Origin of the sequence: uncultured Schumannella sp. (genome assembly GCF_905479755.1) — a bacterium.
GTDB lineage: Bacteria > Actinomycetota > Actinomycetes > Actinomycetales > Microbacteriaceae > DCRR01.
In genome coordinates, this window is the sequence record NZ_CAJQNT010000021.1 from 1 (window position 1) to 54,191 (window position 54,191).

Here is a 54,191-nt window from a genome sequence, read left to right on the forward strand (position 1 = left end):
TGTGATGTCTCACGACATCGTGGACGGGCGAACCCCCATTTTCGGGGTTCGCCCGTTTTTCATTCTTTGGCTTGGTAGCCCTTGTTCGGGTTGATGATGTGCTCAGCGATGACTTCTCCGTCGGGGGTGATCGTGGTGGCGTGGAGGCCGTGGATGAGGACGATGACCGCGGTGCGGGCGTGGGTGCGGCCGTAGCCGAGGTGCATCATGCGGTTCGCGAAGCGCAATGACACTTTCCCGCCGGCGTCGATGGTGTCGTAGCGGACTCGCCAAATGTTCGGGTCGTCTGGCTGGGTCGGTGCCGCCTTGGGGATCAGGGCGTAGGCGAAGGCCGGGGTGCGCCGGTTCAGGGACCGGTGCGGGCGGTGCTCGTTGTAGTGGGTGCGGAACTCGTCGAGTTCGTGCTGCAGCTCGGCAAGGGTCGTTGCGGGGCGGACGGTGAGGCGCTTTTTGAGCGTCTGCCAGAACCGCTCGATCTTGCCTTGCGTGGTGGGTTTGTAGGGGCGGCCGTTCTTCTGGGTGATGCCGTGCAGGGCCAGCAGGGTCTCGAAGGCGTTGCCGCCGGTGCGAGCACGGCTGCCGCCGGCGAAGCGGGTGGTGAAGATGTTCCCGTTGTCTGTCAACGTCGCCGCCGGATAGCCATACTCTGAGGCGGCTTGTTGGAAGGTGTCGGTGACGGTGCGGCCGTTGGCGCGGGTGTGGGCGCTGAGGTGGGTCAGGTATCGGGAGTGGTCATCGAGCCAGGCGATGATCTCGACCTCGCTGTCGTCGGCGAGCTGCCAGTGGGTGGTGTCGGATTGCCAGAGCTCGTTGGGCCGCTCGGCGGTGAACCGCTGCCAGGAGGAGCGGGGTCTCTTCTGGGGTTGCGGGGTGATCACCGCCGCGCCGCGCAGGATCCGCCAGATCGTCGACCGCGACACCGTCGTGCCCTCGACTGCCAGGACGGCGACGATCGTGTCGGCGCCAGCATCGAGCCCGTCGGCGGCCAGCTGGGCGCGCAACTGCAGTATGCGAGCCCGCACCGCGTCCGGGGTTCGACGAGGGCTGGATCCGGGCGCCCTCGAGCGAGGCAGGAAGGCTGCCTCGCCCTCGGTGAGCCACCGCTGGTGAAGCTTATGGACCAGTGACTTCGAGACCCCATGTATGCGGGCCGCTTCCCGCATGGAGAGTCCCTGGACGGTGACGGCGAGGATCAACACTTCGGCTTTGCTCACCTGCTGACACTGCCGCGGCCAGGGTGTCCACGATGACGTGAGACATCACGGCCTCACCAACCCTGCTGTCCACGATGACGTGAGACAGGTGTCCACGATGTACCGAAACCACACACTGCCGAGGGCACATCCGGCGATAACCGCTATCGGGCAGCGCTCTGCGGCTCCGGCTCGATCTCGCCCTCGAACACGACATCGCCGGCGGCGTCACGCGAGGTGGCCGCCGTCTGCTCTGCGGCCCAGCGCTGCTGGTCGGCGATGACCGGGTCGACGGCGTCGGTCTCGTAGCTCCAACGCTCGAGGTCGAGGCCGAACAGCTTCTTGGCGCGACGCGGATGCGCGACCCACTCCACGAGGCGCTCGCGGTATTCGCGCAGGCTCTGCTCGGCCTGGAAGCTGAAGCTCACCGAGTTGACGCGCATGTCGGCGAGTTCGTGCGCCGCCCAATCGGCGGCCATGGCGGCGCCGGAGATCGGCAGCAGCCGAACCTGGATGTCGGCGGCGGCCGCCAGCTGTTGCGAGTGATCTTTGGCCGCGGCCGACTGGCTGTGCCAGGTCGCGGCGTGCGAGGCCGAGGTCACCAGCGCGGCGACGGCGGCGGCGCGCGTCTCGCGGTCGCGCTGGACTACCAGTCTCTTGGTGGCGGAACGGCCGATGGCCGCCGCCACGAGACCCGCGATCAGAACCGCGAGAAACGGGAGAATCGTGCTCGTCACGAGCCGCTGGCCGTCGGTCGACCAGAACCATTCCACGAAGCTGTTCCACCACTGCATGGCCGCACACTATCCCTCGCGAGCCGTGCATCCCGGTTGATTTGGGCCAGCGCGCCGGACTCTCGGCGTGCGTTCAGCGGCGCGTCGGGCGCGCGCGAAGCGCGCTACCCGTAGCGCAGGGCGTCGATCGCCTCATCGGCCGAGGCGAAGTCGCCGAGCTCGGTGAAGTGCGACGCGCCGCGGGCGAGACGCTTGCTGACCCAGCGCACCCCGGCGCCGGAACGCTCGACCGGCTCGAGATACCCGAGAACCTCACCCGAGGCGAGCACGACGCGATGAAGCCCGCTGGCCAGCGCCACGACACGGATTCCGTGCCGTTCGTGGCGCGGCGCGAGTTCACTCGGCGCCGGGATCCGTTCCCGCAGGAGGTTCATGTCCGCAGACTAGAGCGGACCTCCGACGGTGGGGATGCTGGCGGTCGAGGGCGGCAGCGCGAGATCGGCGGCGACGACCGTCTTGGCGGCGCGCGCCGTTTGGGCGAGCACGATGCCGACCAGCACGACGCCGGCGCCGAGCAACTGGATCGTGTCGAGTGTTTCGCCGAGCCACAGCCACGCGAACAGGAACGCGAACAGCACCTCGCTCGAGGCGACGACTCCCGCGGCGGTGGCAGTGAGGTACTTGAGCGCTGTGAATGACAGGAGGAAGGTCACGAACGAGCCGGCGATCGCGGTGACGATCAACGGCATCCACAGCGGAAGCTCGAGGCTGCCGTGCACGCCCGCGAGTTCGGTCGGCTGCACGAAGATCCCCGCATCGAGTTCCCACCACCCGCTGAACAGTGCCCAGAAGGCGGTGGCGAAGGTGCCCGTCCAGAACGCGACGGCGAGCGGCGAGGTCCGCGAGACCTGGCGTTCGCCGACCACGAAGTAGATCGTGAGCGAGGCGGCCGCCCCCAGACCGAACAGCACCCCGAGCGCGTTCAGGGCGCTCGCCCAGATCTGTGCCACCAGGGCGAGCCCGGCGAGCACGAAGGCGATGGCGAACCAGAGCCGCCGCCGCACCTTTTCGTGGAACACGAAGAAGGCAACGAGTGCGACGAAGAGCACCGCGAGGTATTCGAGCAGGAGCGCGATGCCGACCGGGAGCAGCGCGATCGCCGCGGCGTAGCTGGCTTGAAGCAGCGCGAGCCCGAACACGCCGAGGATCGCCATGATGCCGACTCGTCGCCATCCGATGCGGAACCCGTTGCGGTCCACGACGAGCAGCGCGACGCCGGCGCTGATCGCGATGCCGAGGGTGCGTAGGAGGGTGAGTTGCGTGGCGCTGAGATCCGTCTCCAGGATCAGCTTCGTGAGGCTGCCGTTGGCGCCGAACAGGACCGCCGCGAGCAGCGCGTAGACATATCCCATCTAGACCCGGCCGGTGCCCTGGACCGCGAGCGGTTCGATCGCGGCCAGCTCGTCGGAGGTCAACTCGAGGTTGTCGAGGGCGCCGAGACTCGACTCCAGTTGTGCGACGCTCGACGCGCCGATCAGGGCGCTCGTGACCTGCGGGTGGCGCAGCACCCAGGCCAGAGCCAGTTGTGCGAGCGACTGGCCGCGCGCCTCGGCGATGCGCTGCAGGCCGCGAACGCGCTCGAGATACTCCGGCGTGAGGTTCTTCTCGGTCAGCCAACGGCCCTCGGCGGCGCGCGAGTCCGCCGGCACGCCGTTCAGGTAGCGGTCGGTCAGGAGTCCCTGGGCGAGGGGCGAGAACACGATGCTGCCCGCGCCCACCCCGTCGAGCACCGGCAACAGTCCGCCCTCGACCGGCGCGCGGTCGAACATGTTGTAGCGCGGCTGGTGAATGAGCAGCGGGATGCCTTCCGCCGCGAGCGCGGCCGCGGCGGCGCGCGTCTGATCGGGCGCGTAGTTCGAGATGCCGGCGTAGAGCGCTTTGCCGCTGCGCACCGCATGGGCGAGCGCGCCCATCGTCTCCTCGATCGGCGTCTCGGGGTCGGGCCGGTGGTGGTAGAAGATGTCGACGTAGTCGAGACCCATGCGTAGCAGCGACGCGTCGAGCGAACTCAGCAGGTACTTGCGCGATCCCCACTCGCCGTAGGGGCCCGGGTGCATGTAGTAGCCGGCCTTGCTCGAAATGACGATCTCGTCGCGGTAGGGCGCGAAATCTTCGGCGAAGATCCGCCCGAAGTTCGCTTCGGCGCTTCCCGCGGGCGGCCCGTAGTTGTTGGCGAGGTCGAAGTGCGTCACCCCGAGATCGAACGCGCGGCGCAGGATCGCCCGTTGGGTCTCGATCGGGCGATCATCGCCGAAGTTGTTCCAGAGTCCGAGCGAGATTCGGGGCAGGAGCAGGCCGCTGCGCCCCGAACGGGCGTAGCCCATCGAGTCGTAGCGGGCGTCATCGGCGATATAGGGGGGAGGCATCCGGAGCATGCTCTCAGCGTAGATCCAGACCGGGCCGGAACGAATCGTCCGCGACGTCGGTTGAAGTGGATGTTCCCCTCAGTTACCGAAAGTAGGGTCACAGCATGCGCACATTCGTTCTCGCTGGCGGTTGCTTCTGGTGCCTCGACGCGGTCTACCGCACGCTCAAGGGCGTGCACGACGTCGTGTCGGGCTACACCGGAGGGGATTTCGCGAATCCCGACTACGAGTCCGTCTGCACCGGGCAGACCGGGCACGCGGAGGCGGTCAAGGTGGTGTTCGACGAGGCGGTGATTCCGGCCGAGGTCATCCTCGACGTGTTCTTCACGCTCCACGACCCGCGCCAGCTGAATCGGCAGGGCAATGATGTCGGCACGCAGTACCGTTCGGCGATGTTCTACGCCGATGACGCCGAGAAGGCCGAGTTCGAGTCGGCGATCGCGCGCGCGTCCGAGTATTGGGACGGCGGCATCGTGACCGAGGTCTCGCCCCTCGGGGCGTGGTTCGACGCGGAGGAGTACCACCAGAACTTCTTCGCCAAGAACCCGACGCAGGGCTACTGCCTCGCCGTGGCGCTGCCCAAGGTCAACAAGGTTCGCCGTTCGTACGCGGAGTTCGTTCAGGCCTCGTAGCGGTCGAGAACAGAAGCTTGCGCTGATTGGCTAGTGGCATTAGCCTATGGCTATGGACGTTAGCCAGTCAGTCGAGTCCCGCGTTCTGGTCCGCCCGGACGCACGCATCGCGTATCGCGTTGCCGGGGACGGCCCCCTGGTCGTCGCCGTCCCCGGAATGGGAGACCTCGCGTCGAGCTATCGCGACCTCGCCTCCGACCTCATCGCCGCCGGCTACCGGGTCGCCGTCACCGAGCTTCGCGGCCACGGCGCATCCTCCGCCGATGTCGCCGAACAGGGTGATGAGGCGACGGCGGGCGACATCATCGCCCTCATCGACGAACTCGGGTCGCCCGCCGTCGTGATCGCCAACTCGATGGGGGCGGCAGCGGCGGTGCTCGCCGCGGCCGACCGCCCCGAGCTCGTGCGCGGGCTCGTCCTCGTCGGGCCCGTGCTGCGCGACGCCGAAGGCTCGGCCTTCGCTGCCGCGATGACGAAGCTGTTGTTGCGGGTGGTGCTCGCACGCCCGTGGGGCGCACGGCTGTGGAGCTCGATGTACCGCAGCTACTTCCACCGCGGTCGCGCCGCGGCATGGCGAGACGCCCACGCGGACGCGATTCGCGCCTCGCTCGATGCCGACCACCTGCGGAGTTTCCGGGCGCTCACCCAAGTGCTCACCCACCGCGCGGTCACCCCGCGTCTGAGCGATGTCACCGTGCCCGCGCTCATCGTCGTGGGCTCCCTCGATCCCGACTACGCCGACCCGGTCGCCGAACTCGAGTGGATGTCGGCGCGACTGCCCGGGCGCGCCGAACTCGTCGAGGGCGTCGCGCACTACCCGCATGTGCAGGCTCCCGAGCTCGTGACGCCGTGGACGCTCGAGTACCTCGCCTCGCGTCGCTCCGACGAGAACTGGGTCGGCGCGAATGCCTAGAGCGGGGCTGTCAGCGGATGCCGTCGTCGAACTCGCGGTTTCACTCGTCGACGAGCGCAGCGACGGGCTCGACTCGCTCACGCTCGCCGCGATCGCCGCGCGCGCGGGGGTTGCTGTTCCCAGTCTGTACAAGCACGTCGCGTCCCTCGACGAGGTGCGGCGACGCGTGACCCTGATCGCCGTCCGAGAGCTGACACGGCGGGCCGGCGACGCGGCGACGAGCGCCGCCCCGAGCGATAGGTTCCGAGCGGTCGCCCATGCGATCCGACGGTTCTCGCATGAGCATCCGGGGCTCGCCGCCGCCGCGCAGGCCAGTGGCGACCGCCAGGGCGACGCCCTGGACGCGGAGATTGCCGCGGCGGGACGCGACGCGATCGCGGTCGTGGTGGAGTCGCTGTCGAGCTACGGCGTTCCGCCCGAGCATCTGGTTGATGTGGTGCGCGCGGCGCGTGCGACGGTGATGGGGTTCGTCGTGTTGGAGGCCTCCGGCGGGTTCGGGCTCCCCGACGACGTGGACGCCAGCTTTTCGGCGCTACTGGACGTGTTCGAGGCGGGCGTCGCGGCTCAGTACTCGCCGAAACCTGCCTGAACGCGAGCTTGGCATTGCTGGGCACAGTGCGGAGCCCTCTGGCGATGTGCCGGGGTTCGGCGTAGCGTGCGAAGAGCACCGGAAAGGAGTTCTTCGAAGATGAACGACAACATGATGACCGGTCAGCGCTGGGTTGCCTTCGGGCAGGCCGGGGCGGTCGGTTCGATCGAACACACCGACGACGGCTACACCGTCCGGTTCTTGGACGACGACGAGCCGCGGGGAACCTACCCGACGCTCCAAGTCGCCAAGAGCGCGTTGCACGCCGCCATGACCCCGGGCTCCGATTGGCCGGAGTTCCGCGAACACTGAGCACCCCTCCCGCGGGCGATTCGTCCCCGGGAGCGAAGGCCCCGTCCTCTCCACATCTGGAGGGTGACGGGGCCTTCGTCGTCGGCGCCGCGTCGAGCATGGGGGAACGGATGCCGGGGTCCCCTCCGGCACGAACGGCACCCCGGCATCCGGCCGCTCTCCGCACTCGCGGAGAGACCCGCATCCGAAGGAGCCGCACATGTCTGACACCATCACCCTCACCGGGCTCGTGGCCACCGAGCCGCGCCACCTCGTCACGGGGGAGGGCCTGCCGATCACTTCGTTCCGTCTCGCGAGCACGCAGCGCCGCTACGATCGCGGCCAGCAGCGCTGGATCGACGGCGACACGAACTGGTTCACGATCACGTCGTTCCGTCAGGTCGCGCTCAACGTGAACGCGTCTGTGCGCAAGGGTCAGCGCGTCGTGGTCACCGGGCGGCTGCGGGTGCGCGACTGGGAGAGCGGCGAGAAGGTCGGCACCACGGTCGAGGTCGACGCCGACGCGATCGGCCACGATCTGGCCTGGGGCACCGCGAGCTTCACCCGCTCGGTCGCGACCACGGTCGCCGCCGAGGCGGTCTCCGACCCGCGGCCCGAGCCCGAGGAGGGCGAGGGCAGCGGCGCTGCCGACTCCGCTCCCGATGGCGATCGCGCCGAGGTCGCGGACGCGGCCTCGACCGAGACCTCGCCCGAGTCCGCCGACCGCGAGCCCGTGGCGACGCCGTTCTAGGCGCCGCCACGGCGCATGCTCAGGAGTAGGACGAGTCGCTCCCGGCGCCCGTGATCGCGATCGCGACGATCCACCACACGGTCGTCAGCACGATCAGGGCGACCGTGGCGTAGCCGAAGCTGAAGCCGGTGACGGCGAGGGCCTTGCCGGTGCCTCCCATCGCCTTCGATTTGGCGACGCCGAGGTGTCCGAAGATCACGGCGAGCACGGCGGGCAGGAACGCGAGGAACGCCGCGACAAGCCCGATGATCGGAATCAGCGCCCAGATGCCGATCACGATGGCGGCGATACCGAGCGCGAGGCTGGCGATCGCGAGGCCGTTCGACGGCTTCGCGGGGATCGGAGCGTAGGCAGGCGGCAGTGGCGGCGTGGGAGTCGTCATGACCTCGAGCGTAGAGAATGTCGCGCGCCCCTGCCAGGCTCCGCGACGGTGCGAGGGACGCGAGCATCGCTCTAGGCTGGGGGCATGACTGTGGCTACTCCTTCCCGCTTCGTTGCTGCCGCGGCCGCCGTGACGCTCGCCTTCGCGGTCTCGGCGTGCACCTCGGAGGAGCCCGCGCCGCTTCCGACGGTGACGGCGAGCGCGCCGCCGAGCGCGATCCCGAACCCCGATCCGACCCTGCGACCGGAGGGCTCGGCGCTGCAGAACCTCGACTATTTCGAGTTCGTTCTCACGGCAGCGGTCGATGACGGCGCCCGCACCGGCGGCGCATTCGTGGATGCGCTCGCCTCGGCGGGCTTCGACCGATCGGCGATGGAGGTCACGGCCGACCGCACGACCGTCAACCTCGACGCCGACAGTGTGCAGTTCTCGGTCTTGATCAACGACACCTGCCTCGTCGGGCAGTACGGCGATGCGATGGGGTTGCACGTCGCGGCGCTGCCGGCGCTCGCGACCGGCACCTGTCTCATCGGGGAGACCGAGTCCGTCGGTTGACCGTTCCGCGCGCGTCAGGAACAGGCTCGCGGCTTCCGTAGACTCGACGCATGGCCGAGTACATCTATTCCATGGTCCGCGCCCGAAAGACGGTGGGCGAGAAGCTCATCCTCGACGATGTGACGATGGCGTTCCTTCCCGGCGCCAAGATCGGCATGGTCGGTCCGAACGGCGCCGGTAAGTCGACCATCCTCAAGATCATGGCGGGGCTCGACCAGCCCTCCAACGGTGAGGCGACGCTCAGCCCCGGCTACAGCGTCGGCATCCTCATGCAGGAGCCCGAGCTCGACGAGACCAAGACCGTGCTCGAAAACGTCCAGGAGGGCGTCGGCCCGATCAAGGACAAGCTCGACCGGTTCAACGAGATCTCCGCCGCGATGGCCGAGCCGGACGCCGATTTCGACGCGCTGCTGGCCGAGATGGGCACGCTGCAGGAGGCCATCGACGCCGCCGATGCGTGGGACCTCGACTCCCAGCTCGACCAGGCGATGGATGCGCTGCGCACCCCGCCGGGGGACTGGCCGGTCTCGAACCTCTCCGGTGGTGAGAAGCGCCGCGTCGCGCTGTGCAAGCTGCTGCTGCAAAAGCCCGACCTGCTGCTGCTCGACGAGCCCACGAACCACCTCGACGCCGAGAGCGTGCTCTGGCTCGAGCAGCACCTTCAGAAGTACTCCGGTGCCGTCATCGCGATCACCCACGATCGGTACTTCCTCGACAACGTCGCCGAGTGGATCGCCGAGGTCGACCGCGGTCGGCTCTACCCGTACGAGGGCAACTACTCGACCTACCTCGAGAAGAAGTCCCAGCGCCTGGAGGTGCAGGGCAAGAAGGATGCCAAGCTCGCCAAGCGCCTCGCCGAAGAACTCGACTGGGTGCGCTCCAACGCGAAGGGCCGCCAGGCCAAGTCGAAGGCTCGACTCGCGCGCTACGAAGAGATGGCGACCGAGGCCGAGCGCACGCGCAAGCTCGATTTCGAAGAGATCCAGATCCCCGCGGGCCCGCGTCTGGGTAGCGTCGTGATCGAGGCGAAGAACCTCAAGAAGGGGTTCGACGATCGTGTGCTGATCGACGGGCTGAGCTTCAGCCTTCCGCCGAACGGCATCATTGGCGTGATCGGTCCGAACGGTGTCGGCAAGACCACGCTGTTCAAGACGATCGTCGGTCTCGAGCCGATCGACGGCGGCGAACTCAAGATCGGTGAGACGGTCAAGATCAGTTACGTCGACCAGTCGCGCGCGAACATCGACCCGAACAAGAACCTGTGGGAGGTCGTCTCGGACGGCCTCGACATCATCACGGTCGGCAAGACGGAGATCCCCTCGCGGGCCTACGTCAGCAAGTTCGGCTTCAAGGGGCCGGACCAGCAGAAGAAGGCTGGCGTGCTCTCCGGTGGTGAGCGCAACCGCCTGAACCTGGCGCTCACGCTCAAGGAGGGCGGCAACCTGCTGCTGCTCGATGAGCCCACCAACGACCTCGATGTCGAGACCCTGCAGAGCCTCGAAAACGCGCTGCTCGAGTTCCCCGGGTGCGCCGTGGTCATCACCCACGATCGGTGGTTCCTCGACCGCGTCGCGACCCACATCCTCGCCTACGAGGGCACCGACGAGAGCCCCTCGACGTGGCACTGGTTCGAGGGCAACTTCGCCGCCTACGAAGAGGACAAGATCAAGCGACTGGGCCCGGATGCGGCGAACCCGCACCGCTCGACCTACCGCAAGCTCACGCGCGACTGATCGCACCCGCACGACAACGGCCGCCCCGGAAAACCCGGGGCGGCCGTTGTCTGTCCCTGGCGCGGCGTGGGCCGCGGTCAGGATCGAACTGCGTTAGTTGGCGAGAAGGCCCTCGAACGCGTCCGGGTACTCCGCGAGCCATGCGTCGACGGCCTCGGCGTACTGGCCCTCGCCGTACTCGTTGACCACGAGGTTCTCGAGCGCACCGTACTGGGCGTCATCGAGCTGGATGTTCGCGATCAGCGCGGCGGCCTCGGGGTGCTCCTCCGAAAAGCCGGCGGTGCCGAGGAAGTGAAGACCTTCGGAGCCGCCCATGGCGCCTTCCGGGTCCTCGAGCGTCTTGATGTCGAAGGCCGCGTTGGCCCAGAACGGACGCCACAGCGTCACGACGATGTCTTCCTGCGCGTCGATCGCGTTGCCGAGCTCGGTGAGCATGGCGGCGGTCGACGAGGTGACGAGCTCGTACTCGCCGTCCAGGCCGTAGGTCGGCATCATCGTGTCCTGCGTGAGGGCGGTGAGGCCCGCGCCCGGCTCGATACCGGTGATGACGCCACCGAACATGTCGCCGTTGCCGGCGAGCTCGGCGATCGAGTCGATCTCGGTGTAGGTCGGAACCGCGATCGTCAGGCTGGCGCCCGCGTAGTAGGTTCCGAGGTCTTCGATGTCGTCGCCGTACTCCTCCATGTAGGAGGCGTGGGTGACCTCGGACCACGCCGAGGGGTAAATGTCGACGTCGCCGCCGGCGAGACCGATGTAGAGCGGGGCCGCCTCGGTGAGGGTCTCCATCTCGACGGTGTAGCCGAGCTTGCCCAGCTGGTCCTCGAGGAGGTACGCGGTGCTCAGACCGTCGGTCCATCCGGGGATGAAGCCGAGCGTGATGGTTCCCATCGACTCGCCGCTGTCGGATCCGGCGTCACCGGTCTCGGCGGTCGCGCAGCCGGCGAGGCCGACGGTGAGGGCGAGGGCGCCTCCGATGAGGGAGCTACGGCGCAAAGTGCGTCCATTCAGCATGTGAATGTCCTTTCTCTGGTTGTTCCCGGCGATGCGGGCTTGTCAGCGCTCCACGGGATCTCCGTTGAGCGCAGGTTGTGGGGGTGCCTAGCTGGCGCTGCGGGCGACGAGGTCGGCGCGCGCGGTGCGGCGGCGCGCGACGACGGCTCGCAACGACTGCGGGTGATCCGCGGGCGTTCCGAGGGCCGAGGTCACGCGATCGAGGAAGATCGCGAGGATGACCACGCCGAGTCCCGCTTCGACGCCCAGCGGCACGTTGAGGGTCGAGATCGACGCGACGACGTCCTTTCCGAGGCCATCGGCGCCCGCGATTCCGGCGATGACCGCCATCGAGAGCGACAGCATGATCACCTGGTTGATGCCACCCATGATGGTGGGCGCGGCAAGCGGCAGCTGGATGCCCCGCAGAATCTGCCCGGGCGTCGCGCCGAAGGCCTGGCCGGCTTCGACGCGCTCGGCGTCGACTCCGCGAATGCCCAGCTCGGTGAAGCGCACCCCGGGCGGCAGCGAGAAGATGATCGTCGCGACGACGCCCGGAACGACGCCGATGCCGAAGAAGATGATCGCGGGGATCAGATACACGTAGGCGGGCATCGTCTGCATGAAGTCGAGCACCGGGCGCAGGACGGCCCGTGCGGTCGCGTTTCGCGCCATGAGGATCCCGAGCGGAATCGCGATGACGATGGCGATGAGGGCCGCGACGAGAACCAACGCAAAGGTCTGCATGGCCGAGGTCCAGACATCCATCGCGAGGATCAGCAGGAACGAGATCACGGTGCCGAGCGCGAGCTGCCAGGAGCGCAGCGCCCAGCCGATCAGCGCGAAGATCGCGATGAGAACGAGAGCAGGCACCCAGAGCAACACGTCGGTGAGCGAGGTCACCATCCAGTCGAATCCGGTGTCGAGACCGTCGAACACGATCGCGAGGTTGTCTTTCGCCCAGTCCAGGCCAGCGTCGGCCCAGTCGCCGACGGGAATACGGAACCAGTCCATCAGCGGGTCTCCTGCTCTTCGATGGTGGTGTCTCCGACGGGGGTGGCGAGCACCTCGTCGATCTCAGCGGCGGGCACGGGGATGACGATTTCGCCGGTCGCGGTGGTGCCGGGGCCGAGCGCCGCCAGCAGGGTGACACGCGGAATCACCCCGACGAGGCGCCCCGTGGCGTCGAGCACGGCGAGCGGGAGGGGAGACTCCACGGAAGGAACGAAGAGATCCATCAGCACCGAGTCGACTTCGACCGACTGCATCACCGGACGGATCACGTTCGCGAGCGAACGCTCGCCCTGCTGCACGAGCTTCATGGCGTCGCGGTCGCGCACCATGCCGAGCAGCTTGTGGTCGCGGCCGGTCACGTAGACGGCGGAGGAGTAGCCCTCGCGCATCGCCTTCAGCGCGGTGCGGGGACCGGCGGATTCCGAGACCGAGAGGCGCGGCTTTTCCATCACGTTTCCCGCCGTGAGCACGCGGGCACGGTCGACATCCTGCACGAACTGCTCGACGTAGTCGTTGGCCGGGTCGGTGAGGATGTCTTCGGGCGTGCCGATCTGAACGACGCGACCGTCGTGCATGACAGCGATGCGATCGCCGAGGAACATCGCCTCGTTGAGGTCGTGCGTGATGAAGATGATCGTCTTCTGCAGGGTCTCCTGCAGTTCGAGCAGCTGCTCCTGCATTTCACGGCGGATGAGCGGGTCGAGCGCGCTGAACGCCTCGTCCATCAGGAGCACATCGGTGTCGGCGGCGAGAGCGCGGCCGAGGCCCACGCGCTGCTGCATGCCGCCGGAGAGCTCGGAGGGGTACTTGTCTTCCCATCCGGCGAGACCGACGAGCGCGGTGGTCTTCCGCGCGCGCTCGAGTCGCTCGGCGCGCGGCATGCCCTGGATCTCCAGACCGTAGGCGACGTTGTCGATCACCGTGCGGTGCGGGAGCAGGGCGAAGTGCTGGAACACCATCGAGATCTTCGAACGGCGGATCGCGCGCAGGCGTTCGGCGGAGATGCCGGTGATCGGGTCGCCGCCGATGGTCACGGTGCCGGCGGTCGCATCGAGCAGGCCGTTCAGCATCCGGATCAGGGTCGACTTGCCCGAGCCGGAGAGGCCCATGACGACGAAGATCTCGCCGCGCTTGACCTCGAAGCTGGCGTCGATGACGGCGGCGGTGGTGCCGAGTTTCACCTCATCGCGGTGGATGCCGGTGCGGAGTCGTTCAACGGTTTCAGCGGTACGGCGGCCGAAGACTTTGAAAAGCCCGTCCGCCTTCAATGCAACAGTGTCGGTCACGGATTCCTGTGCCCGGGCGCGCGAAGCAGTCCGGGTCTCGGGTTGCGGTCCGGGCGGGCAACGTGGGCGCACAGTCATGCTTGCGCACGGGGATCTCACATCGAATGAGATCGCACGTTGACCTGCCATACGGTCACCGCCACGGGGGCGGCGCTCGCGGCCTGGATGTTGGGGCTCACTCCACGGTCGTGTCGGACGCGTCGCCGGGAGGCCGTCAACTAACGTAACAGAGCGCCGCGTCACTCTCCGATTCGGGGTACAAGATAGGCTCGATCGAGACCTGATGTTTACCTTTTTTGAGCCGGAGCACAGCACCATGACGCGACTACACGTGCCCATCGCCCTGCGCTGGGCCGACCTCGACGCCTACGGGCATGTCAACAACGCGGTGATGCTGCGGCTGCTGGAGGAGGCGCGCATCCAGGTGTTCTGGGCCGATCATGACGCGGCCGACGAGCCCGGCGGCGCGCCGACGACGGCGCTGATCGACAACGGCGCGGGCGCCCAGACTCTCTCGCTCATCGCACGGCAGGAGATCGAGTACCTGGCGCCCGTGCCGTACCTGCGCAAGCCCATCGACGTGCAGCTGTGGATCGGCCGGCTCGGCGGCTCGAGCCTCGAGGTCTGCTACGAGGTCTGCTCGCCGGTCAGCGTCGAACCGCAGGTGGTGTTCGCGCGGGCGAGCACGACGATCGTGCTCGTCGACGCGACCACGATGCGTCCGCGTCGCCTCACCGACGCCGAGCGCGAGACCTGGTCAGTGCACGCCGAGGAGCCGATTCAGTTCGCAAATCGCCGCTGAGCGGCGCCCGAGGTCGCCGCCGTGCGGGCCCGCTGGGCAGCGTCGCGATCACGATCCCGGCGAGAGCGATGATGCCGCCGATCGCCTTGACCGCGACGAACGGTTCACCGAGCACGACCGCGGACGCGTAGCCGAGGACGGGGATCCCCGCGATCGCGATGCCGCTGATCGAAGCGGGGATGCGTTCGGCGCCGTAGTTGAACAGCACGAGCGTCGGCGCGGTCACAACGAAGGCGAGGAGGAGAAGGCCGCTCCAGCCGATCGCGCCGGTCGGCATCCGCGCCGCGCCGGCGGCGACCTCGATCGCCAGCCACGGAAGCATGAAGGCAGTTCCCCAGATTCCGGTGGCGGTGGCGAGGGTGAGCGGATCGGGCGCCGTTCGGGCGGGCCGCGGCTCGACCGGGTTCTCGAGGCTCGGCAGAGTGATGGCGCCCGTATCGGGAGTCGGACCGATCCCGACCGGCGGCTGCGAGTACAGCCGAAGCAGCACGGTATAGACCGCGTAGGAGAGCACTCCGACGAGCGCGAGCACGATCCCGAGGTCGATCGTGAAGCCTTCGGCGACGACGACAACGACGCCGACGGTCGCGAAGACGAGCCCCACGATGGTGCGGGGTGGGAGGTGTTCGCGCAGCACGAATACCGCGAGCACCGAGGTCAACACGGGCAGCGCGGCAGCCAGCAGGGCGGCCGTTCCGGCGGTCGTGATCTCGAGCGCGATGTTCGTCGGCAGGTAGTACAGCGTCACCCCGGTGAGGCCGAGCAGCAGCGTCCGGGGTCGCCAGAGGGTGCTGAGGAGTCCCGCGCGGCGGGGGTCGGAACCGCGGACCGCCACGAGAAGTCCGAGCACCGGCACCGCGAGTGCGAAGCGTCCGACCGAGAACACGGCGGGGGAGGCGGTATCGAGCACGAGCTCACTGATGACGTAGGCGGTGGACCACAAGACGACCGAGAGCGCGACCGCAGCGAAAGCGAGGGCGTTGCCCCCGCCGCGTGTCACTCGCGGAACTCGGGCACGCGAACCATGCCCTCTTGCGCCACGCTCGCCGCGAGGACTCCATCGTGAGAGTAGATCCGGCCCTGGGCGAGTCCGCGCCCGCCGATCGCGTTCGGTGACTCCTGCACGTAGAGCAGCCACTCGTCCGCGCGCACGAAGCGATGCCACCACATGGCGTGGTCGAGGCTCGCCACCTTCAGGCCGCGGTGCGACCAGGAGACGCCGTGTTTGCGCAGCACGGGTTCGAGAATCGCGTAGTCGCTCGCGTAGGCGAGGGCGGCGCGATGGATGTTCGGGTCGTCCGGCAGCCGGTCCTGCGCCCGCATCCAGATGACCTGGTGGGCGCGGCGTTCGCCGTGGTGCGGGAGGTAGATCGGCTCGTCGACGTGGCGGATGTCGAACGCGCGCCGGTTCGCCCACGCGCGGGCGAGCGGGTGATCGATGTCTTTCAGCAGGTCGGCGACCGTCGGCAGGCTCTCCGGGTCAGGCAGATCACTTGGCATCTCGAGGTGGTGGTCGAATCCCGGGTCCTCGTCCTGGAACGAGGCGATCATCGAGAGGATCGGTTCGCCCGCCTGATAGGCCTGGGTGCGGCGGGTCGAGAACGAGCGGCCGTCGTGGATCCGGTCCACCGAGAACGTGATGGGCTGCTCCACATCGCCGGGGCGCAGGAAATACCCGTGCATCGAATGCACGAAACGATCGTCGGGTGTGGTGCGGATCGCGGCCATCAGCGACTGCGCCAGCACCTGCCCGCCGAACACGCGCCCATTGGGCATCCACTCGCTCGGTCCGGTGAAGATGTCCTCGCGTGTGCGGGCACCCGTGTCGGAAAGATCAAGTGCCGCAAGGAGTCCCGACACGGCATCGCTCATGGGTTGTAGTTTAGGAGCAGATGAGCCGTTCCTTCACGCTGACAGACCTTCCCGCCCTCGACGATCTGCAGACTTTCCTGGCGCGCGCCGCGCGCATCGAGGACGGTTCCGTGCGCCTGATCGCCGCCAACGGGGTGCTCGCCGTCTACGTCGCGATTTTCTACCCGGTCGGGCTCACCGACGACGCTCCCACGGTGCTGGGGCTGAGAGTGGCCCGGATCTCGGGCGACGAGAGCTTCGACGCCGTCGTTCCGCTCGCGGCGCTGCGACAGCGACTCGAGAACGTGCAGGCGGAGGCGGCGCGCGCCGCCAACCCGGAGCTGTTCACCGCGACGTTGACGCTTCCCATGGAAGCGCCCAGCGTCACCTGGGCGGCCATCTCGCCTCCGCGTGGCGGCTGGTCGCCGATCGGCACGATCGCCGCGGCCACCCTCGACGCGGCGGCGCGCGCCGGCATCGACCAGGTCGCCGAAGCGCTGCCCGACGGCGCCGGGGAGCAGATCGTGCGCACGGTGCGCACGGAGGTCTGGGGTCGCGAGATCGCGGGAGCCGAGCACATCCCCGCCGGGGCCGCCTTCGCGGCGCTCAGCCTCGGATTCCTCGGCGCGTCGGGCGCCGACCCCACCGCGGCGGTCGAGGTCTTCGAGACCGGCACCTGGACCAGGCTGAGCTCGCCGCGCGGACACGTGCTCGTCAAGCGCCGCGCCTGGACGCTCTCGCGCTGACGCGCTGACGCGCCGTCGCGCTACGCCTGCGCGGCGACCGTGCGACCCGCGGTGCGCCCGGTGAACAGGCACCCGCCGAGGAAGGTGCCTTCGAGCGAGCGGTAGCCGTGCATGCCGCCCCCACCGAACCCGGCGGCCTCGCCGGCCGCGAACAGGCCCGGGATCGGCGTGCCGTCGGCCGCGAGCGCCTGCCCGGTCAGGTCGGTCTGGATTCCGCCGAGGCTCTTGCGGGTGAGGACGTGCAGCTTGACCGCAATGAGCGGCCGATGCTTGGCGTCGAGGATCTTGTGCGGCTTCGCCACGCGGATGAGACGGTCGCCCCGGTAGTTGCGCGCACCGCGCGCCGCGGTGACCTGCGCATCCTTGCTGAAGGAATTGTCGAGCTCGCGATCGCGCGCTTCGATCTCGCGGCGGATCGCTTTGGTGTCGAGCTTGACCCCGGCCGACAGACGCTTCATGCCGGCGAAGAGCTCATCGAGCGTGTCCGCGACGACGAAGTCGTCGCCGCGTTCCTTGAACGCTTCGACGGGCCCCGTGGCGCCTTTCCCGAGCCGCTGACGCAGCAGCTCGAGAACGCTCTTGCCGGTGAGGTCCGGATTCTGCTCGCTGCCCGAGAGCGCGAACTCTTTCTCGATGATCGACTGCGTCAACACGAACCACGAATGATCGTGCCCGGTCTGGCGCAGGTACTCGAGGGTTCCGAGGGTGTCGAATCCCGGGAAGAGCGGCACCGGGAGCCGGTGACCGGTGGCATCGAACCACATGCTCGAGGGCCCGGGCAGGATCCGGATGCCGTGGTCGGCCCAGACGGGATCGAAGTTGGTGATGCCCTCGACGTAGTGCCACATGCGGTCGCCGTTGATCAGCCGCGCACCGGCGTTCTCCGAGATCGCGAGCATGCGCCCGTCGACGTGCGCGGGAACCCCGCTCAGCATGTGCGTCGGGGGAGCGCCGAGCCACTCGGGCCACTGCGCGCGAACCAGGTCGTGGTTGCCGCCGATGCCGCCGCTTGAGACGATCACCGCACCGGCCTCGAACTCGAACTCGTCGATCTCGTCGCGGTTGCTCGCGGCGCCGCGAGCGGCGTCGTCATCGGCGAGGATCTGCCCGCGCGCCCCGACGACGGCGCCGTCGCGCGTGATCAGTTCGTCGACGCGGTGCCGGAAGCGCAGCTCGACGAGCCCGGCTTCGACGCCCTCGCGCACGGCGCGGATGAACGGCTCGAGAATGGCGGGGCCGGTGCCCCAGGTGATGTGGAAGCGCGGCACGGAGTTGCCGTGCGCCGTGGCGGTGTAGCCGCCGCGCTCGGCCCATCCGACGACGGGGAAAAAGCCGACGCCTTTCTCCCGCAACCAGGCTCGTTTCTCGCCGGCGGCAAATGCGAGGTAGGCCTCGGCCCAGCGACGGCCGTGATCGTCTTCGTCGCGGTCGAACTCGGCGCTGGCGAACCAATCCTGCCGGGCGAGTTCGTGGCTGTCGCGGATCCCCATGCGTCGCTGCTCGGGGGAGTCGATGAGGAAGAGTCCTCCGAAGGACCACCAGGCCTGGCCTCCGAGACTCGCCTCGGGCTCCTGCTCGAGGACGATGATCTTCTTGCCGGCGGCGACGAGTTCGCCCGCCGCGACGAGCCCCGCGAGTCCGGCTCCGACAATGATCGCGTCTGCCTGATCCGTCACGCGCGAACCCCCCACTTCCTCAATGTCCGCTGGCGTGTCGAGACTACCCGGGCGCGCGGAGCGCCGGGCTCGGCGCGCCTAGTCAGCGGCGATCGACAGGTGCAGCGTGTCGCCGTCGACCCGGTCGAGCTCGGCCGGGGTGACGAAGAGGTCGTGGTGCAGCAACCGGTGGACTCGAACGAATCCGGCGCGGAGCAGGTGGTGTGCTTGTTCATCGGGAATCGCGTCTCCGCCGAGGATGGAGCGGAGCTCGTTGAGCATGTCGAAGGAGCTCTCGTCGAAGTGCTGGCCCTCATCGGTGACGGCCTGCGGGTCACCGATGCTGACCGCGCTGACCGTGCCGATCCGTTCGCCGGTCATGTCGACGACCGACATCCCCTCGCGGACTTGATCGATGGTGTTCAACGCGCTGACGTCCTTCCGGGCCGCTGTCGCGCGACTGTGCACGACGTTTTCACGATAGGCGGTGCGCATCCCATCCTCCGCTCTTGACGGCCGCTCAGCAGGGGTTACTCAGCGTGCCATCAGATTAGCGGAGGAATTCTCACGCGTCGAGAGTATTCACCATGGCTTGCGCGGCGCGTTCCAAATAGCTCCACAGCGTCGCTTCGTGTAGCGGTGAGAGCTCGAGGGTCTTCATGGCCGTGTGCATGTGCGCGAGCCAGCGATCGCGCGCATCCGGGGTGACCTTGAAAGCGGCGTGGCGCATCCGCAGTCGCGGGTGACCGCGTTCCTCGCTGTAGGTGGTCGGCCCGCCCCAGTACTGCTCGAGAAAGCCGGTGAGTCGTTGAATCGCGCCCTCGAGGTCCTCGTCCGGGTACATCGGTCGCAGTACGTCGTCGGCGGCGACGCCGACGTAGAACTCGCGCACGAGCTTCTCAAAGGTGGGGCGACCGCCCACCTGGTGCCAGAAGTTTCCCCCGACGGCCTCGCCGCCGAGACCGGATCGCAGGGTGAGGGGGCTCTCGGTCATGATTCCTTCGATCGGGAGGAGGTGCCGCGGGTCGAGGGCCGCGGAGGGATCGGCACTTGCGCCGTCTTCGGCGGGCGAGCGCCTCGCACGGATGCGGCGCCTTCATACCCGGTCAACACCGTGGTGGTCAGCGCGGGCAGACGAACCCCGAGCTCGTCGAGCGCGCGCTTGAGTCGGGCGCGGAGTTCACGGGCGACATCGTCTTTGCTGCCGGAGTGAGTCTTCACCACGAGGCGGATGACGATGCCGTCGCCCGAGATCGACTCGATGCCCCAGAGTTCGGGCCGCTCGAGGATGACACGCGTCCACTTGGGTTCGGAGGCCAGCTTGACCGCGGTCGCGAGCATGTGCTCTTCGACGGTGTCGACGTCGGCGTCGTAGGGCACCTGCAGGTCGAGCACGACGCGGGACCAGCCCTGGGAGAGGTTGCCGACGCGCGTGATCTCTCCGTTGCGGACGTACCAGAGCGTTCCATTGACGTCGCGGATGCGCGTGACCCTGATTTCGACCGACTCGACGATTCCGGTGGCCGGGCCGAGGTCGACGACGTCGCCGACGCCGAGCTGATCCTCGGCGACAAGGAAGATGCCGCTGAGGATGTCGCGCACGAGGTTCTGCGCACCGAAGCCGAGGCCCGCGCCGAGGGCGGCCGTGATGAGGGCGAAGGCACCCGTGGCATTGGGGTCGATCGCGGTGATGATGAGCACGAGCGCGACGATCACGATGATCGCCGTCACGATGCCGGTGAGGATCCCCCCGAGGGCTCGGGTTCGTTGCACGATGCGCGCCGCGGCGACGGGGGAGGCGTGCAGGAGCTGCGTGTCGTCAATGCCCTGGCTCTTCTTGACCCCGCTCACGACCCGGTGCACGACGCGTCGGATCACGAACGTCAGAACCACCCGGACGAGGATCGAGCCGACGACGATCGCGACGATCGTGAGGGGCGTGCCGAAGCGACCATCGAGGATGGCTTCGACGCTGGCCCAGAATGCGCCCCATGAGCTGAAATCCATATCGGTGTCAGCCTAGTTCGCTGTGCCGGGAGTTGCCTCGGGATACCCCCGGGGGTATGCTGGCGGCATGACTTCGAAACGTGTCGTAATTATCGGTGGTGTCGCGGGGGGAATGTCGGCAGCGACGCGACTGCGTCGGCTCGACGAGTCCGCCGAGATCATCGTGCTCGAGCGCGGGGGCGAGGTGTCCTTCGCCAACTGCGGCCTCCCGTATCACCTGGGCGGCGTCATCGCGGAACGCTCCTCGCTGGTGCTGCAGACCCCGCGGGCACTCGGCGCGCGCTTTCGGCTCGACGTCCGCGTGCGCTCGACCGTGACCGCGATCGATGCCGCGGGCCACCGCGTCTCGGTGCTGCCCTCCGACGGCGCGGCATACGAGTTGACGTACGACAAGCTCATTCTCGCGACCGGGGCTGCCCCGATCCGACCGGAGATCCCGGGCGTCGCCCGGGCCCACGTCTTGCGTGACCTCGACGACCTCGACCGCATCATGAGTGCGCTCGACGAATCACCGCGCACCGCCGTTGTCCTCGGTGCCGGATACGTCGGGCTCGAGGTCGCCGAGAACCTCGCGCACCGCGGCATCGCCACGGCGGTCGTCCAGCGCGACCCCCAGATCCTCACCGGACTCGACCCCGAGATGGCGCAGCCCGTGGCTCGGCAACTCGAGAACAACGGAGTTCGTCTGTTCACCGGTGCCACCGCCACCCGGATCGACGAGGCCGCGGTCACCCTCGACAACGGCACCGAGGCGCCGGCAGAACTCGTGATCGCCGCAATCGGGGTCCGCCCCGAAACCGACCTCGCGGTGCGCGCCGGACTCGAGATCGGGCCGCGCGGCGGCGTGGCCGTCGACCACGAACTCCGCACGAGCGATCGCGACATCTACGCGCTCGGCGACGCGGCCGAGAAGGCCGACGCGGTGTTCGGCGGAACGCGGCTTCTGGCGCTCGCCGGTCCCGCCAACCGGCACGGCCGGCTCGTCGCCGACTCGATCGCGGGACGGCCGGTCTCGGCCCGCCCCTCCTGGGGCGTTGCGATCGTCTCGGTGTTCGGTCTCGCCGCCGCGTCGGTCGGCGCCAACGAGAAGCAGCTGCGCGCGGCCGGGCGCGACTACCGCGCCATCCACACGCATCCGCAACAGCACACCGGGTACTACCCGGGGGCCCGGCCCATCTCGCTCAAGCTGCTCGTCGACCCGGTCGACGATGCCATCCTCGGCGCGCAGGCGGTCGGGATGGAGGGCGCCGACAAGCGCATCGACGTCATCGCGACCGCGATGTCCAGCGGCCGCACGGCGACCGAGCTCGCCGAACTCGAACTGGCCTACGCCCCCCAATTCGGTTCGGCGAAAGACCCGGTCAACATGCTCGGCTACGTCAACGAGAACCTCCGCGACGGGCTCGACCGCACGCTGCAGTGGCACGAACTCGCGGATGTGCTCGCCTCCGGCGCCCGGCTGATCGACGTGCGGGGGCGGGGTCAACTCGCCGAGGGCTCGATTCCCGGCAGCACCTGGATCCCGGTCGAAGAACTCCGTGCGCGCGCCGACGACCTGCGCGGCGGCCCGATCGTGATTCACTGCCGTGTGGGGCAGAGCGCCCACACCGCGGTTCGGCTGCTCACCGAGCTCGGCGTCGATGCCGTCAACCTCGACGGCGGCTACCTGACCTGGCGCGACGGAACCTCCGCGCGTGACTCCGCGACGACGCTCGCCGCCGCCTGATCCCCTCGAAAGGAACTCCCATGCAGAGCATCACCCCGACCGACCTCGCGGCGCTCGGCGACAGCGCCACGATCGTGGATGTGCGCGAACGCGACGAGTACGACGCGGCCCACGTGCCCGGCGTCATCCACGTGGCGCTGAGCGAACTCACCGTTCGTGTCGCCGAACTCCCCGACGACCGCACGCTGTACATCATGTGCCTCTCGGGCGGACGCAGCGTGCAGGCCACCAACTACCTGACCGCCCAGGGACGCGACGCCGTCAACGTCCTCGGTGGCATCACCGAGTGGTACCACGCGGGACTGCCGATCGAAACGGCCGCGGCATGAGCGACCAGGATGACGCCACGCGCGCGATCGTCAACCGCCTGAAGCGAGCGGAGGGCCAGCTTCGCGCCCTCGTCACCGCCGTCGAGAACGGCGGCGACTGCAAGAGCGTCGTGACCCAGCTCTCGGCGGTCTCGTCGGCGATCGACCGTGCCGGATTCGCCATCATCGCCTCCGCGATGAAGAACTGCGCCACGCTCGACGACGAAGAGGCCGGCCCCGACGGGCTGACGCGGGCCGAGCTCGAAAAGCTCTTCCTCACGCTCGCCTGACCGGGGCCGGCACCGACGACTACGCCTGCGCGTCGCGCTCCTGCGCGCGCAAGGCGCGTTCGACGCCGGCGAGCTGCTCGATCACCAGTCGACGCAACGCCGGAACCTCCGGGTGCGCCTCCAGCCAGCGGTTCGTCGTGTCGACGAGTTCTTGGCTGACGATCGGCGGGAAGAAGCCCTGGATGACGTACGACGCGATCTGGTAGCTACGGTTCGTCCAGACGCCCACGAGCGCGTCGAAGTACGGCTCCATGAGCCCCGCGAGGTCGCTCGTGTCGTTGACGTGCTGGTAGCCGACTCCGGAACTGCGCAGCAGCACGTTCGACATCGAGGCGTCGGAGATCGCCGCCGCCAGGGCCGCGCGCTTCCCCGCGAACGTCGCGATCGTCGCGCGAGCGCGAGCCGCCGCCTGCTGGCCGTTGGCCGTGTTGTCTTTTTCCAGTGCCGCGGCGATCTCGGCCTCGCCCGCGTCGCCCACCAGGACGAGCCCCTCAAGGAGTTCCCAGGAGAGATCGGTGTCGATCTCCAGATCATCGAGCGCCACCGAACCGTCGAGCAGACCCCGGAGCGCCGCCGCGTGGTCGGACGTGGAGGCGAGGTTCGCAAAGAACTTCACGAACTGGAACTGCGCGTCGGAACCGGCATCCGCCTCGCTCGCAAGAGTCCACAGCGCGTCGCCGACCTGGCGGATGGTTTCGTCGCGGATCTCGGGGGCGACGTAGGCGCGGGCCACCGTCGCGAGCTGCGTGAGGGAGAGCCGGATCGTGGTCGACTCGGTCTCGGTCGCGATGTTGTTGAGCACGAGCTGCACGTAGTCGCGCGGGGCCACCTCGGCGTCGCGGGTCGCGTCCCAGGCCGAGCCCCAGACGAGCGCGCGCGCCAGCGGGTCTTCGATGTCGGCCAGGTGCGCGATCGCGGTGTCAAGCGACCCCTCATCGAGTCGGATCTTCGCATAGGCGAGGTCGTCGTCGTTGAGCACCACGAGGGCGGGCTTCGTGAGCCCCACCAGTTCGGCGACCTCGGTCTCGGCGACCGCCTCCAGATCGAGCTCGACGCGGTGCGTGCGCACGAGCTTCGTGCCGGCCCCCGTCTTCTCGTAGAAACCGACCGCGAGTCGGTGCGGGCGCAGCGTCGGGTAGTCGGGATGCGCCGACTGCAGGATGCGGAAGCTCGTGATCCGGCCGTCGGCATCGGTCTCGATCGCCGGCTTGAGCGTGTTGACGCCCGCGGTCTCGAGCCACAGCTTCGACCACGTCGTCAGCTCGCGTCCGCTCGTCGTCTCGAGCTCGCGCAGCAGGTCGACCAGTTCGGTGTTCCCGTAGGCGTTCTTGCGGAAGTAGGCGCCGACCCCGGCGAAGAACTCGTCGATGCCGACCCAGGCGGCCAGCTGCTTGAGCACCGATCCGCCCTTCGCGTAGGTGATGCCGTCGAAGTTGACCTGCACGTCTTCGAGGTCGTTGATCGTCGCGACGATCGGGTGGGTGGACGGCAACTGATCCTGGCGGTAGGCCCAGCTCTTCTCCATCGCCTGGAACGTCGTCCACGCCTCGGTCCACTCGGTGGCTTCGGCGGTCGCGATGGTCGAGGCCCACTCGGCGAAGGACTCGTTGAGCCAGAGGTCGTTCCACCAACGCATCGTCACTAGGTCGCCGAACCACATGTGCGCGAGCTCGTGCAGGATCGTGACGACGCGGCGCTCGCGGATCGCATCCGTCACCTTCGAGCGGAAGATGTAGGTCTCGGTGAAGGTGACCGCACCCGCGTTCTCCATCGCGCCCGCGTTGAACTCCGGCACGAAGAGCTGGTCGTACTTGGCGAACGGGTACGGGTAGCCGAACTTCTCCTCGAAGTAGGCGAAGCCCTTCTTCGTGATGTCGAAGACGTAGTGCGCGTCAAGGTGCTGCATGAGCGACTTGCGCGCATAGACGCCGAGCGGAATCGTGCGCCCGCTGGCGCTGACCAGCTCGTCGTGGACGGACTCGTACGGGCCCGCGATGAGCGCGGTGATGTAGCTCGACAGGCGCGGCGTCGGCTCAAGGGTCCAGGTCGCGCTCTCGCCGTCGACAACGGGCTCGGGTGTGGGGGAGTTGCTCACGACACGCCACGCGGCGGGAGCCGTCACGGTGAACTGGAACGTGGCCTTGAGGTCGGGCTGCTCGAACACCGGGAACACGCGGCGGCTGTCGGGCACCTCGAACTGCGAGTACAGGTACACCTCACCGTCGACCGGGTCAACGAAGCGGTGCAGGCCCTCGCCGGTGTTCGTGTAGCTCATGTCGGCGACGATGCGCACGACGTTCGAGGCGGCGAGGCCCTCGAGCTGGATGCGGGTGCCGTCGGCGACGCTCACGTCGACCGGCTGCCCATTGAGCTCGATCGAGTGCACCGCGGTGGTGATCGCGTCGAGGAAGGTGCTGGCCCCCTCGGTCGCCCGGAAACGAATCGTCGTGTCGGCGCGGAAGGTCTCGGCGCCGGTCGTCAGATCGAGGGCGACCTCGTAGCTGTCGGTCTGCACCTGCGCGGCGCGTTCCTGGGCTTCGACTCGAGTGAGGTTGTCGGCGGGCACGCGGGACTCCTTCGGATGCGATCAGGCGGCGCGAGTCGCGCCGGAGAATCAGCCTAATCGTGACGACCCGGGAAGTCGTGATGATGCGTCACCGATGAGGTGCGAGTTCGCTCTCCGCCGGCGCGGTGGCCTCGTCGGCGTCGTCGGCGGCGTGGTCGCGCACACCGCGAAGGAGTGCTTCAACGTCATCGATCGACAGGCGCAGCATGGAGACCAGTCGGGCGTCGGCATCGGGGACGCACGCCTCCGCAATGCCGAGAACGGCCGTGCGGACGATCGAGACGGCCCCGTGTCGAGCGAACTGGGTGCGGTTGACTTTCACCTGAGCGAGGTGAACCTCGGCCCAGGAGCGCGCGTCGGGAACGTCGTCGAGTGCCTCCTCGGCGAGGTCGCGCAACTGCGGCGGGAGTGCGTCGCGCTCGGCGAGTTCGTGCATGAGCAGCAGGATGCCCACGGCGAGCGCGTGCTGACGATCCATGCTCGCGACCGGAATCGCACAGATCGCCGACCGGAGCGCAACGCGGAGCCCGAGAAGCTCGTCGCCTCGGGCACCGACGACACGGGGAATGTCGTGAATCAGGTGCGCACGATGCTCATCGTCGACGAGGTCGTTGACCCCGCGCGCCATTGCCGCCAAGACCGGATCGGTGCACTTGGGGTGATCGCTCCAGCGCTCCCCGGCGAGGAACGAGGCGAACTCCATGAAGCACGCGCCGGAGCGTGGAGTGAAGTGTCGACCGCGCGAAAGATTCGGCAGCAACTCGGGAACGAAATCGGTTCTACGCATGGGGTTCTCCCGTCGTCCTTTCTTGATTCTCTCTCCCCGCGGTGGCGCTGACAAGGGGGTCAACAACCGCGCCCCTAGACTGGCGAGAGCAACACAAGGGAGCAGGATGGCCAACGACCAGCCGATCGTTGTCGGCGTCGACGAGGAGTCGAGTCCGGAACGACGCCGCCGTTCCGCGTTGCCCTGGATTCTGCTCGGCGTCGGGGGGGCTCTCCTGCTTGCGCTCGGCATCGCCGTCGTCGCGTTCGTCATCCCGACGACCGTCGGCACCGCGGCCGACCCCGCCGCGAGCGTGCAGCGATTTGATCGGGCGTACGCGGCGGTCGACTGCGCACAGTTCGAGTCGGTCACCACCGAGAGCTTTCGCGAGATCTCCCACGGCAGCGATGAGCACGGCATCTTCGACTGCGCGACGTGGGAGGCCATTGCGACGGAGTACACCGTCGACGGCGCCTACCTCTACGACCTCGAGGTGCTCGACACGTCGACGGAAGCCGATCGGGCCTTCGTCTCCACCCACGAAGTCGACGGCCGCGACGGTAGCGAGTACGACTACACCTACACCCTCGTGCCCGATGTCGACGGCATCTGGGTGATTGATTCGATCGTCGAGACGGAGAGCTGACCGTGCGGATTCACATCGCCACCGACCACGCCGGGCTGGACTTCAGCCGTGAACTGCAGCAGCACCTGCGTGAGCAGGGCCACGACGTGATCGACCACGGTCCGCAGTCCTACGACCCGCTCGACGACTACCCCTCGTTCTGCATCGGAGCGGCCCAGGGCGTCGTGCGTGACCAGACCGCCGGGGTCGAGGCGCTCGGGATCGTGTTCGGCGGCTCCGGGAACGGCGAACAGATCGCCGCCAACAAGGTTGAAGGCGCGCGCGCGGCACTCGTTTGGAATCAGTCGACGGCGATGCTCGCGCGGGAGCACAACGACGCCAACGTGATCGCGATCGGGGCGCGCCAGCACGAGTTCAGCGAAGTCGTCCAGCTGATCGACACGTTCATCGCGACCCCGTTCCCCGGCGAAGAGCGTCACGCGCGTCGCATTGCACAACTCGCCGAGTTCGAGACCACGGGCGCGATCGCCGGGCACGAGATCTCCTAACGACCGTGCCCGAGGGCCACTCCGTTCATCGCATCGCGCGCCAGTTCGCGCGCCACTTTCTCGGCGAGCCGGTCGCCGTGTCCTCGCCGCAGGGGCGCTTCGCCGCGGGGGCCGCGCAGCTCGACGGGCACACCATCGTGCAATCGCGCGCGGTGGGCAAACAGATGATCCTGGAGTTCGATCACGGGCTGTGGCTGCGCATCCATCTCGGCATGTATGGGGCGTGGGACTTCGCCGGCGAGATCGATGTCGACGACACGCTTGCTTCTGCCAACGGGCGGATGGGCCAGACGGCCCAGCGCGGCACGGTGGTCGGCAGCCACGAAGACTCCCCGTGGTCGATCGGGGCGCCGCGACGCGCGCGGCTGCGCATGTCGGAGTCGGAGAAGCTCGGAGCCGAGCTCGAGACCTTCCCGCCGGAGCCGGTGGGGCAGGTCCGGGTGCGCCTGGTGACCCCGAACACGGTGGCAGACCTGCGCGGCCCGACCGCGTGCGAGGTGCTGACGGCCGAGGAGGTCGATCGGGTGCTCGCCAAGCTCGGTCCGGATCCGCTCGTCGACGATGTGGCCGAGTCGGAGGAACGGTTCGTCGCCACCGTACGGCGCAAGCCAACCGCGATCGCGCTGCTGCTGATGGATCAGTCGGTGGTCGCCGGGATCGGCAACGTCTACCGGGCCGAACTGCTGTTCCGAGCGCGGCAGAGTCCCTTCACGCCCGGCCGCGACGTGCCCGAAGACACGGTGCGGGAACTCTGGCGCGACTGGGTGCACCTGCTCACCATCGGTGTCGAGACCGGCCAGATGCTCACGATGGACGGCCTCGACGACGAGGCCTACGCGCGCGCGCTCGCGAGCCGGGACGATCGGCACTGGGTCTACCACCGCACGGGAGAACCGTGCCGAGTGTGCGGCACGGCGATCGCGATGACAGAGCTCGGGGGCCGCAAACTGTACTGGTGCCCCACCGATCAGGCCTGAGGAGTCTGCCGTGCGCTACACCCCCTACTACCTGATGAACGATCCGGCCGAGGTCGCGCGCCTCGTGCGCGAGAACCCGTGGGCGACCTGGACCTCGCCCGCGACGAAGGGGCTCGTCGCCTCGCACTACCCGACGCTGCTCGACGAGGAGGCGACCGCAGCATCCGGGGAGCTCGTGCTCCTCACCCACTTCGGGCGTCCCGACGAGCGCAGTCACGAGCTCGGGAAGCACGAGGTGCTCGTGATCGTGCAGGGGCCGCACGGCTACATCTCGCCCAGCTGGTACCCCGACCCGAGCGACATGGTGCCCACCTGGAATCACGTCACCGCGCACCTCTGGGGCGTGCCCGAGATCCTGAGCGACGACGAGAACTTTGAGGTGCTGGGCCAGCTGGTCGACCAGTTCGAGCAGCACGTGGCGGCGCCGCGTTCGCTTCAGCTCGACGAGACCAGTGCGCGCCACATCGCCACCGGCACGGTCGGCGTGCGGCTGCGGGTGACCCGCTTCGATGCTCGTGCCAAGCTCAGCCAGAATCGCACCGCCGAGGAGCGCGAGCGGATCACCGCCGAACTCCGCGGCGAGGGACACTACGCGCACCCCGGCCTCGCCGCCGAGATGGAGCGCCTCGCGTGACGCTCCTGCTGCGTGGCGCGCGCCTCGTCGGCGGTGACGACCGGCTCGTCGACCTGCTCGTGCGTGACGGGCGCATTGCGGCACTCGGCCCGGAGGTGAAGGGCGACGCCGCGACCGAGGTGATCGACCTCGACGGCCGGTTTGTGCATCCAGGGCTCTGGGACGGGCACGTGCACTCCGGCCAGGTTTCGACGGCGGGCCGCCGTCTCGACGTCAGCGGCGCCGAGTCGGCCGCCGAGGTGGTGGCGCTCGTGCGCGCCCGCCTCGAGGTAGCGCCCCCGTCCGCAGGCGAGGTGATGCTCGGCTTCGGGTTCCGTGACGGGCTCTGGCCCGAAGAGCCGCAACCCGACGATCTGGAGCTCGGTGAGCACGCTGTGTCGCTCGTCAGCGGTGACGTGCACACCGTGTGGAGCAACCGCGCGGCGCTCGCCACGATCGGGCGCGGCCCGGGCGACTGGTGGTTGCGCGAACAGGACGCCTTCGACGCCAACATCGCCTTCTCGGCGGTGCCGGATGCGGTGCTCGACCGGTGGGCGATCGAGGACGCCGCCGTGTGGGCGCGGCGCGGCGTCGTCGGCATCCACGATCTGGAAATGGAGGATGCCCCCGGCGCCTGGGCCCGCCGGGTCGCGGCCGGGTTCGACGGGCTTCGCGTGCGGGCGGGCGTGTACCCGGCGGGGCTGGATGCGGCGGCGGGCATCCGTACCGGGGACGAGGTGGAGGGGACCCGCGGACTGGTGGTGGGCGGCAACTTCAAGCTCTTCACCGACGGCTCGTTGAACACGCGCACCGCGTGGTGCTCGGAGCCGTATCCCGACCTCGAGGGCGACGACGCCTTCGGGCTCGCGACGTACGACCTCGACGAGTTGGTCGCGCTCGCCCGCGAGGGGCTCTCCCGCGGCCTCGTCCCCACGATTCACGCCATCGGCGACCGCGCTGTCACGATGGCGCTCGACGCCTTCGCCGCGCTCGGTCCGCTGCCGGGCGGCGCGCGCGGCCGACTCGAACACGCACAGCTGGTGGCGGCGCGCGACCTGCCGCGGTTCGCCGCGCTCGGGGTGGTGGCGAGCGTGCAGCCCGCGCATGCCCTCGATGATCGGGAGGTGGCGGATCACTTCTGGGCCGGCCGCACCGACCGCGCCTTCCCGCTCCGCGCCCTGCGGGATGCGGGTGCCGAACTCGCGCTGGGCTCCGACGCCCCGGTCGCCGCGCTCGACCCGTGGGTGACGATCTCGGCGGCCGTGTCGCGCACGCGCGACGGGCGTCCCGCCTGGCACCCCGAGCAGGGCATCACGACGGCCGAGGCGCTCGCCGCCTCCGTCGGGGGCGGGCCGGCGCGCGTGGAGGCCGGGGGAGTCGCCGACCTGATCGTTCTAGAGGCGGACCCGCTCAGCGCATCCGGCGACGAGTTGGCGTCGATGCCGGTCGCGGGCACGATGCTCGCCGGCCGCTGGACCCACCGCGCCTTCTAAACCTCCGCTCGTCGACACACCTGCGCGGGTGGGGTGAGCAATCACGAAGGCCGCGCCGGAGGGGGCGCGGCCGTCGTTCGTGTGCGGAAGTGCTACTTCGTGGCGAGGTGGGCGAACAAGAACCAGCGGTCCTTCTCCAGCCCGGCCGCGATCGCGATCGCGACATCCTGGCTCACCAGGTCGAGCTCATCGAGCTCGTCGATCGCGGTGCGCACGGTGGCGAGCGTCGCATCGATCGAGGCGATGATCTCGGCGATGGTCGTCTCCGACTGCTGGAAGCCCGCGGTCAGCTTCGGGGTGGTCGTCTTCGACGCCACCGTCTGCACCCGTGCGTCGAGCGGAAGACCGAGGGCGACGACGCGCTCGGCGGCGCTGTCGGCGTAGGCCTGCGCGTGCTCGACGACCACGTCGAGCAACTCGTGCACGGCCTGGAAGTTGGCACCGCGGACGTGCCAGTGCGCCTGCTTGCCGTCGATCGCGAGGGCCTGCAGGTCGACGACGACGGGAGCGAGGAACTGCGCGACGCCGGACGACACATCCGGGTCGATGGAACTTTCGGGAACTGCCTTCACGTCTGTCATATTCGCTCCTTGTGGGTTGACGACAGATACAACGCTAGCCAGCGCGGAAGATTCCGCAACGAAGGCAAGGCAGTCCTCAGCGAAGTTGCCGGATACTCCGAGCAACCGTCTTGAGGTTGTTCAGGCGCTGTTCGTAGCGGATTGCCGCGGCGATGAGCAGCGCACCGGCGATGCCGACCCAGACCCACCACGGCACGGCGTTGTAGACGAGGGCGAGTTCGTTCCAGAACTGGGTGACCAGGTGCCACAGCAGGACGCCGCCGCCGAGCAGGAACGGGGCCTGGAGACGGGCAAAGAGGCCCACGGCGAGCACGCCGAACGCGGCCACGCCGATCCCGATGAGTCGCCAGAGTGGGTCGTTCTCGTAGGCCGCGAGGAGCGACGGAAGGAGGAGGACGGCGAGCCCCGGCCCGAGGTGCGGCAGGCTGCGTGCCGCCGCACGGCGCCGCAGCACGATCGCGCCGCGGAGGAGAAGCGCCGCCGCGAGCGGGACGGTCACCCATTCGAGCGGATCCGCGACCTCCATCGCGATGAGGATCGCGCCGCCCAGAGCGCCGATTCCGAACGCCACCCAGGAGAGGGTTCGCGCACCGTGGGCGGGGGGCACCACGAAGACCAGCAACGAGATCGTGGCGAGGGCCGCCACCGAGCCGATGCCGATCGGGTCGAGGGCGGCCGGTGAGCTGCCGATCGATCCGGCGAGCAGGGCAGTGATCGTGACCGAGCCGACGAGGTAGCCCACGAAGCGATCGGCGCGCGTGCCGATGCGCGAGGAGTCGCTTCCCGCCACGGCGCCGAGCGCCAGCGCGGCCATCGCGGCGAGGGCGACGACGAGCGTCCGCGCGGGCGTTGCGTCGGTCGTGACGATCGCCGACGGCACGAGGGCGAGCAGGAGCGATGCGGCGACCAGATACGCAACACTCGGGGGAGCCACGGCCGGCTCGCGCCGCGGTGCGCGCCAGTGGATGAGCGCGGCAGTCAGCAGAACCGCACCGGCGACCGGCAGCGTGTACGGCTCGACCTGCATCGTGTCGGTTTGCCACAGCCGCGACCAGAGGGCGGCGGCGCCGAGCGCGAGGGCGACCCATCCGACCTGGGCGCGCGGCGCCCGCGACTCGAACAGCCCCTCGGGTGAGATCGCGATGACCAGCGCGATCAGCGCCGCCGGGAGCAGCACGATCCATGGTTCGACGCGAGGATCCGCGATCGGTGCTGCCAAGGCGACGGTGGCGATCGCGGCGATTCCCAGGTCGGAGGCGAGCCGGAGCCTCGCGTTCTCCCCGATGGCGAAGACCAGTCCGGCGATCGCGGCGGCGAGCAGCGCGAATTCAACGCTCAGAGCGATGAGCCCTTCGGCGAGGCGTGCGGAGGCGGCGAGGGGCCAGACGATCGCGGCCGCGATGCCCGGCAGCAGGATTGCCGCGACGAAGCGCTCCGGGAAGAACGGGAGCGTCGCACGCCGGAACACCCACACATTCAGACCGATCAGCATCGCGGCGCCCGCGGCTGCCATCAGTTGCAGCGCCTCCGCGTATTCGCGGTTGACGCCTCCGATCCCGGTCGTCACCATCATGGCGGCGATGCCGGTGCCGGTCGCGATCCAGAACAGCGCGCGTCGTTCGACGGCACTCAGGATGCGCGGGGGAAGGCTGGCACACAGCACGATCGCGAGCGCCGCGACGGCCGCGACGGCGGCCGCGGTGCCCGTGTTGAGGACCACGCCGAGGCGGAGTTCGCTGAATTCGCGAACAAGCGCCGCGGCAAGCACTCCGGTGATCACGAGGATCAGTGCGTCGGGAAGCACCCGGCTGTCGCCGCGAATCAGCCAGCGCGCGACGCCGAGGGCGACGAGGGTGAGCACGCTACTGGTGATCCATGCTTCGGGAGTCGTCCACGACGCGAGGTAGGCGAGTGTTGCGCCGAGCAGCGCACCGCCCGCGAGCGAGAGGCGCGCCGGCTCCCGGTGTCCGCGTCGCACAACGAGCACCGCGATCGCGGCTCCCGCGATCACCCACCACAGCAGAAGCACCACGCCGTGAACGAGTGCGAGCGGTGCCGCCAGTGCGGCGACGAGGACCGCTCCGCCGACGAGCGCCGCCCGCCGACGTGCGAGCAGCTTGTCGATCGACCACAACGCGGCGGCGAGCACGACGACGCCGGCCAGCGCCAGGATGCTGGCCACCGACTCTCTCTCCACCGCATCCGCCGGGGTTCCGAGGGTCACGCCCTCACTGCCGAGGAGCGCGAACTGGGTCGCGACGGCGAACGCGGCGATCACGAGCGCGATGAGTGCGGCAACGCTGCCCAGGCTGATCGCCACGATCACTCCCACCATCGCGGTGTTGCGCACGTTCGTGCGAATGCGCCGGAGGATCAGCTCGCCAACGAGCGCGAGCACCGCGGCGACGAGCAGCGGGCCCGAGAAGGCCAGCTCGAGGTTGTCGTCGCGCGCGGCGGCGTTGAGCGGGGTGACGATGAGCACCGCCACGGTGCCGCCGACGGCAATGCTCGCGAACGCGCGTGTGGCGGCGCGCGCCTGGGGCACGCTCAACAACGTCGCGGCGAGCGCGGCGAGCGCGCCCGCGACTCCGAGCAGCGCGATCGCGCCGAGGAACTCGCCACCGGGCTCGTCGATCGCGACGAGGCCACCCGCGATCGTCGCAACAAGACCGAGGAGCAGCGCGCCGACCGTCATCAGGATGCGTTCGGCGACGCCCGCACGCCCGGGCTGTGTCGCGTCGCGCGGGATGAGCAACCGGTGCGCCAGCGCCGCCACGATTCCGGCGACGGCGGCGGTGTAGGTGCGCAGAGCCTGGTCGTCGATCTCCACGACGTCGGTGGTGAAGCCCAGGCCGAACACGAACACGGCGGGGGCCACCAGCGCGTGACCGGCGATCGACGGAATTCGCAGCCGCGCGACGCGGCTCCATCCGACGAAGATCGCGGCGCAGCTCGCGAGTGCGGCGCCCCAATACAGCGCGACGTCGGCCGACTCGACGCCGAAGAAGTCGTTCTCGCGAATCGCCCACGCATCCAGAACGACGAGAAGTGCCCCGAGCGCGGCGATGCCCTCGGCGGTGCTGGTGAGTCCGCGGCGACGCAAGACCGTCGCGACGACGATCGCGGCGACGGTGACCGCCCCGACGATGAGCGAGCGCGCGATGACGCCGTAGTTGATGAAGGCGTAGACGAGGCCGAACACCGCGAAGGTCGACAGCAGCGTCACGCCGATGACGACGAGCGCGATCTGCACGCTCGAGCGGCGCGGCGCGGCGGGCGCAGCGGGAGCCGGATGCGGTGCTGCGGCGGCAGGGGGCGAGGGGCTCGCCGGCGCTTCGGAAGCGGGCACCGCGGTGACGACCGGTTCAGCGGCGGCCGCATCGGGCGTGGTGGCGGCGTCGGGGGCGACGGCGGGGCTCGGCGACGCGGCCGCGGCTGCTGCCGCGCGCATCCGAGCTATGACGGCCGCGCGCTGGTCGAGCGCCTTCGCTGCGGCCTCGGAGGCGGCCGCGAGTTCGTGGGCGAGGGGATCGTCGAGATTCAGCCCGCACCGGCCGCACACGAGCGAGGTCAGCGGCTCCAGGCACGCGGGGCATCGACCGAGGTCGCGCAGTTCTCGCGCCCGGTCACCCAGGTGCGATTCGCTCAGCGGTGAGGATGAGTTCGGCTCGGTCATCACCGCTCACGCTATCTCGCGTGGGGGGTTTCGCGAGTGGGTCAGGCAGCGGTGTGTCGCCCGGCGCGGCGATCCAGCGCGGAATCGATGTAGTCGATGCTCCAGGTCTGGATCTCGGCGCGGTCTTCCTGGATGCGGTTCGTCCAGGACATGCCGTTCCACCAGCGCAGCTGGGGGATTCCGAGCGGGTCGCGGTACCAGCCAGCGGGGATGGCGGGGGCCGACGGGGTAATGATCGTCACGGGGGTGCTCCTTCGCGGGAGAAGCGGGAGTGGAGTGTCCACGACGGGGATCGTGGTACTCGGCATGCTATACCCCCCCAACGGGGGGACGCGAGTGTTCGTTGGGAATTTCTCAGGGATTGCGGTCGTGGCGGCACTCGCCGCTCGGCCGGGGAACCGGCTCGTGCCGGGACGAGTTATGCGACGGCACCCGCGAGGTCGTGCGACCAGGTCTGGAACTCGGCGCGGTCTTCCTGGATGTGGTTCGTCCACGCGATGCCGTTCCACCAGCGCAGCTGGGGGATGCCGAGCGGGTCGCGGTACCAGCCGGCGGGGGCGGCGGGGGTCTGGGGGGTGACGACAGTCATGGGGTACTCCGGGGGGACGGGCGTTGCGGCGTTGGGGGGAGAGCGCAACGAATCGGGGGGTGAACGTCTCCGAAGTTACTCCGGGGGAGACAGGGTCCCCCATCCCCAGAGCGGGGGGCAAAAAGGAGGACGAATCGGGGTACAAGGGCGTCTGCTGGTTCAGCGTGGTCGCGCGCGAAGGATGCGTCGCGACGATTCCAACACGGCCCCAGCATCCGGTCGATGGCGTGGTTCGCGAGCGGTCATCGCTCGCAACAGCGAACGCCACGCGCCGGGGACATCGCGACCGATCATCGGGTCCCGCTTGACGCGCTCCTCCATCGACTCGCGATATGTTCCCGGGAACTCCCGTCGCCCGGTGAACGTCTCCAGCAGCACGAGCCCCAGCGAGTAGATATCGGTGGCCGAGTTGAGGGGGGCGCCGGTCGCCTGTTCGGGACTCAGATACGGCGCGGTCCCGACGGCGGTTTCCGCTCCGGGCACGGACCCTCCCTCGACGGCGATACCGAAGTCGGTCAACAGAGCGCGGCGCCGCAATGCCGGCGTCCCGTAGTCGGCCAGCATGATGTTCGTGGGCGTCACATCACGGTGAATGACGCCGTGTGCGTGAATGTAGGCGAGTGTTTCGGCGATCTCGAAGCCGATCTCGCCGATCACGCGAGCGCTCGGGCGACGTGTGGCGCTGAGCTCTTCCAGTGTCGTCCCCGTCACGAGCTCCATGACCAGAAACGGACGTGCGTCGTTGGGCTGCGATCGATCGATGCCAGCGTCGATAATTCCGACGATGCCGTGGTGCGCGAGGCTTGCCAAGACGCGGATCTCGTCGGCATGCCGTTCCAACTGATGCGCACCACCGGAGTTGAAGACTTTGATCGCAACCTGGCGACCGAGTGACTCATCGGTGCCGCGAAACACGGAGGAACTCCCGCCGACGCCGATGCGTTCGACCGGGCGGTAGCGTCCCGCCAGCAGTGGTGCGCTGCTCAGGGCGCGAGAGGGAGCAGCTGATGCGGCGACACGCGCATCCGGTCCCAGCTGGCTCGCCATCCGCTTCCTCCCTGGCCCGGTGTCAGAATACTGTCAGGGGGTAGGTGAGGATAGCGCGACGCGTGATGGGGTGGAAAGCAGATGCAGGCCGTGACTGACGTTCGACGCCGCAACAACGTGATCGTCCGCGGCCGCGACGGGGGCCGTCCGCTCGTCTTCGCGCACGGTTTCGGGTGCAGCCAAGAGATGTGGCGGCACGTCGAGGTGCAGCTTCGCGATAGATATCTGACCGTCACCTTCGACCATGTCGGCTCGGGCGGATCTGATCTCTCCGCCTACGACCGGGGCAAGTACGACTCACTTCACGGCTACGCCGACGACGTGCTTCAGATCCTGGAGGAGCTAGCTCTCGAGGACGCGGTCTTTGTCGGCCACTCCGTGAGCGCGATGATCGGCGTGCTTGCGGCCGCGGATGACCCGGCACGGTTCGGCGCGCTCGTCCTGGTCGGGCCGAGCCCGCGCTACGTCGACGACGGTGACTACACCGGCGGCTTCACCGGGGATGACATCGAGGGGATGCTCGACGCCCTCGACTCCAACTACCTGGGCTGGTCCTCGGCGATGGCCCCGGTCATCATGGGCAACTCCGACCGTCCGGAACTCGGCGAGGAGCTCACCGCGAGCTTCTGCCGCGTCGAGCCCGAGATCGCCCGTCACTTCGCGCGCGTGACCTTCCAGTCCGACAACCGCCATGATCTGGCCCGTGTTCGGGTCCCGACGGTGGTGCTGCAGTGCGCCGACGACGTCATCGCGCCCGACGCGGTCGGCGCGTACGTGGCGTCGCAGATCCCGGGTGCCCGGTTGGTCAGGCTGGATGCGCGAGGCCACTGCCCCAACCTCTCGGCGCCGGACGAACTGGCGGCGGCGATCGCCGCCGCAGCGGGATGAGTTCCGAGCGCCGTTCCGGGGCGGACGCCCGTTACGACGACGCCCCCTGCGGGTTGATGACCACGACGCTCGACGGGATGGTCATCGACGCCAATGCGACGATGTGCAGTTGGCTGGAGACTGAGTCGGCGGAGCTCGTGGGCAAGGACCTCTCGTCCTTGCTGACGGGGGCAAGTCAGCTGTTCTACGACACGAGGTATGTCCCGGTGTTGCGGCTACGCGGACGGGTCAATGAGGTGTCCATGTCGTTCGCCCGTGCGGATGGGTCGTCGTTTCCGACCTTCGTTTCGGCCCATGTCCCGAAGGCCGACGACGAGACTTCGGCTCGCGTGCAGCTTGCCGTCTTCGACGCGCGCGAACGCCGCGACTACGAGCGCGAGCTGTTGAGCGCACGCCGGGCCGCGGAGTCCTCGGCCGCACGGGTGGAGGTCTTGCACGCGGCGGGATCGCAGTTCGCCGCGGCGCACACGAGGGACGAGGTGGGATCGATTCTTGCCGACGCCGCGCGTCGCGCGTTCGACACCGCGCGCGCCTCCGTGCTGCTGCAGTCGGACGCGACCGTGGAGCTTCGGGCGGGGGAGCCCGCCCCCGAGGCCGCACATCATGTCGTCGAGCGCGCGCTCGCCGAGTCGAGCGTCGTCGTGGTTCAGGTTGCCGATGAGTTGGACGAAGCCTCGGTTCGAGATCTGCGGAAGGAACGAGTCGAGACGATCGTCGCGGCGCGGATCCTCGCGGAGACGGACGCACTCGGGCTCGTGCTGCTCACCTTCGGCCGCCCTCGCCCGTGGCCCGAGGGCGACTCGGAGCTCGCGCTGACGCTCGGTCGGATGGCGGCCCAGGCACTCGATCGCATCGCGCTGCTGGACCGGCTCGCGCACCATGCGACGCACGATCAGTTGACGGGCGCCGCGAACCGTCTACTCCTGGAAGACCGTGTCGCCGAGGAGGAGTCGCGCTCGCGTCTCGCGGGGGAGTCCTTCGCGGTGGTGATGATCGACCTCGACGGGTTTAAGGCGATCAACGACCGCCATGGGCACCACACGGGAGACGAGGTGCTTCGCGTCGTCGCAGCACGCCTGCAGGCGCTTGTTCGTGACGAAGACACCGTTGCCCGGGTCGGCGGGGACGAGTTCGTTCTGGTCTGTCGCGGGGCAAATACAGCGGACGCGGAACGCATAGCGGCGCGCGTGCGCGACGCCTTCGCTGAACCGCTCGACGTGGCGCCGGGGCTTCAGCTGGCTGCGAGCGTCGGCTTCGCCGTGCACTCGTCGAGCACGCCGCGCACCATCGCGGAGCTGCTGCGTGACGCCGACGCGGCGATGTATCGCGCGAAGGCGCACCCCGAGGCGAGCGCCCCGCGCTGACGCGAGCGCTCCGGTCGTGGGGGACCTTCGTCCCGAGACAATTCCTTCGCTGTCGACCACGATGGGGGCATGGCCGTCATCGAAAACTCCAAGCTCGCGATCGTCGGTGCGGGCGCCGTCGGAACGTCCCTCGCGTTCTCTGCGTTGCTGCGCGGGAGCGCGCGCGAGGTCGCGCTCTACGACATCCGCACCGAAAAAGTCGAGGCCGAGGTGCTCGACCTCGCGCACGGTACTGCATTCACGGGGGCCTCGCGCATCACGGGAGGGTCCGACATCGGGGTCGTGCACGGTGCCAACGTCGTCGTCATCACGGCCGGGGCGAAGCAAGAACCCGGCCAGTCGCGGCTCGATCTCGCGGGCTCCAACGTCGCGATCCTCCGCGAGCTCATGCCAGCCCTCGTCGAGCAAGCGCCCGACGCGATCTACATGCTCGTGACGAACCCCTGCGACGTGCTGACGATCGCGGCGCACCGCTTCGGCGGACTCCCGGCCAACCGGGTGTTCTCCTCCGGCACGGTACTCGACAGTTCGCGGCTGAAGTGGCTGCTCGCCGAACGTGTCGGCGTCGCCCCGTCGAGCGTGCACGCGATGATCGTGGGGGAGCACGGCGACTCGGAGTTCCCGCTGTGGTCGCAGGCCCGGATCGGCCCGATCCCGATTCGCGATTGGGCGCCGGCCGGGCGCCGCGCGTTGGACGCCGCCGAACTCGACCGCATCGCCGATGATGTCGTCCACGCCGCCTACCAGGTGATCGCCGGCAAGGGGGCGACAAACTACGCCATCGGCGTCTCGGGGGCGCGCATCGTCGAGGCGATCCTGCGCGACGAGCACGCGATCTTGCCGGTCAGCTCGATCCTGCACGACTACCAGGGCGTCTCGGGTGTCGCGCTCTCGGTGCCGACGATTGTCGACTCGTCGGGCATCTCGGAGGTGCTGCCGCTTCCCTTCACGGACGACGAGACCGCGCGCTTCCGCGCCTCGGCTGAGGTCGTTGCCAGCTCGTTGAAGAAGCTGGGGCTCGACTAGATCATCGGACCGGATGGTGGTCGTCGTGGAGGGGATGACGGGAATCGAACCCGCGTCATCAGTTGGGAAGTCGCTCCCCAAACTGTTACCGCTGCTTGCCGCTCGTGGCCGACTCCGACCGCGCTGAGCCGCCGTGCCCAGTGATTTTGGCGCTTCTTGGGGCGGTCGGCGCTCCGCAGGCGGTCGTCCTCGGTCGGCCTCGGATTGCCCCGGCGGAGCGCGGTCGCCCTCTTTTTCGCCCTCTCGCGCCCACCTGCGCTCGACCAGCGTTGCCAGTTTGGAGAGTCCTGACGAGGGAGCGTCGGTTGCCGGTGTTAGCGTGCGTCCACGGGACACGAGGAAGGACGGACAGTGGGCAACCTGGTCAAGAACCTGCCCTGGCAGAACGGGGAGAACTGGCGCAGGGCTGAGGCCGACGCGGCCTCCATGCTGTCCGAAGACGAGCGTGCCGCCGACTTCCGAGCCAACCTGCCCAACCTCATCGCAGAGGAGAAGGCGCAGATCGACGCGGCGCTCGCCGAAGGGCGCACGCTCGTTGCCAACAAAGTCGACTACACGTACGTCATCCACCGCTCCAACTGCTTCGCGATTCGCCATCAGATGGACCGTGACGAGGCGTGGACCCGGTACGACGATGACCCGCGCGGAGTCTCCCACTCCTACGAAATGCCCAACCTGCTCGCACCCGAGGAGGTCGAGGCGTTGGAGGTCTACCGGGCCTGCCTGACCTGCAATCCGGATACGACGCGGCGCATCAAGAAGCGCGAGCACAGCCTGCGGCCGACGGCTCTGCGCAACATCGCGCGCCGTCACCTTGGGCGGGACTTCGAGAGCATCGACGGTGAGCCTTTGGGTGAGCTGATTGCGTACACTGTGGCGTCTGACTCGGTCACTCTGCACTTCGCGTCGGGTGATCGAGTGGACTCGGAGTACCCCGAAGTCGTAATGCTGCCCCTGGCAAGCGCGTAGCGATCCGATGCCCGACTGGATCACCCCGATTGCATCCTCGGCCCTGGTCGCAGGTGCGGTAGGTGCAACGCTGGCGATCCTCGGAAACTTCTGGATTCAGTCCGCTGCAGCCCGAAGGGAGCGACGTCGCTACGTAGCGAAGTTGGCCGCGGACTTTCTCTCGCACGACGCTTCGCTGGTGTTCAACATGGCGCAGCAGCGCAGGCTCGGCCCGGTCGATGGGGCAGAGGGCGAAGAGGTCGACGGCGAGCCGGAGGTGCTCGTAGGGATTGATGGCCATATGCGACGGGCCTGGACCGCGGGGGCGGAACTGAGCCTCGTTGCGCCCGCACCGATCGCCTTCCTCGTTCAGGCCGTCAGTGGGACTTCAAGCGCCCTCCTGGTGCAGTCCGTCGCCTCAGACGACGAGGTATGGAGACAGTCGATGATTGAGCATGGTCACGCCCGCCTCCAACTGATGCACGCTGTTCGTCGGTTCGTGAAGGCTGGCCGCATGACGGACGCCGAACTTGGACACGACGCGATCGACGTGGACGATCCGCGGAATACCCACACTCCCTGACTCCCGTCAGCCGTCCTCGGGGTCGGTCGGGTGCTGCGGCTCGGGCGGCGGGAAGTGGTAGCCGAAGCCGCGGGCCAGGCAGGTGTCGAGCCAGATCGCCTCGACGGTGCGGTTCCAGGCGGCGCTTTCGACCTCGCCCAGCACGGCGACGACGTCGGGATTCTGTATGTCGTCCATCATCACAGAGTGGCCCGCGGGCAGGTCGGCCAGCATCCGCCGGTAGAGGTCTTCGATCTCCGCCTGGTGGACCAGCGCCACGGCGTGCAGGTTGTCCCGGGCCGTCATGGTCACGCCTCCGCCGTGCGGGTGAACGCCTCGAAGCGCTCGACCTCCGCCGAGTAGTCGCTAACGTACAGGTGCTCGTACACGCGCCCGACGGCGCAGCCGACGAGTCCCACAATCAACAGCACCTCGACGAGCGAGATTGGTTCGGTGCCGGTGCCCATCGCGACGGTCACGGTCAGCGTCGCCCCGATCCCGACCCACACGGCGTAGGCACTGCCGGTGGGGATCTCGCGCATCGCGAGGGCTAGCCCGGTCATGCTGAGCACGAGGGTGACGCCGAACACGATCGTCGGCGTGGCCTTAGTACGGTTTTCGGAACGCCCGAGCGCGGTCGCCCAGGCGGCTTCGAGAACGCCCGACATGACGAGGATGATCCACGCGCACACGACTGCTCCTTGAGGCAAGTCTTGTCACGCACCGGACACTTGGCCATCGTCCGGGAGCCGGGGTTGTGGCTCGCGAACCAGCATGCCGGAGCTAACTGGGCAGGGCCTGCGCAGCTGACTCGGGTTCGCGCTCGAGTGTGCGGATCAGCCGCAGCGTGATCCCGAGCGAGATGATCGCGCCGGCGTCGAACGAGATATTGACCACCTGCCAGCCGAGAGGGAGCTCGCGCACCGCCCCGGCGCCGAGGGCGAGGGGCACGATCGCGACACACATGATGATGCCCCACTGCACGATCCCCGGCAGCAGCTGGGCGGCGGGGGATGCGTGCAGCAGGTCGGGCGCGAGCCGCAGCTCCCGCTCGAGCGGGGGGGGGCAACCGGGCGAGAGGCCACGTCAGGTCATACGCACTCCCAGTACGCCCATGCCCATCCGACCTGAATCTCATACAGCCGATTGTCGACCGTGCTGAAGCCGTACTCGGTTCCATCGATCGTCGCCCTGTAGAAGCTGCGATTCGACGAATTCTCGAATTCAATGACGATGCCCGGAAGGTTTTGGAGCTGACTTGCTGGGCCCCCGAGGGTCACGTCGTAGCCATCGAAGTGAATCGCACTCTCGGCAGCATCGCCGTAAACCCCCACCACGATGCCCCCGATCGGGCCGCTTCCGTCGCCAGTGAAGAGATTGAACGTTTCCCCATCGGGCCCCTCGCCGACGAGGCACGCGTAGTTGATGCTCGTATTGGACAAATACCCTGAAGCCTCGTCGCCCGGAGCACCCAACCGGATCGGGCCGACGCCGCCTGCATCGATTGACCATGCTGCGGGTAGCTTGTACGAGATCCTCAGGGCTCGGGCTTCTGCGGGGAGCGTCCGCTCGCCGGCATAGTCGAACGAATTGACAAGGACTGGCAGCAGTGCGAGAGCGATTGATGCGCGACCGATCAATCTTCCCGCCAGCTGGCCCGCGGCCTTCTCGCTCAGACCTGTCCTGAGGAGCCCAACCGCAAGTTGTTGTGCAACTTGCGTATCGATCTCACTAAGACAGTTCGCCGTCGCGCGAGCGCCAGAAACGACGTCATCGATTTCGCGGACGTGGGACCAACAGTTCGCGACCGCGAGCACCGCCGCAAGGTATCCCAAAACCTGGTCGGTGCCCCACGCGACGAGCGCCGACGCCATCGTTGATGCGACAAATTGCGCGATACTTGGCGCGGGAAGTTCGATCAGATATTCGGCATTGAAGTCCCTGAGGGCGGATGCTTCGATGCCGAAGCTCACTTCCTCGCCCGAGCCGACAAATATTCCGTCGCTGAAGAGGTCGGTGATCGACTCCCCGACGACCGCATCGAGTGATCCGACAGTCTCTAGTGCGTCGTCCAGACCCCCCTCGTACGTGGAATTGTAGGCCCAACGAGATGTGACTTCGAGCACAACGGGGAACCCGTAGCCGCGATTCGCGCGTGCCTTCACGACGAGCAAGTTAGAGTCGTTTGCGTCGTGGCCAACACAGAACAGAACTGGATCGTTGGGTTCAAACTTGACGGATGTCTCAAGTACCCAATCCGGAGTCGATTGGAGGCACTCGGGGAGTTCGACTCTGGTCGTCAACAGGTCGCCCAATGTGTAATGGAGCGCCTCGGCGCCGTCTGCGATTAGGGACGAAATCGAAGCATTCACCTCATCCGCAGCTCCGCCAAGAAACGCGCCGACCTGCCCGACAGTTCCCCCGACGGATTCGGCTCCACGAACGAACGACTCGATCGCGTCCTTGGTTCCGCCGACGAGATCGTTCCACCAAGACAGATGGTGCACAACAGTTGTCACCGTGCGTCGGTCCGCGCTTAGCTCAGAAGGCGCCGCCACCCACGAGCCGAGAGATGCATCCCAGTAGATGAAAGTCGCTGTTGCCTCGGCAGGCAGCGGCTCGGCGTAGGTTCGCGTGAGCGTGACCCCGTCCTGGGGGATTTCTCCGGATAGCGCGATCTCGACGGGAACGCCCATCACGAGGTCCGTGACCTGGCCGATTCCGGCAAGCTCTTCGATCGCTTCCTTCGTCAGCTCAGGCGCGGCAATTGTGGGCTGCGCGCCATTCCCACTGACTTGTGCGACGATCGGAGTTGGGCTTGGCGCAGCGGGCACGCATGCAACGAGCGCGCTTGCGACCACTGCAATCGTGGCCATGATCGAAGCCGTGCGAACGCCGACATCTGTCTTCATGAGCGAACCTTAGCGGCGCGGTCCAGTCTCCGCGACCTGACGTGCGCCCTTCGACTGTGCGCTTCTTGGTCTGCGCTCACGCGACTCTCGTCGAGGTGCATTAGACCGTGAAGCGCGTTCGGGCTATGGCCCTCTTTTCGCCCTCTTGGGAGAATTTGGATGGAGCCGGGATGCGCCTACTTTTCAGTGGAGGGGATGACGGGAATCGAACCCGCGTAATCAGTTCGGAAGCCGCTCCTCAAACTGTTACCGCTGATTGCCGCCGCCGACCGACACCGGCCGTGCTGAGCCGCCGCGCCCAGTGATTTCGGGGCTTCTTGGGCCATTCGACGCTTCGCAGGCGGTTGTCTTCGGTCGGCCTCGGATCGCCCCGGCGGAGCGCGGTCGCCCTCTCTTCGCCCTCTCGCGCCCACCTGCACTCGACCAGTGTTTCCAGTGGAGAGTGCCGCGGAGTGCGTCGGCTGCCTGAACTCGACAGCGCGACAATATGCTGGCGCGATGGAGCAGCGGTATCAGGTATTCATCAGTTCCACGTTCGTCGACCTCATCGACGAGCGTCGCGAAGTCATCGAGGCCTTGTTGGAGATGGACGCGATCCCGGCGGGTATGGAACTCTTCGCGGCGGGCAACACGGACCAGTGGACCTTGATAAAGCAGGTCATCGACCAGAGCGACTACTACCTCGTCATCGTCGGCGGCCGCTATGGCAGCACCACGGCCGAGGGCATCTCATACACCGAGATGGAGTATGACTACGCCGTCGAACAAGGGATCCCCGTCATGGGATTTGTCCACGGCAAGCCGGACGACATCCCGGCTGGTCGCACGGAACTCGACCCAGAGGCGCGCAAGAAGCTCGATGCATTTCGCACCAAGGTCAAGCAGAAGATCGTCAAGCAGTACACGACGCCCGCAGAGCTTGGCGGCGTCGTCTCTCGAGGCTTGATCAAGTTGCAGCGAGACTTCCCGCGCCCCGGCTGGGTGCGTGGAGACATGGCAATGACACCCGAGACAGAGGCGCGCATCGCCGAGATGCGCGCCGAACTGGCCGAACTTCGTCAAGCCGCAGCAGAAAAGAGCGAGGCCGAGGCCCTGCCAAAGATCGAGGGTTTGGCGTCCGGCGACGACCCGTTCGACCTTGAGATGGAGATCACCGGCGAGCACGTCCGGGACCGTGCGAAGCCTTCCTATCAGCGAAAGAACTATCTCTGGACAGTCGGATACGAGACGAACTGGAACGAGATTCTTCAACAAGTCGGGCCGTCGCTCATGGACGAAGCCTCGGAGACCGAAATCCGTGAGTCGCTGCAGAACCTTGGACGACAACTCATCCGCGAGCAGCCCGACCGGACGCCTGACGCGATTCTCGAATGGTCACGTAGCGAGATATCCGGGGCGAGCGTCGACGATGTGCTCGTGCAGTTGTTTGCGCTGGACTTGATCTCGCACGGCAAGAAGAAGCGGACCATGAGCGACCGGAACCGCTACTGGATGCTTACAGGAGCGGGCCAAGATCAGGTCATGCGCCTTCGTGCGCTTCGAGAGCCGACACCCGATGAGCGTCGGGAACGGCGCAGGACAGAGCTCGAAAGTCTCACGGTGCCCCGGCTCCGGGTATTGGCACTTGACCACAGCCTCGACGGGAAGGGCGTCAAGCCTGAACTGGTCGCAGCCATCCTTGGCGCAGAAGGCCATGCCTCCGCGTAGTGCTGTCTGCTCAGCCGTCCTCGGCATCGGGCTGCGGGAAGAGGTAGCCGAAGCCGCGGGTGAAGCAGGCGTCGAGCCATATCGCTTCGACGGTGCGGTTCCGGGCGGCACTTTCGACCTCGCCCAGCACGGCAACGACGTCGGGGTTCGGTAGATCGTTCATGGTGACCGAGTGACCCTGGGGTAGCGCGGCGAGCATCCGCCGGTAGAGGTCTTCGATCTCGGCCTGGTGTGCCAGCGCGACGCCGCGGAGGTCGTCTCGGGCCGTCATGGTCACGCGTCCGCCGTGCGGGTGAACGCCTCGAAGCGCTCGACCTTCGCCGAGTACTCGCTGACGTACAGGTGCCCGTACACGCGCCCCACGAGTTCGAGGGACGAGTGCCCGAGCCACCGCGACACCTGGAACGGCTGGAACCCTGCCGCCAGCCACAGGCTCGCTGCGGTGTGTCGGGTGTCGTGGTTGCGGATGTGGTCGACGCCGACCGCCTGCGCTGCGGGGAGCAGGTAGTAGTTCAGGAAGCCGCTCATGGCGATGGGGCGCGTCCAGCCGAGGCGGCGGGAGCCGTTCTCGCGGGCGGGCCAGAACAGCGCATCGGCGTCGCCCGCGTTCGGGTTGGCGAGCGGTACGTTCCGCAGGGCGGCCACGAGCGCCTTCGACAGGATCAGCGCGTCGCGCGTGCTGCGTGAAGGCGTCTACACCAACAGGGCAGCGGCTCGCCTGACGGCGGCGGCGAACTCCGCGCGACGGGAGCCGAAGTTCAACGACTGCGCGCTCGGGTGATGTGTCTCAATGACCGCGGGGCCGGGGCCGTCGAACAGTCCGGCGACGTAGCGCCGCCACCCCTGCCGTGCGTAGTCACCGCACAGGACGACAACGGTGAGCCGGGGGAGCAGCTCGATCAGGTACCGGAGCTGGACCGCGCCGTCAGCCAACTCCAGTGGGGTCGGCTTCACGGACGCGGCACCGAGATACCAGGGGACGATGTTCGCGTGCAGGCAGTCGTCCAGTAGTCCGGCATCAGTGCGCGCCTGCCAGAGGTTGGCTGCGGTCTGGTCGTTGTTGTCGGCGCTGATGAACCCCGAGCCCTTCCCGGCAGCAGCCTTCGGCCCCGGCGCTTCGAGCACGAACAGCACTCGGGCATCTGTACCCGCGTCGGTCGGGTCGAATGCAGGCGCGTCTCTGCCCCGGATCGACAGATCGCCGACGTAGTCGCGCAGCGCGGCGAGTGCCGGGCCTTGCCAGAGGGCGCGACGCTCGGCCACTGCCTCGGGATCGCGCAGCGAGCGAGGTCCGGTGGCATCCACGCCGCGACCTTACTCATCGTCTATGGAGACGATGAGTCAACACGCCCAGGTTTGAACGGTGCCGAAATCAGCCCCGCCGTCGCCCTGGCGGGACGACCTCGGGGCGCGTGTTCGCGAACTCCGAGCCGAGCGGCAATGGTCGCAAGAGACACTCGCCGAGCGCGCGGACATCCATACGGCCTATGTCAGCGGTATCGAGCGCGGACGCCGCAACGTAAGCGTCGACAATCTGCATCGTCTGGCCGTCGCATTCGATATCCAAGTTCATGATCTGTTCTAAGGCGATGCCTCGTTGAATGGCTCGCTAGTCTCGGAGCGTGATCCGGACAGTCGATCCTTCGCCTTGGGATGATTTTCTGGCTTGGGCCCAGACGAATCTAGGCGCTGGGATAGTCAGCGGTCTATTCGTCGCCGTGGTGCTCGGTCTCGTCGCCGCAGTTCCTCGGCTGCGCCGACGAATCGTTGGTGGAATCAAGAAGGTCGGAAGGTGGATGTCCGGACTTCGAGTCACAACTGCTGCGGCACGAGACCAGTCCGTCGCGGACGCGCTCGAAGCCCGGCGACCCAAGATTGTTCGTCAGCCACGGTGGGTGGTCGCTCCGCACAAGTCGGAGCGCGGGACTTGGCTCTTCACGAATGTGTCCGAAGGGACCAGGGCGCGAGACGTCACGTTGGACGCGCCGGTGTCCGAGTTCACCTTCATGGGCTCAGCGGACTGGGACGAGATAGCCGGCGAAGGCATGAAGACTTTTCGCGGATACCCGACCGAAGGTGGAGCGCACTTCGGCGTCGACTTCTACACAGAATGGACCGACGATGGGGATGAGCGGCAGAGCGCTTCCGTAAGGTGGCAGCGTCCGACGGGATACTCAGGGCTTCTCTGACTCACTCGAACCGCGCAGATGGCCGAGCCCGAGATAACTGACGGCATAGTCGCGCATCTGCCGTGGATAGAGTCCTGCGTCGGGATCTAGGGAGTAGTGGCGTTGACCGAGACTCTCGGCTTGCGTCACATCAGCGACCGCGTTGAGTAGAGGTATTCCGTCGTTCAGGAGGAGCCCGACCAAGGTGCTGGGACGAACCCACAGATACTCGCCGACGAGTTCGATGCCGACGAATCTCGTCCAACCTGCCTTTTCGAACGTCGTGAAGATCGCGTCGTGACTCTGCTTGTCAAGGGTTAGTACCGCGTGCGGAAGCGCCGGGTCGCCGTCAGCCTGGCCGAAGGTTCCTGTGTCAGGCATCCTCCGATGCACGGTGTTACGGAATGCGAGGACTGCTGCGAGGTAGCGCCCTCCCGCTGCATTCGGTTCGAGAAGACTCATGGCGACTGGCGAGTGCTCACGCATGACCTTCTGGAAGTCCGTCATCTGCCACGCCATGCGGTTGAATTGCGTCTGGCCGCAGAGCAGGCCATTGATGATGGCGAGCGCGTCGAACGCTCCTGCCATGTGGATGAATGCGAGTGTTGTCGCTTCCAGCAGTTCGTCCTGGGTTTCTAGGTTCGGGCTGCCCGTCTCGCTCAGGTGCAGAACCCGCGTCCTTTGAACGAGGATTCGCGTGACCCGGCGAAGGAGTGACCCAGCGAGGTTGGCATGCTCCTGATTGGCCGCGACCGAGTAGTCGGGGTGTGCCGCCAGTTGCTCATGACTCACGAGCAGGGAGCGCGCTGCCGCGTCTGCGAGCCGATCGTCGCTGAGCTGTCTGAGGTCGTATCCGTGGAGCGGATGATCAGTGGCGAGAGAGGCCAGAACCTGCGGCTCTAGCGGGTGTCGGAACATGCCTCGCCTATCTGGTTCGATGGCTGACTTGGAGGGGCGGACGGGAATCGAACCCGCGTAGTTAGTTCGGAAGACTGAGGTTCGACCATTGCGCTACCGCCCCGAATCCGTACGCAGTTGTTCGGGCTGTCGCCGTCTCTTCGCTCTCACAAGCGAATCTGGCCGAAGCCGGGAGGGGCCTACTTCTCAGCAATTACGTGGAGGGGATGACGGGAATCGAACCCGCGTAATCAGTTTGGAAGACTGAGGCTCTACCATTGAGCTACATCCCCGTTGGCCGTCGGAACGGCCGGGATTGAGTGTAGCGCAGGAGCGCGCCGCCGCCGTTCAGGACGGGTTGGACTGGTCCATCCACCACTCGGTGAACGAGGTGGCGGTCTTGTCGGCCGCGAGTCGGAAAACCCACAGGTTCGAGTAGGCGCGGCCGTCGGTGTAGCGCGTCACGCCTTCGACCACCGCGAGATCGCCCTCGCAGGCGACGACCTCGTGCTCGAAGGTCCACGACTCGGCGGCGTCCTGGCGGCGCAGCCACTCGGCGACGATCGCCTCGCGACCGACGACCGGATCACTGAACGCATCAAAGCGGTACTCCGCCCTCTCGGCAAAGAGAGCCCCGATCTCGGCGGGGTCGTTCGACGTCCAGGCCCGCAGATATCCGGCGACCCAGTCCTTCGCGGCGCGTCTCGACTCGTCCATGGCTCAAGAATGCCTCGCCGCGCCCGGAAAGAACACCCGAAGTCCTGCCCGCCCGTGCCGCGCTACCGGTGCGTGGCGATCAGGTCTGCCGCGCGCTCGGCCAGGTACGGCCCCAGCGTCTCGACGAAGGTGCGCGTCAGATGCCCGCTGTTCCGATACGCGATCGCGTTGCCGACGACCGGCGTGCACGGGTCGCCGGGGCAGATCAGATCGTTCAAATCCAAGACCTCGACGTGGTCGGTGGATGCGGCGGCAACCGAAAGCGCATCGATGCCGGAGAAGGCCTCTGACCGGTCGAGAGAGCACTCCTCGTTGATCGAGTCGGGGTGATCGTTGAGGCACGCGATGTACTCGTTGCGCGTGCGCGGGGGCGAGGCGATCGCGATGATCAACGTCTCCGACGAGGCGTGCGCCTGCCACGTCTCCTGGTATCCGACGACGAGTGATTCCGAGGCGGAGCGCCCCGCCGCGGTGGTGAAGATCACGTCGTACGGTTCGGCCTCATCGAGGTACTCGTCGATCAGCTCGTTCCAGGTCAAACAGGCCTCGCTGCGCGATGCGCTCGTCGGCGCCGAACTCCAGCCACAGCTGCGCCGCGAGGCGACATCGATTTGCCAGTTGTTGAGCTCCGCGGTCGTCTCGTAGGCGGCGACCAGCGCCCCGTTGTAGGAGTCGCCGAGAGCGAGCGCGCGGAGTTCGTACCCGGATTCGGGCCCGAGCGTGCAGATGTTGACCGTCGGCGGCGAGTCGCCGCTCCAGCACTCGGCGCGATTCGAGTCGTCGCTGCGGAGTACCTGGAGCGGCGGCAGGATGGGGCCGTCCCACGTGCTCGGGCACGCGAGCGCGGGATCGGCGGACTCGGCGCCGAAGCACTCCAGACCGCCGCTCGCTATCGCCTCGACGTAGGCGAGGAGCTCGGCCTGCTCGCGGTTCGTGGTGTTGATTCCCGCCCAGGCGGTGCCCGCGACGAGCGACATCGCGGTGATCGCGGCGATCCCCACGGTCGACTTCCGCAGACGGAGTGAACCGATGGTCGAGGCGAATCGTGCCGGATCTTCGATCGTTCGTTTGGTGATCCACGCCAAGACGAGTGTCCCCGCGATGATGAACGCTTTCGTTGTGATCCCGATCTGGTCGAGTTCGCCGGGGGTGAACTGAATGATCGGCCAGTGCCACAAATAGATGCCGTACGAGATCCCGCCCACCCACAGCACGGGGGCGAAGGTCGACAGGCGCCCGAACCACGATTCGTGCCCTGCCGCGATCACGGCCAGAGTGCCGACAACGGGCACCAGGGCGACCCATCCGGGGAACGCGGTCTCCTCGTTGATCAGGAATGCGGAGAGGATGATCGCAGCGGTGCCGGCCGTGGCGGCGAGCGTCGACCAGCGTCGCGGAATGCGAATTGCCGTGAAGGCGGCCAGCCCTCCTGCCAGGAACTCCCACAGGCGCAACGGGGTCGCAAAGTACGCGGTTTCGGGAGAGGTCGTCGTGAAGAGGACGCTCGCGATGAGACTTGCGGTGAAAAGCCCGGCGAGCAGAATCAGCACCGCGCGGCTCCGCAGCTGTTGGCGACGTCGAGTCGCGAACACGACCAGCGCGAAGAGCACCGGCAGCAGCAGGTAGAACTGCTCCTCAACGCCGAGCGACCAGAATTGCTGCACCGGCGAAGGGTCGTAGTCGGCCCGGATGTAATCGACGGCGTTGTAGGCCAGCAGCCAGTTCTCCGAGAAGAACACCGACGCGATGATCTCTTCCAAGTATTGAATCCGGTCCTCGCCCTGCGCGAGGAACCACGAGGCGATCGCGGTGGCGAACAACACGACCAGCGCCAACGGAAGGATGCGCCGGATGCGTCGCGTCCAGAACCCGGCGAGGTCGACGCGTCCGTCGTCGCGAAGCTGCCGCAACAGGTGGCCGATGATCAGGTATCCCGAAATCACGAAAAAGATGTCCACGCCGATGAAACCGCCGGGGATCCGCTCCGGCCAGAGGTGAAAGGCGAAGACGAGGCCGACCGCGACCGCACGCAGACCCTGAATTTCGGGGAGGAGTCCGTGGCTCTTGCGCACCGCGGGCGCAACGGGGCGCACAAGAGAAGTCGACATGGGCTCCATTATCAAGGGCGCGAAGGGCTCGACGTGCCACCGGGTCGCGCGTCGACGCCGCCCACCGCGCGGATCGCGCGAGTGTGCAAGGAACACCCGCAGTCACTCTCGGCTAGACTTACCGCGGCCATTCGTCGGTGAGCCGTGCCCGCACGTCACTTACGGCGCCGTGTCGCTCGCCATCACGTGCGGGTGGCGCGACGAGACAACCGGGGCGTAGCTCAGCTTGGCTAGAGCGCCCGCTTTGGGAGCGGGAGGTCGCAGGTTCAAATCCTGTCGCCCCGACGAAGCCCATCCAGACACCCTCAGGAGATACCAGACCTATGGTCAGCACGACCGTCGAGAAGCTTTCCCCCACGCGCGTCAAGCTCAGCATCACCGTGACGCCCGAGGAACTCAAGCCCTCCATCGACCACGCCTACAAGCACATCGCCGAATCGGTGAACATCCCCGGTTTCCGCAAGGGCAAGGTTCCGCCGCCCATCATCGACCAGCGCGTCGGTCGCGCCGAGGTGCTCAACCACGCGGTGAGCGAAGGCCTCGACCGCCTCTACCGCGAGGCCGCGCAGGAGGAGAAGCTCCGCCCGCTCGGACGCCCCTCCGCCGACGTGACGCAGTGGCCGAGCGAGAAGGACTTCTCCGGCGACCTGCTCGTCGAGGTCGAGGTCGATGTTCGCCCCGAGTTCGAGCTGCCGAAGTACGACGGCCTCAAGCTCGAGGTCGAGCCGGTCAGCGTCTCGCCCGACGACGTCGAGAACGAGCTCGAGAACCTCCGCACCCGTTTCGGCACGCTCGTGACCGTGGACCGTCCGGCCAAGAAGGGCGACTTCGTCTCGCTCGACCTGACCGCGACGATCGGTGGCAACGAGGTCGACACCGCCTCGGGCATCAGCTACGAGCTGGGCTCAGGTGAACTGATCGACGGCATCGATGACGCCGTCGAGACTCTCACCGCGGGTGAAGAGACGACCTTCGAGTCGGAGCTGCTCGGCGGCGACAACGCCGGCGAGAAGGCGCAGATCGCGGTGACCGTCCTCGCCGTCAAGGAGCGCGAGCTTCCCGAGGCCGATGATGAGTTCGCTCAGATCGCCAGCCAGTTCGACACCATCGGCGAGCTTCGTGCCGACCTGCGCGAGCAGCTCGAGAAGTCGGCCACCTTCGGTCAGGGGGCCGCGGCGCGCGACAAGATCGTCGACGTTCTGCTCGAGAAGGTCGAGATCCCGGTCCCGCAGCAGCTCATCGACGACGAGGTGACTCGCCACCTCGAGAACGAGAACCGTCTCGAAGACGACGAGCACCGCGCCGAGGTTGCCATCTCGAGCGAGAAGACCTTCCGCACCCAGATCCTCCTCGACTCGATCGCCGAGAAGGAAGAGATCAAGGTCAGCCAGGACGAGCTCACCCGCTACCTCGTGCAGGCCTCCAGCCAGTACGGCATGGAGCCCGGTGAGTTCATCCAGGTGCTCGACCAGAACGGCCAGATCCCGGCCATGGTCGGCGAGGTCGCGCGCAGCAAGGTGCTCGCGGTCGTGCTCGGCAAGGCCAAGGTCGTCGACACCAAGGGCAAGGCCGTGGATGTCTCCGCGTTCACCGCCGCGGTTCTTGGCGAGGGCGACGAGGCGTCGAACGCCGCCGACCTGCTGGCCGCCGCGAACGCGGGTGCCGAGGACGAGCACGCGGGTCACAACCACTAAGACAGTGTCCGAGCGGGGCGGCAGACTGGGTCCATGACCCGGTTTGCCGCCCTTCTTCGTGGAGTCAACGTCGGCGGAGTGAAGATCCGCATGGCGGACCTGTCCGAGCTCGTGGCCGGTCTCGGCTACGACGACGTGCGCACAGTGCTCGCCAGCGGCAACGTGCTGTTCTCCACCGACGAGGGGGCGGATGCCGTCACCGCGACACTCGAACAGGCCCTGCGGGACCGCTTCGGCTACGAGGCGTGGGTGCACGTGCTGCCGGTCGAGGCCGTCCGACGCATCGTGGATGCCTACCCCTTTGAGCGGGGACGAGGCGGCTGGCACGACTACGCGATCGTCGCCGTGCGGGCGGAGGCGCGCGAGGAGTTGCTGAGCGTTGAACTCGACCCGGAGGTCGAACGGGCCGCGCCGGGGGAGGGTGTCGTCTACTGGACGGTGCCGCAGGGATCCACGATTGACTCGCGACTCGGCAAGGCGCAGGCGGCGGCGAGACTCAAGCCGTGGATCACGACGCGCAACCTGAACACTCTCGAGAAGCTGTTGCGCTAGTTGTGGGCGGCGGGGACGCTACTCCACCGGGTTGCGACGTGTCATTGCGCCGACGGTGTTGACGACGGTGCGCCGACTCAGGAGCCGCGACGCCCAGGCGGACACCGTGTTGCGGCGACCGGAGATGACGCTCGGCGGCGGGTTCCGACGATCGAGGGTGCGCAGCGCGAGTGCGACGACCTCACGGGACGTCTTGAACTGGCCGACCCGCGCGCCCGCCCCGGCGACGTCGAAGAACTCGGTGGCCGTCGCGCCGGGGGAGAGGCAGAGAACGCCGAGCCCGCGATCCTTGTTCTCAAACCAGAGTGCCTCGGTGAAGCTCAGGACGAACG

59 protein-coding genes, 2 tRNA genes and 1 pseudogene (1 of these 62 running past the window's edge) are annotated in these 54,191 nt (G+C 67.8%); 28 read left to right on the forward strand and 34 right to left on the reverse strand.

From position 1 onward, the window contains the following. Nucleotides 1-59: 59 nt before the first annotated feature. The 5 genes from QZ258_RS05855 to QZ258_RS05875 all read right to left on the reverse strand — a co-directional run bounded on the left by QZ258_RS05855 (nt 60) and on the right by QZ258_RS05875 (nt 4,353). Nucleotides 60-1,214: an IS481 family transposase gene (locus QZ258_RS05855; RefSeq protein ID WP_294179751.1), complete on the reverse strand. Its 1,155-nt coding sequence runs from the start codon at nt 1,212-1,214 to the stop codon at nt 60-62. A 143-nt stretch (nt 1,215-1,357) separates the two neighbouring features. Further along, on the reverse strand, nt 1,358-1,987 hold the full coding sequence (locus QZ258_RS05860; protein ID WP_294179752.1) for a hypothetical protein: 630 nt from the start codon (nt 1,985-1,987) through the stop codon (nt 1,358-1,360). 104 nt (nt 1,988-2,091) lie between these two features. After that, nucleotides 2,092-2,361: a hypothetical protein gene (locus tag QZ258_RS05865; RefSeq protein ID WP_294179753.1), complete on the reverse strand. Its 270-nt coding sequence runs from the start codon at nt 2,359-2,361 to the stop codon at nt 2,092-2,094. A gap of 9 nt (nt 2,362-2,370) precedes the next feature. After that, complete coding sequence (locus QZ258_RS05870) at nt 2,371-3,339, reverse strand: DMT family transporter (RefSeq protein ID WP_294179754.1); 969 nt, start codon at nt 3,337-3,339, stop codon at nt 2,371-2,373. After that, nucleotides 3,340-4,353 (reverse strand): aldo/keto reductase, encoded by a 1,014-nt coding sequence (locus QZ258_RS05875; protein WP_294179755.1) that lies wholly within the window; start codon nt 4,351-4,353, stop codon nt 3,340-3,342. 104 nt (nt 4,354-4,457) lie between these two features. On the opposite strand from QZ258_RS05875, the gene msrA reads away from it, so the two are divergent. The 5 genes from msrA to QZ258_RS05900 all read left to right on the forward strand — a co-directional run bounded on the left by msrA (nt 4,458) and on the right by QZ258_RS05900 (nt 7,529). Next, nucleotides 4,458-4,985 (forward strand): peptide-methionine (S)-S-oxide reductase MsrA, encoded by a 528-nt coding sequence (msrA, locus tag QZ258_RS05880; RefSeq protein ID WP_294179756.1) that lies wholly within the window; start codon nt 4,458-4,460, stop codon nt 4,983-4,985. A 52-nt stretch (nt 4,986-5,037) separates the two neighbouring features. Next, nucleotides 5,038-5,898, forward strand: a complete 861-nt coding sequence (locus QZ258_RS05885; protein WP_294179757.1) for an alpha/beta fold hydrolase — start codon at nt 5,038-5,040, stop codon at nt 5,896-5,898. Next, nucleotides 5,891-6,487: a TetR/AcrR family transcriptional regulator gene (locus tag QZ258_RS05890; RefSeq protein ID WP_294179758.1), complete on the forward strand. Its 597-nt coding sequence runs from the start codon at nt 5,891-5,893 to the stop codon at nt 6,485-6,487. The genes QZ258_RS05885 and QZ258_RS05890 overlap by 8 nt, the downstream gene beginning before the upstream one ends. 99 nt (nt 6,488-6,586) lie before the next feature. After that, the gene (locus QZ258_RS05895) at nt 6,587-6,799 is read left to right on the forward strand and encodes a methyltransferase (RefSeq protein WP_294179759.1); all 213 of its coding nucleotides are present in this window, start codon (nt 6,587-6,589) and stop codon (nt 6,797-6,799) included. 199 nt (nt 6,800-6,998) lie between these two features. Beyond that, entirely contained in the window at nt 6,999-7,529 is a 531-nt protein-coding gene (locus QZ258_RS05900; protein ID WP_294179760.1) for a single-stranded DNA-binding protein, read from the forward strand. Nucleotides 7,530-7,548: 19 nt separating this feature from the next. Here the strand turns inward: QZ258_RS05900 and QZ258_RS05905 are convergent, their stop codons facing one another. Then, nucleotides 7,549-7,911 (reverse strand): hypothetical protein, encoded by a 363-nt coding sequence (locus tag QZ258_RS05905; RefSeq protein WP_294179761.1) that lies wholly within the window; start codon nt 7,909-7,911, stop codon nt 7,549-7,551. Nucleotides 7,912-7,995: 84 nt separating this feature from the next. Here QZ258_RS05905 and QZ258_RS05910 point away from each other — a divergent pair, with 84 nt between their 5' ends. Beyond that, entirely contained in the window at nt 7,996-8,466 is a 471-nt protein-coding gene (locus tag QZ258_RS05910) for a DUF6993 domain-containing protein (protein WP_294179762.1), read from the forward strand. A 50-nt stretch (nt 8,467-8,516) separates the two neighbouring features. After that, nucleotides 8,517-10,199, forward strand: coding sequence for an energy-dependent translational throttle protein EttA (gene ettA / locus QZ258_RS05915; protein WP_294179763.1), 1,683 nt, complete (start codon nt 8,517-8,519; stop codon nt 10,197-10,199). A gap of 93 nt (nt 10,200-10,292) precedes the next feature. Here ettA and QZ258_RS05920 read toward each other — a convergent pair whose 3' ends face one another. The 3 genes from QZ258_RS05920 to QZ258_RS05930 all read right to left on the reverse strand — a co-directional run bounded on the left by QZ258_RS05920 (nt 10,293) and on the right by QZ258_RS05930 (nt 13,489). Then, complete coding sequence (locus tag QZ258_RS05920) at nt 10,293-11,210, reverse strand: glycine betaine ABC transporter substrate-binding protein (protein WP_294179764.1); 918 nt, start codon at nt 11,208-11,210, stop codon at nt 10,293-10,295. Between the two features lie 87 nt (nt 11,211-11,297). After that, nucleotides 11,298-12,203: a proline/glycine betaine ABC transporter permease gene (locus QZ258_RS05925; protein ID WP_294179765.1), complete on the reverse strand. Its 906-nt coding sequence runs from the start codon at nt 12,201-12,203 to the stop codon at nt 11,298-11,300. Further along, a complete protein-coding gene (locus QZ258_RS05930) occupies nt 12,203-13,489 on the reverse strand; it encodes a glycine betaine/L-proline ABC transporter ATP-binding protein (protein WP_294179766.1) in 1,287 nt (428 codons plus the stop codon). Before QZ258_RS05930 ends, QZ258_RS05925 begins: the two co-directional genes overlap by 1 nt. A gap of 316 nt (nt 13,490-13,805) precedes the next feature. Between QZ258_RS05930 and QZ258_RS05935 the strand changes: the two genes are divergently transcribed. Continuing rightward, on the forward strand, nt 13,806-14,291 hold the full coding sequence (locus QZ258_RS05935) for a thioesterase family protein (protein WP_294179767.1): 486 nt from the start codon (nt 13,806-13,808) through the stop codon (nt 14,289-14,291). Here the strand turns inward: QZ258_RS05935 and QZ258_RS05940 are convergent. Continuing rightward, entirely contained in the window at nt 14,221-15,291 is a 1,071-nt protein-coding gene (locus tag QZ258_RS05940; protein ID WP_294179768.1) for a DMT family transporter, read from the reverse strand. The genes QZ258_RS05935 and QZ258_RS05940 overlap by 71 nt on opposite strands. After that, nucleotides 15,288-16,163, reverse strand: a complete 876-nt coding sequence (locus tag QZ258_RS05945) for an acyl-CoA thioesterase II (protein WP_294179769.1) — start codon at nt 16,161-16,163, stop codon at nt 15,288-15,290. The genes QZ258_RS05940 and QZ258_RS05945 overlap by 4 nt, the downstream gene beginning before the upstream one ends. A gap of 20 nt (nt 16,164-16,183) precedes the next feature. Here QZ258_RS05945 and QZ258_RS05950 point away from each other — a divergent pair, with 20 nt between their 5' ends. After that, nucleotides 16,184-16,888 (forward strand): hypothetical protein, encoded by a 705-nt coding sequence (locus tag QZ258_RS05950; RefSeq protein ID WP_294179770.1) that lies wholly within the window; start codon nt 16,184-16,186, stop codon nt 16,886-16,888. 20 nt (nt 16,889-16,908) lie between these two features. Here QZ258_RS05950 and QZ258_RS05955 read toward each other — a convergent pair whose 3' ends face one another. The 4 genes from QZ258_RS05955 to QZ258_RS05970 all read right to left on the reverse strand — a co-directional run bounded on the left by QZ258_RS05955 (nt 16,909) and on the right by QZ258_RS05970 (nt 20,550). After that, on the reverse strand, nt 16,909-18,564 hold the full coding sequence (locus QZ258_RS05955) for an FAD-binding dehydrogenase (RefSeq protein ID WP_294179771.1): 1,656 nt from the start codon (nt 18,562-18,564) through the stop codon (nt 16,909-16,911). Nucleotides 18,565-18,642: 78 nt separating this feature from the next. Then, nucleotides 18,643-19,038 carry a hypothetical protein gene (locus QZ258_RS05960; protein WP_294179772.1) on the reverse strand — a complete coding sequence of 132 codons (396 nt, stop codon included), beginning with the start codon at nt 19,036-19,038 and terminating at the stop codon, nt 18,643-18,645. A 70-nt stretch (nt 19,039-19,108) separates the two neighbouring features. Then, the gene (locus tag QZ258_RS05965; protein WP_294179773.1) at nt 19,109-19,537 is read right to left on the reverse strand and encodes a globin; all 429 of its coding nucleotides are present in this window, start codon (nt 19,535-19,537) and stop codon (nt 19,109-19,111) included. Next, nucleotides 19,534-20,550: a mechanosensitive ion channel family protein gene (locus QZ258_RS05970; RefSeq protein WP_294179774.1), complete on the reverse strand. Its 1,017-nt coding sequence runs from the start codon at nt 20,548-20,550 to the stop codon at nt 19,534-19,536. Before QZ258_RS05970 ends, QZ258_RS05965 begins: the two co-directional genes overlap by 4 nt. A 67-nt stretch (nt 20,551-20,617) precedes the next feature. Here QZ258_RS05970 and QZ258_RS05975 point away from each other — a divergent pair, with 67 nt between their 5' ends. From QZ258_RS05975 to QZ258_RS05985, 3 genes are read left to right on the forward strand one after another with little or no spacing between them, the layout of a single operon-like run. Beyond that, the gene (locus QZ258_RS05975; protein WP_294179775.1) at nt 20,618-22,276 is read left to right on the forward strand and encodes an FAD-dependent oxidoreductase; all 1,659 of its coding nucleotides are present in this window, start codon (nt 20,618-20,620) and stop codon (nt 22,274-22,276) included. 20 nt (nt 22,277-22,296) lie between these two features. Further along, nucleotides 22,297-22,605 (forward strand): rhodanese-like domain-containing protein, encoded by a 309-nt coding sequence (locus QZ258_RS05980; RefSeq protein ID WP_294179776.1) that lies wholly within the window; start codon nt 22,297-22,299, stop codon nt 22,603-22,605. Next, entirely contained in the window at nt 22,602-22,874 is a 273-nt protein-coding gene (locus tag QZ258_RS05985; protein ID WP_294179777.1) for a metal-sensitive transcriptional regulator, read from the forward strand. Before QZ258_RS05980 ends, QZ258_RS05985 begins: the two co-directional genes overlap by 4 nt. Before the next feature lie 19 nt (nt 22,875-22,893). Here QZ258_RS05985 and pepN read toward each other — a convergent pair whose 3' ends face one another. Next, complete coding sequence (gene pepN, locus QZ258_RS05990; RefSeq protein ID WP_294179778.1) at nt 22,894-25,440, reverse strand: aminopeptidase N; 2,547 nt, start codon at nt 25,438-25,440, stop codon at nt 22,894-22,896. A gap of 88 nt (nt 25,441-25,528) precedes the next feature. Continuing rightward, nucleotides 25,529-26,227: a hypothetical protein gene (locus QZ258_RS05995; protein WP_294179779.1), complete on the reverse strand. Its 699-nt coding sequence runs from the start codon at nt 26,225-26,227 to the stop codon at nt 25,529-25,531. A gap of 106 nt (nt 26,228-26,333) precedes the next feature. Between QZ258_RS05995 and QZ258_RS06000 the strand changes: the two genes are divergently transcribed. Genes QZ258_RS06000 through QZ258_RS06020 form a run of 5 tightly spaced genes read left to right on the forward strand, consistent with a single transcriptional unit; the run spans nt 26,334 to nt 30,423 of the window. Beyond that, nucleotides 26,334-26,852, forward strand: a complete 519-nt coding sequence (locus tag QZ258_RS06000; RefSeq protein WP_294179780.1) for a hypothetical protein — start codon at nt 26,334-26,336, stop codon at nt 26,850-26,852. 2 nt (nt 26,853-26,854) lie between these two features. Further along, a complete protein-coding gene (locus tag QZ258_RS06005) occupies nt 26,855-27,340 on the forward strand; it encodes a ribose-5-phosphate isomerase (protein ID WP_294179781.1) in 486 nt (161 codons plus the stop codon). Nucleotides 27,341-27,345: 5 nt separating this feature from the next. Continuing rightward, nucleotides 27,346-28,317, forward strand: a complete 972-nt coding sequence (locus QZ258_RS06010; protein ID WP_294179782.1) for an Fpg/Nei family DNA glycosylase — start codon at nt 27,346-27,348, stop codon at nt 28,315-28,317. A gap of 10 nt (nt 28,318-28,327) precedes the next feature. After that, entirely contained in the window at nt 28,328-28,951 is a 624-nt protein-coding gene (locus QZ258_RS06015) for an FMN-binding negative transcriptional regulator (RefSeq protein ID WP_294179783.1), read from the forward strand. Next, complete coding sequence (locus QZ258_RS06020; protein ID WP_294179784.1) at nt 28,948-30,423, forward strand: amidohydrolase; 1,476 nt, start codon at nt 28,948-28,950, stop codon at nt 30,421-30,423. The genes QZ258_RS06015 and QZ258_RS06020 overlap by 4 nt, the downstream gene beginning before the upstream one ends. Nucleotides 30,424-30,515: 92 nt before the next feature. Here QZ258_RS06020 and QZ258_RS06025 read toward each other — a convergent pair whose 3' ends face one another. The 5 genes from QZ258_RS06025 to QZ258_RS06045 all read right to left on the reverse strand — a co-directional run bounded on the left by QZ258_RS06025 (nt 30,516) and on the right by QZ258_RS06045 (nt 36,316). Beyond that, entirely contained in the window at nt 30,516-31,004 is a 489-nt protein-coding gene (locus QZ258_RS06025; protein WP_294179785.1) for a Dps family protein, read from the reverse strand. 76 nt (nt 31,005-31,080) lie between these two features. Beyond that, nucleotides 31,081-34,680, reverse strand: a complete 3,600-nt coding sequence (locus QZ258_RS06030) for an SCO7613 C-terminal domain-containing membrane protein (protein WP_294179786.1) — start codon at nt 34,678-34,680, stop codon at nt 31,081-31,083. 41 nt (nt 34,681-34,721) lie between these two features. Beyond that, nucleotides 34,722-34,922: a DUF2510 domain-containing protein gene (locus QZ258_RS06035; RefSeq protein ID WP_294179787.1), complete on the reverse strand. Its 201-nt coding sequence runs from the start codon at nt 34,920-34,922 to the stop codon at nt 34,722-34,724. Nucleotides 34,923-35,098: 176 nt separating this feature from the next. Continuing rightward, nucleotides 35,099-35,269, reverse strand: coding sequence for a DUF2510 domain-containing protein (locus tag QZ258_RS06040; RefSeq protein ID WP_294179788.1), 171 nt, complete (start codon nt 35,267-35,269; stop codon nt 35,099-35,101). A gap of 159 nt (nt 35,270-35,428) precedes the next feature. Further along, nucleotides 35,429-36,316, reverse strand: coding sequence for a serine/threonine-protein kinase (locus QZ258_RS06045; RefSeq protein WP_294179789.1), 888 nt, complete (start codon nt 36,314-36,316; stop codon nt 35,429-35,431). Nucleotides 36,317-36,397: 81 nt separating this feature from the next. Between QZ258_RS06045 and QZ258_RS06050 the strand changes: the two genes are divergently transcribed. The 5 genes from QZ258_RS06050 (at nt 36,398) to QZ258_RS06070 (ending at nt 41,125) form a co-directional block, all read left to right on the forward strand. Then, nucleotides 36,398-37,204 (forward strand): alpha/beta fold hydrolase, encoded by an 807-nt coding sequence (locus tag QZ258_RS06050; protein ID WP_294179790.1) that lies wholly within the window; start codon nt 36,398-36,400, stop codon nt 37,202-37,204. Between the two features lie 56 nt (nt 37,205-37,260). Further along, nucleotides 37,261-38,568 (forward strand): sensor domain-containing diguanylate cyclase, encoded by a 1,308-nt coding sequence (locus QZ258_RS06055; RefSeq protein ID WP_294179791.1) that lies wholly within the window; start codon nt 37,261-37,263, stop codon nt 38,566-38,568. Between the two features lie 69 nt (nt 38,569-38,637). Then, nucleotides 38,638-39,594: an L-lactate dehydrogenase gene (locus QZ258_RS06060; RefSeq protein WP_294179792.1), complete on the forward strand. Its 957-nt coding sequence runs from the start codon at nt 38,638-38,640 to the stop codon at nt 39,592-39,594. A gap of 351 nt (nt 39,595-39,945) precedes the next feature. Further along, nucleotides 39,946-40,563: a hypothetical protein gene (locus QZ258_RS06065; protein ID WP_294179793.1), complete on the forward strand. Its 618-nt coding sequence runs from the start codon at nt 39,946-39,948 to the stop codon at nt 40,561-40,563. Nucleotides 40,564-40,570: 7 nt separating this feature from the next. Beyond that, nucleotides 40,571-41,125, forward strand: a complete 555-nt coding sequence (locus QZ258_RS06070; RefSeq protein ID WP_294179794.1) for a hypothetical protein — start codon at nt 40,571-40,573, stop codon at nt 41,123-41,125. 6 nt (nt 41,126-41,131) lie between these two features. Here the strand turns inward: QZ258_RS06070 and QZ258_RS06075 are convergent, their stop codons facing one another. The 4 genes and pseudogenes from QZ258_RS06075 to QZ258_RS06090 form a co-directional block, all read right to left on the reverse strand. Continuing rightward, on the reverse strand, nt 41,132-41,410 hold the full coding sequence (locus QZ258_RS06075) for a hypothetical protein (RefSeq protein WP_294179795.1): 279 nt from the start codon (nt 41,408-41,410) through the stop codon (nt 41,132-41,134). A gap of 86 nt (nt 41,411-41,496) precedes the next feature. Next, nucleotides 41,497-41,796: pseudogene (locus QZ258_RS06080) on the reverse strand (SMR family transporter); the annotation flags it as partial. Between the two features lie 91 nt (nt 41,797-41,887). Beyond that, entirely contained in the window at nt 41,888-42,088 is a 201-nt protein-coding gene (locus tag QZ258_RS06085) for a hypothetical protein (protein WP_294179796.1), read from the reverse strand. Nucleotides 42,089-42,195: 107 nt separating this feature from the next. Continuing rightward, a complete protein-coding gene (locus QZ258_RS06090) occupies nt 42,196-44,016 on the reverse strand; it encodes a hypothetical protein (protein WP_294179797.1) in 1,821 nt (606 codons plus the stop codon). Between the two features lie 498 nt (nt 44,017-44,514). On the opposite strand from QZ258_RS06090, the gene QZ258_RS06095 reads away from it, so the two are divergent. After that, nucleotides 44,515-45,723: a DUF4062 domain-containing protein gene (locus QZ258_RS06095; protein WP_294179798.1), complete on the forward strand. Its 1,209-nt coding sequence runs from the start codon at nt 44,515-44,517 to the stop codon at nt 45,721-45,723. Between the two features lie 10 nt (nt 45,724-45,733). Here the strand turns inward: QZ258_RS06095 and QZ258_RS06100 are convergent, their stop codons facing one another. Genes QZ258_RS06100 through QZ258_RS06110 form a run of 3 tightly spaced genes read right to left on the reverse strand, consistent with a single transcriptional unit; the run spans nt 45,734 to nt 47,028 of the window. After that, nucleotides 45,734-45,994 carry a hypothetical protein gene (locus QZ258_RS06100; protein ID WP_294179799.1) on the reverse strand — a complete coding sequence of 87 codons (261 nt, stop codon included), beginning with the start codon at nt 45,992-45,994 and terminating at the stop codon, nt 45,734-45,736. Between the two features lie 2 nt (nt 45,995-45,996). Continuing rightward, nucleotides 45,997-46,368 (reverse strand): tyrosine-type recombinase/integrase, encoded by a 372-nt coding sequence (locus tag QZ258_RS06105; protein ID WP_294179800.1) that lies wholly within the window; start codon nt 46,366-46,368, stop codon nt 45,997-45,999. 48 nt (nt 46,369-46,416) lie between these two features. Further along, a complete protein-coding gene (locus QZ258_RS06110; RefSeq protein WP_294179801.1) occupies nt 46,417-47,028 on the reverse strand; it encodes a uracil-DNA glycosylase in 612 nt (203 codons plus the stop codon). 58 nt (nt 47,029-47,086) lie between these two features. On the opposite strand from QZ258_RS06110, the gene QZ258_RS06115 reads away from it, so the two are divergent. Beyond that, nucleotides 47,087-47,308 (forward strand): helix-turn-helix domain-containing protein, encoded by a 222-nt coding sequence (locus QZ258_RS06115; RefSeq protein WP_294179802.1) that lies wholly within the window; start codon nt 47,087-47,089, stop codon nt 47,306-47,308. A gap of 37 nt (nt 47,309-47,345) precedes the next feature. Then, on the forward strand, nt 47,346-47,912 hold the full coding sequence (locus tag QZ258_RS06120; RefSeq protein WP_294179803.1) for a hypothetical protein: 567 nt from the start codon (nt 47,346-47,348) through the stop codon (nt 47,910-47,912). Here QZ258_RS06120 and QZ258_RS06125 read toward each other — a convergent pair. The 4 genes from QZ258_RS06125 to QZ258_RS06140 all read right to left on the reverse strand — a co-directional run bounded on the left by QZ258_RS06125 (nt 47,898) and on the right by QZ258_RS06140 (nt 51,613). Then, the gene (locus QZ258_RS06125; RefSeq protein ID WP_294179804.1) at nt 47,898-48,809 is read right to left on the reverse strand and encodes a hypothetical protein; all 912 of its coding nucleotides are present in this window, start codon (nt 48,807-48,809) and stop codon (nt 47,898-47,900) included. The genes QZ258_RS06120 and QZ258_RS06125 overlap by 15 nt on opposite strands. Before the next feature lie 198 nt (nt 48,810-49,007). Beyond that, a tRNA-Gly gene (locus tag QZ258_RS06130) sits at nt 49,008-49,081 on the reverse strand. A gap of 55 nt (nt 49,082-49,136) precedes the next feature. Further along, on the reverse strand, nt 49,137-49,505 hold the full coding sequence (locus tag QZ258_RS06135; RefSeq protein ID WP_294179805.1) for a nuclear transport factor 2 family protein: 369 nt from the start codon (nt 49,503-49,505) through the stop codon (nt 49,137-49,139). A gap of 62 nt (nt 49,506-49,567) precedes the next feature. Then, nucleotides 49,568-51,613: an acyltransferase family protein gene (locus QZ258_RS06140; RefSeq protein WP_294179806.1), complete on the reverse strand. Its 2,046-nt coding sequence runs from the start codon at nt 51,611-51,613 to the stop codon at nt 49,568-49,570. Between the two features lie 210 nt (nt 51,614-51,823). On the opposite strand from QZ258_RS06140, the gene QZ258_RS06145 reads away from it, so the two are divergent. From QZ258_RS06145 to QZ258_RS06155, 3 genes are all read left to right on the forward strand, one after another. After that, a tRNA-Pro gene (locus tag QZ258_RS06145) sits at nt 51,824-51,898 on the forward strand. A gap of 38 nt (nt 51,899-51,936) precedes the next feature. Beyond that, a complete protein-coding gene (tig, locus tag QZ258_RS06150; RefSeq protein ID WP_294179807.1) occupies nt 51,937-53,307 on the forward strand; it encodes a trigger factor in 1,371 nt (456 codons plus the stop codon). A gap of 33 nt (nt 53,308-53,340) precedes the next feature. Further along, on the forward strand, nt 53,341-53,859 hold the full coding sequence (locus QZ258_RS06155) for a DUF1697 domain-containing protein (RefSeq protein WP_294179808.1): 519 nt from the start codon (nt 53,341-53,343) through the stop codon (nt 53,857-53,859). A gap of 18 nt (nt 53,860-53,877) precedes the next feature. Here QZ258_RS06155 and QZ258_RS06160 read toward each other — a convergent pair whose 3' ends face one another. Then, nucleotides 53,878-54,191 carry the 3' portion of an SDR family oxidoreductase gene (locus QZ258_RS06160; protein ID WP_294179809.1) on the reverse strand. Its footprint extends 481 nt past the window's final position, so 314 of the gene's 795 nt are visible here — the last part of the coding sequence; its start codon lies off the right edge, out of view; the stop codon is at nt 53,878-53,880.

Excerpts from the sequence above, each read along its gene's own strand:
- QZ258_RS05865 (WP_294179753.1), bottom strand. The coding sequence starts at position 2,361 with ATGAACCTCCTGCGGGAACGGATCCCGGCGCCGAGTGAACTCGCGCCG.
- QZ258_RS05870 (WP_294179754.1), bottom strand. The coding sequence starts at position 3,339 with ATGGGATATGTCTACGCGCTGCTCGCGGCGGTCCTGTTCGGCGCCAAC.
- QZ258_RS06060 (WP_294179792.1), top strand. The coding sequence starts at position 38,638 with ATGGCCGTCATCGAAAACTCCAAGCTCGCGATCGTCGGTGCGGGCGCC.
- QZ258_RS06140 (WP_294179806.1), bottom strand. The coding sequence starts at position 51,613 with ATGTCGACTTCTCTTGTGCGCCCCGTTGCGCCCGCGGTGCGCAAGAGC.
- QZ258_RS05860 (WP_294179752.1), bottom strand. The coding sequence starts at position 1,987 with ATGCAGTGGTGGAACAGCTTCGTGGAATGGTTCTGGTCGACCGACGGC.
- QZ258_RS05985 (WP_294179777.1), top strand. The coding sequence starts at position 22,602 with ATGAGCGACCAGGATGACGCCACGCGCGCGATCGTCAACCGCCTGAAG.
- QZ258_RS05925 (WP_294179765.1), bottom strand. The coding sequence starts at position 12,203 with ATGGACTGGTTCCGTATTCCCGTCGGCGACTGGGCCGACGCTGGCCTG.
- QZ258_RS06030 (WP_294179786.1), bottom strand. The coding sequence starts at position 34,680 with ATGACCGAGCCGAACTCATCCTCACCGCTGAGCGAATCGCACCTGGGT.
- tig (WP_294179807.1), top strand. The coding sequence starts at position 51,937 with ATGGTCAGCACGACCGTCGAGAAGCTTTCCCCCACGCGCGTCAAGCTC.
- QZ258_RS05890 (WP_294179758.1), top strand. The coding sequence starts at position 5,891 with ATGCCTAGAGCGGGGCTGTCAGCGGATGCCGTCGTCGAACTCGCGGTT.
- QZ258_RS05975 (WP_294179775.1), top strand. The coding sequence starts at position 20,618 with ATGACTTCGAAACGTGTCGTAATTATCGGTGGTGTCGCGGGGGGAATG.
- QZ258_RS05910 (WP_294179762.1), top strand. The coding sequence starts at position 7,996 with ATGACTGTGGCTACTCCTTCCCGCTTCGTTGCTGCCGCGGCCGCCGTG.
- QZ258_RS05920 (WP_294179764.1), bottom strand. The coding sequence starts at position 11,210 with ATGCTGAATGGACGCACTTTGCGCCGTAGCTCCCTCATCGGAGGCGCC.
- QZ258_RS06100 (WP_294179799.1), bottom strand. The coding sequence starts at position 45,994 with ATGACGGCCCGAGACGACCTCCGCGGCGTCGCGCTGGCACACCAGGCC.
- QZ258_RS05950 (WP_294179770.1), top strand. The coding sequence starts at position 16,184 with ATGAGCCGTTCCTTCACGCTGACAGACCTTCCCGCCCTCGACGATCTG.
- ettA (WP_294179763.1), top strand. The coding sequence starts at position 8,517 with ATGGCCGAGTACATCTATTCCATGGTCCGCGCCCGAAAGACGGTGGGC.
- QZ258_RS05885 (WP_294179757.1), top strand. The coding sequence starts at position 5,038 with ATGGACGTTAGCCAGTCAGTCGAGTCCCGCGTTCTGGTCCGCCCGGAC.
- QZ258_RS05945 (WP_294179769.1), bottom strand. The coding sequence starts at position 16,163 with ATGAGCGATGCCGTGTCGGGACTCCTTGCGGCACTTGATCTTTCCGAC.
- QZ258_RS06050 (WP_294179790.1), top strand. The coding sequence starts at position 36,398 with ATGCAGGCCGTGACTGACGTTCGACGCCGCAACAACGTGATCGTCCGC.
- QZ258_RS05875 (WP_294179755.1), bottom strand. The coding sequence starts at position 4,353 with ATGCCTCCCCCCTATATCGCCGATGACGCCCGCTACGACTCGATGGGC.
- QZ258_RS06070 (WP_294179794.1), top strand. The coding sequence starts at position 40,571 with ATGCCCGACTGGATCACCCCGATTGCATCCTCGGCCCTGGTCGCAGGT.
- QZ258_RS05900 (WP_294179760.1), top strand. The coding sequence starts at position 6,999 with ATGTCTGACACCATCACCCTCACCGGGCTCGTGGCCACCGAGCCGCGC.
- QZ258_RS06040 (WP_294179788.1), bottom strand. The coding sequence starts at position 35,269 with ATGACTGTCGTCACCCCCCAGACCCCCGCCGCCCCCGCCGGCTGGTAC.
- QZ258_RS06045 (WP_294179789.1), bottom strand. The coding sequence starts at position 36,316 with ATGGCGAGCCAGCTGGGACCGGATGCGCGTGTCGCCGCATCAGCTGCT.
- QZ258_RS06000 (WP_294179780.1), top strand. The coding sequence starts at position 26,334 with ATGGCCAACGACCAGCCGATCGTTGTCGGCGTCGACGAGGAGTCGAGT.
- QZ258_RS06155 (WP_294179808.1), top strand. The coding sequence starts at position 53,341 with ATGACCCGGTTTGCCGCCCTTCTTCGTGGAGTCAACGTCGGCGGAGTG.
- QZ258_RS06090 (WP_294179797.1), bottom strand. The coding sequence starts at position 44,016 with ATGAAGACAGATGTCGGCGTTCGCACGGCTTCGATCATGGCCACGATT.
- QZ258_RS05895 (WP_294179759.1), top strand. The coding sequence starts at position 6,587 with ATGAACGACAACATGATGACCGGTCAGCGCTGGGTTGCCTTCGGGCAG.
- QZ258_RS06075 (WP_294179795.1), bottom strand. The coding sequence starts at position 41,410 with ATGACGGCCCGGGACAACCTGCACGCCGTGGCGCTGGTCCACCAGGCG.
- msrA (WP_294179756.1), top strand. The coding sequence starts at position 4,458 with ATGCGCACATTCGTTCTCGCTGGCGGTTGCTTCTGGTGCCTCGACGCG.
- QZ258_RS05935 (WP_294179767.1), top strand. The coding sequence starts at position 13,806 with ATGACGCGACTACACGTGCCCATCGCCCTGCGCTGGGCCGACCTCGAC.
- QZ258_RS05965 (WP_294179773.1), bottom strand. The coding sequence starts at position 19,537 with ATGACCGAGAGCCCCCTCACCCTGCGATCCGGTCTCGGCGGCGAGGCC.
- QZ258_RS05995 (WP_294179779.1), bottom strand. The coding sequence starts at position 26,227 with ATGCGTAGAACCGATTTCGTTCCCGAGTTGCTGCCGAATCTTTCGCGC.
- QZ258_RS06135 (WP_294179805.1), bottom strand. The coding sequence starts at position 49,505 with ATGGACGAGTCGAGACGCGCCGCGAAGGACTGGGTCGCCGGATATCTG.
- QZ258_RS05960 (WP_294179772.1), bottom strand. The coding sequence starts at position 19,038 with ATGCGCACCGCCTATCGTGAAAACGTCGTGCACAGTCGCGCGACAGCG.
- QZ258_RS05970 (WP_294179774.1), bottom strand. The coding sequence starts at position 20,550 with ATGGATTTCAGCTCATGGGGCGCATTCTGGGCCAGCGTCGAAGCCATC.
- QZ258_RS06055 (WP_294179791.1), top strand. The coding sequence starts at position 37,261 with ATGACCACGACGCTCGACGGGATGGTCATCGACGCCAATGCGACGATG.
- QZ258_RS05980 (WP_294179776.1), top strand. The coding sequence starts at position 22,297 with ATGCAGAGCATCACCCCGACCGACCTCGCGGCGCTCGGCGACAGCGCC.
- QZ258_RS05905 (WP_294179761.1), bottom strand. The coding sequence starts at position 7,911 with ATGACGACTCCCACGCCGCCACTGCCGCCTGCCTACGCTCCGATCCCC.
- QZ258_RS06125 (WP_294179804.1), bottom strand. The coding sequence starts at position 48,809 with ATGTTCCGACACCCGCTAGAGCCGCAGGTTCTGGCCTCTCTCGCCACT.
- QZ258_RS06025 (WP_294179785.1), bottom strand. The coding sequence starts at position 31,004 with ATGACAGACGTGAAGGCAGTTCCCGAAAGTTCCATCGACCCGGATGTG.
- QZ258_RS06095 (WP_294179798.1), top strand. The coding sequence starts at position 44,515 with ATGGAGCAGCGGTATCAGGTATTCATCAGTTCCACGTTCGTCGACCTC.